This is a genomic window from Streptomyces sp. NPDC001889, assembly GCF_053594535.1.
Genome location: NZ_JBSFER010000029.1, coordinates 1 through 56,539 on the forward strand (window position 1 = coordinate 1; position 56,539 = coordinate 56,539).

Below are 56,539 nucleotides of genomic sequence, written 5' to 3' on the forward strand. Positions count from 1 at the left end.
CCGACAACAACCAAGGCGTCATCCGCAACCCCACCACCGGCGACCTCGAAACCACCCACATCACCCCCGACAACGAACACCACATCCTCACCCACAACGCCCACCACCCCTCCCCCACCACCGCCTTCGCCCTCTCCCGCCTCGCCGACCCCGACACCCTCCACCACACCCCCATCGGCGTCCTCCGCTCCGTCCAACGCCCCGTCTACGACACCCTCATGAACACCCAACTCGACACCGCCATCGAACAGAACGGCAAGGGAGACCTCGCCGGGCTCCTCGCCGGGAACGACACCTGGACCGTCGCGGGGTAATCACGTCGCCACGTCGCCACGTCGTACGGAGACGCCGGCAGGCAGGCAGACAGACAGACAGGCAGACAGGGGGACGGCCGCGCCGACGACGGACGTCCCCTTCCTCAGGTCTTCGCGGTGACCGATCGGTACGGGCCCAGGAACCTGGCCCGGCCGCCCTCCACCCGGTGCAGGAAGAGTCCTCCCCCGCTCTCGTCGAGCAGTTCGGTCGTGTCACGGAAGGCGAGGGTTTTGGCGACGCCCCGGTGGGTCATCTCGCGCAGCCGCCCCATCAGCGCGGCTCGCCGAACCCGGTCGGCGCCCAGTTCCCGTATCGCCTCGGCGAGATAGAGCACCGCGTCGTAGGACTCGGCCGCGTGCCGGCCCGGCTGCTCCGAGCGCCAGCGCTTCCGGTACGCCGCGAGGAATGGCCCGGCGCCCGGCACCCTGCCGGGGTCGATGTACGAGGTGCCGAAGACCCAGCCGTCGGCCGTCTCCCCGGCGGCGCCGAGGAACTCCGGCTCCAGTACGGATTCCAGGGCGGCGCGCAGCCCCCGGTACCCCCGCTCGCTCAGGGCCCGGGAGAGCAGAGCCGCCCGGGACGGGGAGTTCCCCGCGTAGATCACTCCATCGGGGCGGCCGGTCAGTGCCGCGCGGGCGAGGGCGGCGAAGTCCTCGCTGTCGGCCTCGATGGCGTGGACGCCGATCTCGCCGATGCCGGGGACCTCCCTCAGCAGCCGGACGACATTCCATGAGGAGGCGCCGCCCGCCCGGTCGTCCACCACCGCGACCCGCCGGGTCCTGCGGGTGCCGAAGTACCAACTCACTGGTGTGACCAGCAGTTTGTCGTCGGGCCGCAGTTCGATGTACGCACGGCGGTCGTCCGGTGCGAGGGCGGCGGCGCCGACGCCGGAGACCATGGCCACCGGGAGCCTCCGGCTCAGATAGCTGAGTGCCACGGGCCGGGTGATCCGCCGGGTGGTCAGATCGAGGACCGCCAGGACCGTGCTGTCGGCGGCCCAGGTCCTGGCCAGCGGCAGGGCCCTTGCGGGGGACCCGCCGTCGTCGACGACCTTCAGGATCAGGTCGAAGGGGCGGTCGGGGCGGGCGTTGAAGGTCTCGGCGGCGAGCCGGGCGGCCCGCTCCCGGGTCCGCCCGTCGGCCTTGTGGGGGCCGGTCAGATCGGCCTGGACCCCGATGGTGCGGCGGGGCAGGGGGCCTTCGCCCGCGGTGCCGGCCGGGGCCGGGTCCTCGGCCCCGGCGAACCAGGCCGCGACCCCGCCCGCGGCGAGCGCCGATGCCGCCGCCGTGCCCAGCGCGAGAAGACGGCGGCGCGAGGGCTTCCTTCCGGCGCCGCCGGCCGCCGGGGAGACCACCACCGTCGGCTCGGGCACGGGCAGGCCGAGAGCGCGGGCCGAGCGCTCCGCGATCAGGGCGGGCAGACCGTCCGGGAGCCAGTCGGCACCGCCACCGCCACCGCCACCGCCACCGGCGGGCGGGGCAGCGGCGGGCGGGGCGGTGGACAGGGCAGCGGCGCCCGATCCGGCGGGCGGGGCGGTGAGCGCCGCGCCGGCCTCCCGCGCGGTCGGGCGGGCCGCCGGGTCCTTGGCGAGACAGCTCCTGATCAGGGGCAGCAGAGCGGGCGGTACGCCCTCCAGGTCCGGCTCCTCGTGGACGGTGCGGAAGACGATCGCGGCCACCGTCCCCGTACCGAAGGGGCGGCGGCCGGAGGCCGCGTGGGCGAGGACACAGCCGAGCGAGAAGACATCGCTCGCGGGGCCCACCTCCCCGGCCCCGGCGGCCCTCGCCTGCTCGGGCGAGAGATAGCCGGGTGACCCGATCATGACGTCGGTCGCGGTCAGCGCCGTGGCCCCGGAGGAGCGGGCGATACCGAAGTCGATCAGACGCGGGCCGTCCAGGGCGAGCAGCACATTGCCGGGTTTGACGTCCCGGTGGATCAGCCCCTCCGCGTGCGCGCCGGCCAGGGCGTCGGCGAGCCGGGCACCCAGGGCGCGGACGGTCCGCTCGGGCAGGGGGCCCTGGGCGGCGACGGCCTCCTGGAGCGAGGGCCCGGGGACGAACTCGGTCGCGAGCCAGGGCTCATGGGCCTCGGGGTCGGCGCCCGTCACCCGCACCACCCAGGGGCCGGTGACCCGCTGGGCGATCAGGGCCTCGCGCCGGAACCTGGCCCGGAAGCCGGGGTCGGACGCGTGCTCCGCGCGGATCACCTTGAGGGCGCAGAGAGTGCCCCGGCCGGAGCGGGCGAGATAGACCACTCCCATGCCGCCCGCGCCGAGGCGGCCGATGAGGCGGAACCCGGCGATCGAGGACGGGTCGCCGGTCTTCAGCGGGCGCATCCCGCGCTCCCTCCGCCCGGCCGCCTGCCCCGGCCCGCCCGCACGGCCGCTCCCCGGCGGTGCGCGGGCGCCTTCCGGGGACGCGCGGAGGGCCTCCGGGCGGGTGCGGGGGTGCGGTGGGGCCGGTACGAGGTCATGGGTCAGGTCTTCCGGACGCGGCCGGGGTCCTTGGTGGGCGCGTCCGCGAGATAGCGGAAGCGGCCGTCCTCGACCACATACAGACAGGTGCCGAACCCGTCGAGATCGCCCTTCTCCGGCGTGAACCGGTATCCCCCCATGACGCCCGTGTACCGCGCTCCGCGCACGGCGGCGGCGAGCTTCTCGCGCTCGGGCCGCTCGCCGCCGCGCGCCGCCGCCGCCAGCTCCCGGAGCATCAGACCGACCGCGTCGAACGACTCCCCGGCGTAGAAGCCCGGGGCCCTGCCGTATCTCCTGCGGTAGGCGGCGACAAAGGTCCTCGCCTCGGGCTTGCGGGCCGGATCGGCGACCGGGGCGCCGATCACCCAGCCCTCGGCGGCGTCCCCCGCCAGCTTCAGGAACTCCTGGCTCAGCACCTGCTGTCCGGCGAGCAGGGGGCCGTCGTACCGGGCGGCCCTGAGGGCGCGGGCCGCCTTGGCCGCGCTCCGGGCACCACCACCGTGGAGATAGGCGTCGATGCCCGCCTCCACCATTTCCCCGATGACGGTGTCGTACGAGCCGACCGAGGCGGGGACCACCCGGGGGTGGGTGCGGTGGCCGTACCGGCTCTGGAGCATGTGGTTGGCCATCGCCGTGTACTGCCAGCCGTAACTGTCGTCGGTGCGGTCCTGGAGCAGCCCGGGGCGGGCGACCGGGGTCCCGCGCTCGGCGTAGAACGCCTGGAGGGCGTAGGCCAGCTGGGTCGCGGTCACCGTGTGCGCGGGGCAGGCGCGCGAGAAGGTGCGGCTGTCCTCCTTGGTCAGCGTGCCGAGGCCCGCGGAGACCGTCATCAGCGGGAGCACCGCTTCCTCGTAGACGGGGAGGACGGCCTCGGTGGTGTAGTCGCCGGTCGAGCCGAGGACGGCGGCGACCTCGCGGTCGTCGGCCAGCCGGCGGGCCGCGGTGAGGGCCCTCGCCCGGTCGCCGGCGTCGTCCTCGGCACGCAGGCCGACGGAGAAGGGGCGGTCCGCGCGGGCGTTGAAGGCGTCGACCGCGAGCCGGGCCCCGCGCTCCTGCTCGATGCCCGTCTCCTTCCGGGGGCCGGAGAGGTCCGCCTGTACGCCGATCACCCAGCGCCTGCTCGCCGGTGGGCCGCCCGGGGCGGTCCGGTCGTCGCGCGGCCCCGCCCGGAGCACGGCCCCGCCGCCCAGCGCGAGCACGGCGGCGGCGCCCGCGGCGATGAGGAGTCTCCGGCGCCCCGGGGAGCGCGGCGGCCCGGGCTCCCCGGCACCGGTGGGCTCGATGCCGGGCAGCGCCAGCATCCGCGCCGAGCGCTCGGCGATGGTCCGTACGACCTCGGGGGGCAGCCAGTCGGCCCCGGCGCGCGGCGCGTCCTCGGCGAGCCGGCCGGTGATCTCGACGGCCGTCGGGCGCTGCCGGGGGTCCTTGGCGAGGCAGTCGGCGAGCAGCCGGGCCAGCCCGGGTTCGATGCCCCGGAGATCGGGGTCGTCGTGGACCGTGCGGTAGAGCAGGGCGTCGACGGCGCCCCGGCCGAAGGGGAGCCGGCCGGTGAGCGCGTGGGCCAGCAGACAGGCCAGGGCGAAGACATCGCTCGGCGGGCCGATGTCGGCGCCGCGCGCCTCGGCCTGCTCGGGGGCGAGGAATCCGGGGGTGCCGACGACCATGTCGGTGGCAGTGAGGGCGGTTTCGTCGGCGGTGCGCGCGATACCGAAGTCGATCAGGCGCGGGCCGTCGACGGCGAGCAGCACATTGCCGGGTTTGACGTCCCGGTGGATCAGGCCCGCGTCGTGGACGGCGGCGAGCGCGCGGGCGAGGGCGACGCCCAGGACGCGCACGCTGCGGGGCGGGAGCGGGCCGTGCGCGGCGATCGTCTCGGCGAGTGAGGGGCCGGGGACGAACACGGTGGCGAGCCAGGGCTCGGGAGCGTCGGGGTCGGCCGCGGTGACCGGCACCGCCCAGGGGCTGGAGACCCGCCGTGCCGCCGCGACCTCCCGGCGGAACCGGGCCCGGAAGTCCGGGTCCTCGGCCTGGCCGGAGAGGGTGACCTTGACGGCCGCCAGTTCGCCGGCGTCCGTACGGCCGAGGTAGACGACGCCCATACCGCCGGCGCCGAGCCGTCCGAGGAGGCGGTAACCGGCGATCGCGGACGGGTCATGGGTACGCAGCGGTTCCAGCGCCCCCGGCGCCCGGGGGTCACCGGGTGGAGCCGGCGGCCGAGCCGGGGGCGGGATGGCCTCCGGCCCGGCTCCGGAGCCCTCGGGGCCGGCGGCGGACGGCGGCCCGGCTCCGGCTTCCGGCGCGCCCGGGGCCACGGGGGAGGGGGGCGCGCCGTGCCCCGCGCCGCTCCCGGGGTCGGTGGGGGCGCTCGTGTCCACCGGGGAGCGGTCACCGGGGCCGCCCGCGCCCACGCCGCTCGGGTGCGCGTCCGCGCCGCTCGGAGGCGTGTCCGCGTCGTTCGGAGGCGTGTCCATGTCGCTCGGAGGCACGGCGGCGTCGGAGGGGGCTGGAGGGTCGGACGGCGCCGTGGCCCCGGGCACGGCCGGGGTGGCCGGAGGGTCGGACGGCGCCGGGGCAGCCGGGACACGGGGGTCCGCCGGGGGGTGGCGGGACGGGTCGCGCGGGGGCTCGGGGGCGGGGCTCATGCCGCGGCCTCCAGCCGGCCTTCGAGGCGGTGCATCATGCCGGTGAGCGCTTCCGCCCGGGCGGTGTTGATCTCGTCGTCCGTGTGGCCCTCGGCCCCCTTGGTGACCGCGGCGACGGTGACCTGGCCGAGCCGCGACTGGAACCAGCCGTACTCGTACGGCTGGTCGCCGGACTCCTCGCTCACATAGCGGCCGATCTCGCCTATCGAGTCCTCCGCGGTGAAGTTCCCGCCGGTACCGAACGCGGAGCCGATGGACATCAGGCCCCGCACCCGTTCGCCGTCGCGGAGTTTCTGGTCCGGGCAGCGCAGGGCCTCCTCCAGCGTCTCGGCCATCTCCCACTCCGCCCGCCGCACATCGCGGTGGACGGTGACGGTGGCGGCGACCCGCAGCGGGCCCCGGCCGGGACCGGCCGGCAGTTCGCTGTGGGCCGTGAGGCTGTAGAGGACGCCGGAGGGGAGGGCACCACCCCGCCAGACGCACTTCGCGTCCAGCACCGGCCAGTAACCCGGCGGGCTCAGCGCCGGGGTGCGCGCGACGAATCCGGCGCCCCAGAGATCGGGCCCCGCGACCACCGCGCGGGCCAGCTCGCCCGCCGCCGCGGCCGTCCTGGGCGCGCGGGCCGGGTCGGGGTCGAACCCCGGGCCGGTCGGCGCCGGGCTCGCCTCCGGCTCCGGCGCTCCCGATCCCTTCCCCACCGGGCTCCCGGACGCGCCGGCCGGGGCGCTCCGCTCCCCCGGCCCACCGGGCCCGCCGGGCTCCCCCGGTCCTCCCGGGCCGGAACAGCCCGTCCACAGCAGCCCGCCCGCGAGCACTCCGCAGACAGCACGCACCACTCTTCCGCAGGCCATGGTCCCCCACCACACATTCGCCCAGTGTTCCGTCCGATCGTACGACCCACCACCGACAACCGGACCCGGCCGCCCGCCAGTTGATCCACTCGGCTCCTCGCCGGCCCCGCCGCGCGTTCCCGGGCCGTCTCTCGGGCCACCCCCGTCCCGTCATGACCGTATGCCGATACATCCATGACAGCCCGCCCCCGGGGCGCGTACCGTCGACGGGATGGTGTGCGTGACGTGCACAGGGCAGGAGGGCCAGTGAAGCCGAGCGACGGCGAACAGCGGACGGGGTTGCTGCACGGCATCGCCGCGTACGGAATGTGGGGGCTGGTCCCCCTCTTCTGGCCGCTGCTGGAGCCGTCGGGCGCGCTGGAGATCCTCGCCCACCGCATGGCCTGGTCACTGGTGGTCGTGGCCCTCGCGCTGCTGGTCCTGAAGCGGTGGGGATGGGTACGGGAGCTGCTGGGCGACCACCGCAAGCTCGGGCTGCTCACCGTGGCCGCGCTGGTCATCACCGTCAACTGGGGTCTGTACATCTGGACCGTGAACGAGGGCCGGGTCGTCGAGGCATCGCTCGGCTACTTCATCAATCCGCTGGTCACCATCGCCATAGGTGTGCTGGTGCTCAAGGAGCGGCTCCGGCCCGCGCAGTGGGTGGCCGTGGGCACGGGCTTCGCCGCCGTGGTGGTGCTGACCGTCGCCTACGGGCAGCCGCCGTGGATCTCGCTGACGCTGGCCTTCTCGTTCGCCGCCTACGGGCTGGCGAAGAAGAAGGCCAACATCGGGGGGCTGGAGTCGCTGGCGGCGGAGACCGCGGTGCTCTTTCTGCCCGCGGTGGGCTTTCTGCTGTGGCTGGCGGCCCGGGGAGAGGCGAGCTTCGGGGCCCACGGCCTCGGGCACGTGGCGCTGCTCGCCGCGACCGGGCTGGTGACGGCCGTCCCGCTGGTCTGCTTCGGCGCGGCGGCGATCCGGGTGCCCCTGTCCACGCTGGGGCTGCTCCAGTATCTGGCTCCGACGTTCCAGTTCCTGCTGGGAGTGCTGTACTTCAAGGAGTCGATGCCCGCCGAGCGGTGGGCCGGATTCGCGCTGGTGTGGCTGGCGCTGACCTGTCTGACCTGGGACGCGCTCCGGGCGGGGCGCAGGTCGAGGGCGGAGGCCCAGCGGCTGGCGGGGCTGGCGGTCCTGGCCGCCGCGCGCGCGGGGGCGGCGGACGACGACGGGCACGAAGGCCGCGGAGACAGCGGAGACCGCGGAGACCGCGAAGGCGGCGGCACAGCGGGGGCGGCGGCGGTCGCACCGGCCGCGCACACCCCGCGTACCAGCGGGTCGGCCGCCGGTCCCGGGGGCTGACACCCCCCGACCGCGAAATATCACTCCACCGGCCCATCAACGGGTCCGGCCGCAGGCCCGGTACGGCCACCGGGTGCTACCACCGAAGTCCGGGTACCGGTCAGCGGGGCCCGCCCAGCGGACGGAGTGAGAGCGTCATGTCACAGCCCCTCGCCCTCTCTGTGGACTTCGGTCAGGGCTTCACCGACGCGTGGTCCGCGGTCGCGCGGTTCATCCCGAGGTTCATCGCCTTTCTCGTCATCCTGATCATCGGCTGGCTCATCGCCGGGCTGATAGCCCGGGTCGTGGACAAGCTGCTGCGCAAGGTCGGTTTCGAGAGGCTGGCGGAGCGCAGCGGGACGGCCCACGCCCTGCGGAACTCGACGTACGACGCGACCGGAATCCTCAGCAAGGTCATCTACTACGGCCTGCTGCTGATCGTCCTCCAGCTGGCCTTCAGCGCCTTCGGCCCCAACCCCATCAGCTCCATGATCAACTCGGCGGTGGCCTGGCTGCCGAAGGCGATCGTGGCGCTGGTGATCGTGGTGGTGGCGATGGCCATCGCCCGCGCGGTGCGGGACATCGTGCGGGGGGCGCTGGGCGGGGTCTCGTACGGCAGGGTGCTGGCCACCTCGGTCTGGGCGTTCATCGTCGCGCTCGGTGTGATCGCGGCGCTGGGGCAGGCGGGTATCGCGACGGCGGTCACCGGTCCGCTGCTCACGGCGGTGCTCGGCACGGTCGCGGGGGTGCTGATCGTGGGGGTTGGCGGGGGGCTGATCGGGCCGATGCGGTCGCGGTGGGAGCGGTGGTTGGCGCGGGCGGAGGAGGAGAGTTCGGGGGCGCGGGAGAATATTGACGCGTACCGGCGCGGGCGGGCCGACGGGCGGGCGGGCCGGCCCGCCACCGGCCGCCCGAACCCACCGCCCGAGGGCGGCCCGGAACACATCGACCCGATGTGAAGCCTCGCCCCGGAGGGGCCTCGCACAGTGCGGGGTCCTCCGCCCCGGGGTCCGTCCTCAATCGCCGGACGGGCTTGGAATGCCCGGGTCACCTGTCGTGCAGGGGCCGTGCCCAAGTGCCGGGCGGGCCTGGAATGCCCAGGTCACCTGCCACACAGGGGCCGTGCCCAAGTGCCGGGCGGGCAGGTCATCTGTGAGCGTGGGGGTGGCGGCGGGCGCTGGGGAAGGCCAGGGCCACACCCGCGAGAGCCATCACCACCGGCACCACCAACCCCGCCCGAAACGCCCCCATCCCCTCCCCCACCAGCCCGTACACCGCCGTCACCGACGAAACCCCCACCGCCGCCCCGAACTGCGTCGCCGTGTGCAGCAACCCACCCGCCAGCCCCTGCTCCCCCTCCGCGACACCGTCCGTCGCGGCGATCGTCAGCGGGCCGTAGGCGAGCGCGAACGCCACCCCCACCAGGGCGAGCGTCGGCACCATCGCCGCGTACGTCCAGTCCGGGCCGACCGGGAGGAAGAGCAGATATCCGACGGCCGCCATCACAAAGCCGCCGAGGATGACCCGGCCGTAGCCGAACCGGTTCACCAGAAGCGGTGTCACCGTGGGCGCGAGCAGCACATCCACGCCCATCAGCAGCAGGGCGAGCGAGGTCTCCATCGAACTCCAGCCGCGCAGCTCCTGGAGATAGAGCGTCACCATGAACTGGAAGCCCATGAAGGCCCCCAGGAACAGCAGCGCCCCGAGGTCGGCGCGGACCATCTGGGCCCGGCGCAGGATGCCCAGCCTGACCAGGGGCGCCGGGGAGCGGCGTTCGATCGCGGTGAAGAGCCCCACCAGGAACAGCCCGCCCATGACGGCGGCGACGGTGAGGACCCAGCCGTGCAGACCGTGTTCGAGACGGAGGATGCCGTAGGCCAGCAGCAGCATCGCCCCGGCGGCGGCGCCCGCGCCCGCGAGGTCGAAGCTCCCCTTGTACGCGGGGGGCTTCGCCGCCGGGATCAGCCGCAGCGCGGCCAGCAGGAGCACTCCGCCCAGCAGCACGGGCGCGAAGAAGACCCAGCGCCAGCCCAGCTGGGTGAGCAGCCCGCCGATGACCAGACCGAGCGAGAACCCACCGGCGCCGGTCCCCGCGAAGATCAGCAGGGCTCTGTTGCGCTGCGGCCCCTCCCGGTAGGAGGTGGTGATGATCGACATCGAGGCGGGCGTCATGAACGCGGAGGCCACACCGGTGACGAAGCGGGAGACGATCAGCATCCACCCCTCGGTGGCCAGCCCGCCGAGAGCGGAGAAGACCAGGAAGACCACGAGCCAGCCCAGGAACATCCGGCGGCGGCCGAGCAGATCGGCCGCCCGGCCGCCGAGCAGGGTGAAGCCCGCGTAGCCGAGGACATAGCCGCTGACCACCCAGGCCGCCGTGCCGGTCGACAGCCCCAGATCGGCCCTGATCGTGGGCACGGCCACGGCGAGCATCGCGATGTCGATGCCCTCCAGGAAGATCGCACCGCAGAGGACGAGCAGCAGGGCCCAGGCCCGCCCGGACATGGCCGGGGACGGAGACGGAGCAGGGGAAGGGGAAGGGGAAGGGGAAGGGGAAGAGCCGGGAGGAGGAGGCGAGGAGGACAGGGCAGAGGACATCAGTGGACAGCTCCGCGAATGGCAACGGACAACGGACACCGGGCAGGGGAGGTCGAGGCGGGAGGGAAGGAGCGGCAGCGGAAGAAAGGGGGAGAGGAACGGCCGGGATCGGTTACCTCACAGGGGGCCGGTTCCCTCTTGTAACCAGCTCGATCCTCCGGCAGCATGGCGCTCCATGGAAGAAGGCACTTCAAAGTCACCGAGGCACTGCGCGGTGACCGACTTCGACGACACCGGCGATCCCGACCCCTTCCAGTGGGACACCCGCGGGGACTGCGAGGTCCGCCAGATCCTGGACCGGGTCGGCGACAAGTGGTCGCTGCTGGTCATCGCGCTGCTCGACAGCCGGGTCCTGCGCTTCACCGAGCTGCGCCGGGAGATCGACGGGATCAGCCAGCGGATGCTGACCGTGACCCTGCGCCAACTGGAGCGGGACGGACTGGTCAGCCGTACGGTCCACCCGGTCGTACCACCGCGCGTCGAGTACGCGCTGACCGCGCTCGGCTGCACCCTGCACACCACGATCCGCTCCCTGGTCACCTGGACCGAGGAGCACCAGAACGAGATCGCGGCGGCCCGGGAGGGCTACGACCGGAGGATGGCCGGGACCGAGAGGTGACCCCGCCGGGCGCGCGGCCCGCCCGCACAGCGCCTACAACTGGTCGCATGGCACTGCACTGGAAACTCAGCATCGACGCCGCCGACCCCGCCGCCCAGGCCGACTTCTGGGCCGAGGCACTCGGCTACGAGGTCGAGGACCCCCATACCCTCATCGAACTGCTCCGACAACAAGGGCAGTTGCCGGAGGGTTCGACCCTCCGGCACCACGACCGGGAGGCGTGGCGGGAATGCGCCGCCGTCCGTCATCCGGACGACCCCTTCGACAAGGTGAGCGGCATCGGCGAGGGCCGCCGGCTGCTGTTCCAGCGGGTACCGGAGGCCAGAACGGTCGAGAACCGCGTCCGCCTCGATCTGCACCCCGGTCCGGAGCTGCGGGAAGCCGAGGTCACCCGACTGGAGGCACTGGGCGCGACCGTCATCGGCCGGCAGCAGCGGCCTATGGGCACATGGGTGGTAATGATCGACCCTGAGCGCAATGAGTTCCGCGTGGCCTGAGGGCGGACCCGGCCGGGCCGGGCGGCGGACACCGCGACGGACGCGGACCCCGCGGGCCGGGCGGGGACACGGCAGAGGGACTCCCCGAGGTCCTCAGACGTCCCACGGGCCCATATTCGTCCGATATTCGAACACAACTGACCGGTTTCCGCCCTTGACGGTATGACGAACTCTCGCTGAACTCTCAGGACGCATCACCGCGCCACTCAGTGCACCGCCCGCACCCCCCTCCCCCGCGCCCCGGGGCACTCAGTGCCGCCGGGACCGCTCAAGTGCTCAGCGCCACCGCTCCAGCGCCCTGGACCGCACCGCTCCGGGGCGTCTCGCACGTTCCGTCCTGTCCCCGTACGGAATCCGGAGCCCGCCCCCATGAAGCTCTTCGCCACCAGACGCACGGTCGCAGCGGCCGTCATATCCCTGGCCGGGCTGCTCGCCACCGCGACTCCCCCGGCCTCCGCGGCACCCGCGGCACCCTCGTCCCCCACCGCCGCCGGCGCCTCGGCGCTCGCCGCCCCCGACATACCGCTCGCCAATGTGAAGGCCCACCTCACCCAGTTCCAGTCGATCGCCACCGCCAACGGCGGCAACCGCGCCCACGGCCGTCCCGGTTACAAGGCGTCCATCGACTATGTGAAGGCCAAGCTGGACGCGGCCGGTTTCACCACCACCCTCCAGACCTTCACCTCCGGCGGCGCCACCGGCTACAACCTGATCGCCGACTGGCCGGGCGGCGACGCCAACCAGATCCTGATGGCCGGGGCGCATCTCGACTCCGTCACCTCGGGCGCCGGCATCAACGACAACGCCACGGGCTCCGCCGGGGTGCTGGAGACCGCGCTCGCCGTCTCCCGCGCCCAGCTCCAGCCGACGAAGCATCTGCGGTTCGCCTGGTGGGGCGCCGAGGAGCTGGGGCTGGTCGGGTCACGGCACTATGTCAACAACCTCCCCGCCGCCGAACGGGCCAAGCTCACCGGCTATCTCAACTTCGACATGATCGGGTCCCCGAACCCCGGCTACTTCGTCTACGACGACAACGTCGCCATCGAGACCGTCTTCAAGAACTACTTCTCCGGCCTCGGCGTCGCCACCGAGATCGAGACCGAGGGCGACGGCCGTTCCGACCACGCCCCCTTCAAGAACGTGGGCATCGCCGTCGGCGGCCTCTTCACCGGGGCCAGCCGCGCGAAGACGGCCGCGCAGGTCCAGAAGTGGGGCGGCACCGCCGGGCAGGCCTTCGACCGCTGCTACCACTCCTCCTGCGACAACACCTCCAACGTCAACGACACCGCGCTGGACCGCAACAGCGACGCCATCGCCCACGCGATCTGGACGCTGGGCACCGGCGCCTCCAACCCGCCCGGCGATGTCTACGAGAACCTCGCCGATGTGGCGATCCCCGACAACGGCGCGGCCGTGACCTCCACGGTGACCGTCTCCGGCCGGACCGGGAACGCCCCCGCCGCCCTGGCGGTCGGAGTGGACATCAAGCACACCTGGCGCGGTGATGTGGTGGTCGACCTGGTGGCCCCGGACGGGACGGCGTACCGGCTGAAGAACTCCAGCAGCAACGACTCGGCCGACCATGTCATCGAGACCTACACCGTCAACGCCTCCAGTGAGCCGGCGAACGGAGCCTGGAAGCTGCGCGTCCAGGATGTGGCCGCACAGGACACCGGCACGATCGACAGCTGGAAGCTGACCTTCTGACCTTCTGACCTGCGCCGGCCCGGGTCCTGGCTCCGCCACCGGCCCTGGCACCGGCACCGGCCTCTGATACCGGTCTCTGATCAGCACCGCCGCCACCCCCCACCGGCCGCATGCGTGTGCGTCCCCGCACACGCATGCGGCCGTGTATGTCCGCCGGGGCCCGCGTTCGGCGGCGCCCGTGCCGCCCTACGAGGTGATGTCCTTCATGGTGAAGCGCGCCCAGGCCGCCGCCCCGAACACCCCCGCGTACAGGGCCTGGAGTCCGAGGTTCCTCCGCACCTCGTCCCAGTGGAACGGCTCCCGCAGCAGATCCGAGAACGACATCCAGTAGTGCGGGAAGAGATACGGGTGGATCGCGTCCAGCTGGGGGATGGTGCCCAGGATCTGCACGGTGATCAGCAGTCCGACCGTGGTGGCCATGGCCGCGATACCGCTGCCCGTGAGGGTGGAGACAAAGAGCCCGAGCGCCGCGAACCCCGCCAGCGAGGCGGCGACGACGACGGCGACCAGCGCGGCCCGCAGCAGCCCCGATCCGAAGGAGATCGTGGTGCCGGAGATGGTGGTGACATCCCCCAGCGGGAAGAGCAGCGCGCCCACCGCCAGGGCGGAGACCGCGACCACCAGGGTCGCTGTCAGACAGAAGGCGAGGGCGGTGGCGTACTTGGCCAGCAGCAGCCGGGTCCGGCCGGCCGGGGCGACCAGCAGATAGCGGAGCGTACCGGCGTTGGCCTCGCCCGCGATGGAGTCGCCGGCGACGACCCCGACCGCCATCGGGAGGAAGACGGGCAGGGTCACGGCCAGCGCGGCGAAGACCAGGAAGAGCCCGTTGTTGGTGATCTGGGTGATGAAGGCCGGGCCCTCGCCCCCGCCGCCGGACCCGGCCGAGCCGTCCCCGCCGGTCTCGATCCGCACCGCGACACCGATCAGCACGGGGACGGCGGCCAGCACTCCCAGCAGGGCGAGCGTCCGCCAGCGGCGCAGGGTGGTGAGCAGCTCGGAGCGGAAGAGCCCGAACGTCCACGACCAGTGCGCCTCCCGCACCGCCCCGGAACTCCCGGCCACTCCGGCCGCCCCGGAACCGGCCGGCCCGGCCACCCCGGAGCCCCCGGAGCCGGACGCCTGGGAACCGGCCACCCCCGCCACCCCCGCCATCTCGTCGGTCTCAGCCCGCGACATCGAATCCCTCCCCCGTGAGCGCGACGAACGCGTCCTCCAGCGAGGCCCGCTCGACGCCGAACCCCCGTACCCGTATCCCGTCCTTCACCAGCGCGGCGGTGAGATCGGACAGCTCCGTGTCCACCGCCGGCGGGTCCGCCGTCACCCGGACGCCGTCCTCGACGGCCACTCCGGTGACTCCCCGCTCCCTGAGCAGCCGGGCCGTGTCCTCGGTGTCCGGGGTGAGCACGGTGAGCCGGCCGCGCGCCCCCGCCGCGAGGTCGGCGACGGGGCCCTGGGTGAGCAGCCGGCCCCGGGCCATCACCGCCACATGGGTGCAGACATGCTCGACCTCGTCGAGCAGATGGGAGGAGAGGAAGACGGTGGTGCCGTCCGCCGCCAGCTCGCGCACCAGGGCGCGGATCTCCCGCATACCCTGGGGATCGAGCCCGTTGGTGGGCTCGTCCAGGACGAGGAGACTGCGCGGCTGGAGCAGTGCGGCGGCGAGCCCGAGGCGCTGTTTCATTCCCAGGGAGTACGCCCGGGCCTTCTTGCCCGCCGCGGTGGTCAGGCCCACCCGGTCCAGGGCGGCGCCGACCCGGGCGGTCCGGGTGCGCGGATCGGCGGTCGGGTCGGCGGAGTCGAACCGTGTCAGATTCGACCGGCCGCTGAGATGTCCGTACAGCGCGGGTCCCTCGATCAGCGCTCCCACCCTGGGCAGGACGGAACGCTCCGCGCCGGGCACGGCGCCGCCGAGAACCCTGGCGGTGCCGGCGGTCGGTTCGATGAGGCCCATCAGCATGCGGATGGTGGTGGTCTTGCCCGAGCCGTTGGGCCCGAGGAAGCCGAAGACGCTTCCCTCGGGCACGGTGAGGTCGAGCCCGTCGACGGCGAGCTGGCCGCCCCGGTAGCGCTTGGTGAGGCCGCGCGTCTCGATCACCGCTGTCATGTCCGGCTCCCCCGATTCGACGCGTGCCGCTGGCGCACGCGTGCCGTGTTCTGTGGTGGCCCGTGGGGCCGTGCCGACGGACCCGGCCGCCCCACCGTACGAACGTACGGCGGAGCGGCCGGGTTCCGTTCCTCTGGCGTCGCCGCGCGGGCTACTTGTCCGCGTTGGCGGCCTTCACCAGCGCGTCCTGGGTGACGGCACCCGCATAGACCTTGCCGTCGTCCGTCATCAGGGCGTTGACCAGCCGGGTCTTGAAGATCGTCCCGGTGCCGAAGTCGCCGCTGACCTGGTCGCCCAGGGAGTCCAGGAAGTTCTTGGCCTCCGCGGGCACGTCGCCGTCCGCTCCCTTGGCCGCGCCGGACGCCGCGCCGCCCGGGGCCTCGAACACGGCGATGGAGGTCCAGTCCTCGCCGATGACGTTCAGCCCGCCGCCCGGGAGGCCACCCGGGCCGCCCGCGTGCTTCTCCAGCTTGCCGAGGTCCTTCTCCAGATCCTTCCCGAGCTCCTTCTCCAGCTCCTTGAGCCGCTGCTCACCCGGTCCGGCGGGCCCGTCCTTCCCGGCCCTGCCCTCCTGGCCGGCCTCGGTCACCTTCGTCCCCTTCGGCGGGGTGAAGTCGAAGGTGGAGCCGGCGGGCCGGGAGAAGTCGACCTTGGTGAAGCGCACATCGACCGCGGCCTTGCCGCCGCTCGCGGGGTTGACCGAGAACTTCAGCGGCGTTCCCGTGCTCGCGTCCACGGCGATCTTGATCGAGCCGATCGTCGAGCCGCTCTGCTGGGGCCTGACTGCCAGCTGGTAGGCGTCGCGGCCGGCGACCTGCGCGGTGCCGTCGACGGTCACGGAGGTGGAGGAGCCGGCGGCGGCCTTCAGGACCTGGTCCGCCAGCTCCTTGGGCGTGACCGACAGGTCCTTTCCGTCCGCCTTCCCGCGCTCGTGGGCCCGGGCGCGGTCCTTCTTCGCGTGGTACGCCTCGTTGCTGGCGCTGTCGTACGCCCACACCTCGGCGCCGTCGCGGATGATGCTGTACTCGGCGTTGTCCTCCAGGATCGAGAGCTTCTGCCGGTCGGGGCCGTCGACCGCGACACGCAGCGTGTGCGACCCGGTGGCCAGCCGCATCAGCTTCTCCTCGGGGGCGGCGGCGGAGGTCTCGCCGCCCTCCTCCGCACCGCCCTTCGGGGTGAAGTTGTCGCCGAGGCCGCCGAGATCGCCGAGCCCGTCCAGCGGGAGACCGAGATCCGTGGTGATCCTGACGGTGCCGGAGAGCTGTTCGGTGTCCGAGGCGGCGATCTTCTCGACCAGCTCCTGTGCGCTGATCTCCGGCAGGTCCGGGTCACCGGACGCGGCCAGCGCCGGGACGAGCCCGATGGTCGCCGCCGCCACGCCGGCCACGGCGACCGGGACGAAGTAGCGCGCGGCCTTGCGGCGGACCGGTCCCCGGTCCCGGTCCTCTTCGGTGGTCAGTGCGCTGTCGTTCGGTGCCATGGTGTGGCCTACCTCCGTGGTCGGTCAGAAGCGGTGACGCCGTGCGGTGCAGAAGCAGTTGGCCCCCCGGGCTGCTGTTGCCCGGAGGCGCTGATATCAATCTGACCAAATCACCGGGGCGGGGGCGTCAGCCCCCGGGAGCAACTTGGCGTACTGCTCTGGGATGAGGAAACGACACGGCGCCTCCCCCTTCCAGTAGGGGGAGGCGCCGCGCCCGCGCAAGGGTGCCGTGTCGGGTTTCGGCCAGGGCCTCCCGGCCCGCTCCGGGCCTCACCCGGGACTCACCCGGGCCCGCCCTGCCGCGCCCCCGCGCCCGGCTCGGCCCTGCCGCGCCCCCGCCCGGCTCGGCGCCCCCGCCCGGCTCAGCGCTGCCCGGCTCGGCGCTGCCCGGCTCGGCGCTGCCCGCTCCGCCCGCTCCACCGCCTCAGTTCACTTCCGACCGTCCTGGATCACTTCAGATCGCCTCGGATCACTTCCGGCCGCCGCTCCCGGGCTACTTCTGAATGAAGACATAGTCCGCGCCGTAGGAGACCCCCTTGAGGGCGCCCTTGGCGCAGCTTCCCGTGGGCGCCACGCCGCCCACGGTGTTCAGCCGCAGGATCTCCTGGCTCCCGGCGAGCAGCCCCTTCTTCTTGCCGGACTGGGTGGCCTTGAGGTCCAGCTCGGCGATGTTGGCGGTGCCGTTGGCGACCTTGCTGATCAGCTTCCCGGTGACGGCGCTGCGGTCGGGGGCGATCCACTGCGGGGTGCCGGAGCCCGGGGCGGTGAAGGAGTGGGCGATCCTCCCGCCCAGCACCGCGCTGACATCGTGCTGCTGGAACGAGAGCTTGCCGTCCGCGCCCTTCCTGCACTGGTAGATCTGCTTGCCCTTGACCACGGACGCCTGGAAGTTGTCGAGCGCCCTGGCGAACGGGAAGGACCCGGTCACCTTGTGGAACTGGCCCCGCACCGCGCCGCCCGGGAACTGGGCGGTGTGCAGATTGGCGTAGAAGCCGTTCGGGTCGGCCGTGAAGGCCCGGAGGACGGCCTTGTCCGTGATCCTGACCGTGCCGGTGACCGCACCGGTCCAGCCGTCGAGCCGGCTGCTGCCCTTGGCGAGCAGACCGGTGAAGTCGATCTTGACTCCGCCGTTGGTCCCGCGCGCGCCCTGGTGGATGTGGAGCGCGGTCGGCTTGTCGGTGCCACGGAACTTCACGGCGACCGAGACCTTGTCCCCCTGCACCTTCACGAACTGGAGCGCCAGGCCGTCGCGGTCGTTGACGGCGGGGCCGCCCTGCACCGGCACCTCGTTGGCACCGTTCAGGCTGGCCGCGAAGAGCGAGACGGCGGGGGCCTTGGCGCCGGCCTTCGCCGAGACACCGATGGCGCCCGTGGCGCCCGTGCCGCCGCCCGGGCCGCCGGCGGCGAAGGCGGGCAGTACGGCGAGCCCCATACCGACGGCCGCCACAACAGCGGTGGAACCGATAAGGATGGTCTTGGTGTGCTTCATCAGGAAAACTCCCCGTACAGGTGCCAACGCCCTGTGCGTCGGCTTCCGTACGTGAATACGGATGCGGTCCGAGGACCGGCCCAATCCTGGGAAGTGACCTGCGCCACACCACCTGGGCACCACGTGGCCAGAGTTTTCGCAGGTCAGCGGCGCCCGATCGGATACGGGCCGCTGGACACGATTCAGCGCGCGGCTCAGCCCACGCGTCAGCCACAGCTCCGGCGCACGCCCCGGCCGGCCCCAGCCGCGCCCCGCCAGGGCCCGGCCCCGGCTCAGCCCCGGCCCGGCCCCGGTTCGGTCCCGGCTCAGCCCCGGCCCGGTCCCGGCTCAGCCCCGGCCCCGGTTCGGTCCCGGCTCAGCCCCGGCCCGGTCCCGGCTCAGCCCCGGCCCGGTCCCGGCTCAGCCCGCGCGGTGCACCACCGCGTCGCACAGCTCCTCCAGAGCCGCCTTCGCGTAGCACTCGGGCAGCGGGGCGAGCATCGCCCGCGCCTCCTGCGCGTACCGCACGGTGTCCCGGCGGGCCAGCTCCAGCGCCGGGTGCTCGCGCAGCCGGCGCAGCACCTCGGCGAGCCGGTCGTCGTCCGCGAGATCCCCGTCGAGCAGGGCGACCAGCTCCAGGTCCTCCCGGCGGCCGTGGGCCCGGGCCTGCGCCCGCAGATGGAGCACCGGGAGCGTGGGGATGCCCTCGCGCAGATCGGTGCCGGGGGTCTTGCCCGACTCGTGCGAGTCACTGGCGATGTCGAGCACGTCGTCGGCGAGCTGGAAGGCGACGCCGAGCCGCTCCCCGTACTGGGTCAGGATGTCCACGACACCCTCCTCGGCACCGGACATCATCGCGCCGAACCGGCCCGAGACCGCGATCAGCGAGCCCGTCTTGCCGCCGATCACATCGAGGTAGTGGTCCACCGGGTCGCAGCCGTCGCGCGGCCCCGCCGTCTCCAGGATCTGGCCGGTGACCAGCCGCTCGAAGGCCTCGGCCTGGATGCGCACGGCCTCCGGGCCGAGGTCGGCCAGGATGTGGGAGGCGCGGGCGAAGAGGAAGTCACCGGTCAGCACGGCCACGGAGTTGCCCCAGCGGCTGTTGGCGCTGTCCACACCGCGCCGCACCTCCGCCTCGTCCATCACGTCGTCGTGGTAGAGGGTCGCCAGATGGGTCAGCTCCACCACCACGGCCGAGGGCACGATTCCGGGGGAGTACGGATCACCGAACTGGGCGGCGAGCATCACCAGCAGGGGACGGAACCGCTTGCCCCCGGCGCGTACGAGATGCTGCGCGGCCTCCGTGATGAAGGGCACCTCGCTCTTGGTGGCATCGAGCAGGCCCGCCTCCACGGCGGACAGTCCGTTCTGGACATCGGCCTCAAGAGCCTGGTCCCGCACGCTCAGCCCGAACGGCCCGACGACGGTCACGAGGTGGTCTCCTGTCTGCTGATAATCACACGGATTGTCGATGTGTCGGTGGATTCACTCAAGTCAGCGTATCCGGTCGCCTTTCGATCACCATGAGCGCCTTCCCGCCGCCGCCGGTATGTTCGTGATCAGCACATACGACCCGAAGTAGCCCTTTTCGCCAAGATCGGATGTCAGGCCGGAAAACCGGCCGGACGGCGGTCCCGGAGAAGGGGGCGCACCCCGTCATCGAGGCTCAGCCATGCGCCATCGCCTGCGGTTTCCCCATGACATCGGCCAGGAGGACCTCCGTATCCCGGTCCGTGACGGCACCGTGCTGTACGCGCGCGTCTGGCGGCCGACCGGAGAGGAGCCTGTCCCCGCGCTGCTGGAGTATTCGCCGGAAAGGCTGACGGACGCGACCGTCCCTCGCGACCTGCGGCGCCACCCCTGGTACGCCGGTCACGGCTACGCCTCGGTCCGCGTCGACGCCCGGGGCCACGGAAACAGCGGCGGCGTACCGGCGGGCCCGGCCGCCGAGGGCGCGCCCGGCGGGCCGCCGGACCTCCCGGACGCCGTCGATGTCATCGAGTGGCTGGCCGCGCGGCCCTGGTGCACCGGCCGGGTCGGCATGTTCGGGCTCGGCGCCGGCGGCACGCTCGCGCTGCGCGTCGCCGCCCTGGCCCCCGAGCCGCTGCGGGCCGTCGTCACCGTCTGCTCCAGCGACGACCCGTACGACAACGGGGGCTGCGCCCTCGGCGGCGCGCTGCCCGCCGGAGGGCTGCACTCCCGCTCGGCCGCGCTGCTCTCCTCGGTCTGCCGCCCGCCGGACCCCGTCTTCGCCGGACCGTCCTGGCGCGAGCGGTGGCTCACCCGGCTGGAGGCCGTCGAGCCCGCCGCCCACACCTGGCTCGCCCACCAGCTCAGGGACGACTTCTGGGAGCGGCAGACCCCCGCCGCCGGGGCGGTCAGGGCGGCGGTGCTGGCCGTCGGCGGCTGGGGCGACCCGCGCCGGGACACCGTGCTGCGGCTGGTGTCGGGGCTGCCGCCCGACCGGGTGCGCGGAGTGCTCGGCCCCTGGCCGCACGGCTACCCCGACCAAGTGCGGCAGGGAGCCGGGGCCGGCTTCCTGCACGAGACGCTCCGCTGGTGGGACCACCATCTGCGGGGCATCGGCAACGAGGTGATGGCGGAGCCGCTGCTGCGCACCCGCGCCCCCGGGGGCCCCTGGACCGGGGAGGCGCACTGGCCGCCACCGGATGTCACCCCGCTGGTGTACGAGCTCCGGGGCGCGCCCCGCACCGTCGACTCACCGCACTCCACCGGGGCGGACGCGGGCCCCTTCCTCCCTGACCTCCTCCCCGGCGCCGACCAGCGCGCCGACGACGCCCACTGCGCCTGCTTCGAGTTCCCCGTGGCCGATGAGCCGGTCACCGTCCTGGGCCGCCCCCGGCTCGCCCTGCGGCTGCGGCTGGACGTCCCGCACGGGCAGGTGATCGCCCGGCTCTGCGATGTCGCGCCCGACGGCTCGTCGGCGCCGGTCACCCTGGGCGCCCTCGGTCTCTCGGCCCGGCACGGCCCGGAGCGCGTCCACGCCTGGCCGCCGGGGACGACGGAGGAGGTGTCGCTGGAGCTGCTCGCCGCCGATCACACCTTCCGGCCCGGCCACCGCATCCGGCTCGCGGTCTCGTCCGCGTACTGGCCCTGGATCTGGCCGCAGACGGGCTCGGCCGGGTTCGTCCTGGACCCGGAGGGCTCCCGGCTCGAACTCCCCGTGCACGAGCACCCCGCCGGGCGGAGGACCCTCCCGGACCCCTTCCGGGTCGTCGGCCAGGACCCCGGTGCCGCGCGGGAGCAGGAGGGGCCCTGGCCGGTCGGGGTCAGCTCCGCGCCACGGCTGGACGGGGAGCGGCCCGAGCGGCTGCTGATCCGCGATCTCACGGCGGGCACCTGGCGGCTGGAGACCCTGCCGTGCCCCGCCGGCACCCGGACGCACCCGGGCGGTCTGGAGATCACCGAGGACGCGCTGGAGGTCCGTACCGTCCAGGAGCGCGACCCCCACTCCGCGCGGGCGCTCACCACCTGGAGCACCCGGCTGCACCGGCCGGAGCTGTCCTGGGACATCACCGTCGAGACCCGTTCGGAGCTGTCCTGCGACGCGTCGGACTTCCTGCTGCGGGACGAGGCGGTCTGCCGGGACGGCCGGGAGACCGTCTTCCACCGGACCTGGGAGCGGAGAATCCCCCGGCTGGCCGGATGACCGTGGCCCCCGCCGGATGATCGTGGTCTGCCGGGCGGGGGCGTCGCCCACGTACCGTGTCCTCACAACGTGGAAAGCGAGGCAGGCACCGATGTCCGAGCAGAGCCCGCTCGATCTGGCCGAGGGTGATCCCTTCGGTCCGCACAACCTCCCCTACGGCGTCTTCACCACGGCCGGCGAGCCCGAGCGCCCCCGGGTCGGCGTCCGGATCGGCAACCATGTGCTGGACGCCGGCGCGGCGGCGCGCGCCCTCGGCTCCCCCTACGCGGCGCTGCTGGACCGCCCGTCGCTGGACCCGCTGCTGGCGGCCGGGCGCACCGCCTGGCGCGATGTCCGGCGGGCCCTGACCGCCTGGGTGACGGTGCCCGCGCACCGCGCCGTCACAGAGCCGCTGCTGCACCCGCTGGACTCGGTCGCCCTGCGCCTCCCGTACGCGGTCGGCGACTACGTCGACTTCTACGCCAGCGAGCACCACGCCACCAATGTGGGCCGGATCTTCCGCCCGGACGGGGACGCCCTCACCCCGAACTGGAAGCATCTGCCGATCGGTTACCACGGCCGCTCCGGCACGGTCGTGGTCTCCGGCACGGACGTCGTGCGCCCCCGGGGCCAGCGCAGGTCGCCCGCCGACCCCGCCCCGGTCTTCGGCCCCTCCGTCAAGCTCGACATCGAGGCGGAGGTCGGCTTCGTCGTCGGCACCCCCTCCACCCGGGGCCTGCCGGTCGGGCTCGCGGAGTTCCGGGAGCACGTCTTCGGCCTCTCGCTCCTCAACGACTGGTCGGCACGGGACATCCAGGCCTGGGAGTACGTCCCGCTCGGGCCGTTCCTCGGCAAGTCCTTCGCCACCTCCGTCTCCGCGTGGGTGACCCCGCTGGAGGCCCTGGAGGCGGCCAGGACCGATCCGCCCGCGCGCGACGTGGTGCTGCTGCCCTATCTCGACGACACCGCCGAGGAGGAGAAGGGCGGCTTCGACCTGCGGATCACGGTGGCGGTCAACGGCCATGTGATCGCGGAGCCGCCGTTCGCCACGATGTACTGGACCGCCGCCCAGCAACTGGCGCAGATGACCGTGAACGGCGCCTCGCTGCGCACGGGTGATCTGTACGGCTCCGGCACGGTCAGCGGCCCCGAGGTCCACCAGCGCGGCTCGCTCCTCGAACTCACCTGGAACGGCCGTGACCCGCTGAGGCTCCCGGAGGGCGAGCGCACCTTCCTGGAGGATGGCGACGTGGTGACGATAACGGCCTGGGCACCGGGCCCGGACGGGGTACGCGTCGGCCTGGGCGAGGTCACCGGCCGGATCACCCCCTCCCCCTGACCCCCGGTCCGGTACGCGGACGGGCCCGGCTCCCCCGAGGAGCCGGGCCCGTCGTGCGCGCGGGCCGCGCTACCGGACGAACACCCCGGCCTGGCCCGCCAGATCCAGGAAGTACTGCGGGGCGACACCCAGGACCAGGGTCACCGCGACCCCGACCGCGATCGCGGTCTTGGTCATCACCGAGGGCACGGCGACCGTGGGGCCGTCGGGCTTCGGCTCGCTGAAGAACATCAGCACGATGACCCGGATGTAGAAGAAGGCGGCGATGGCGGAGGAGATCACACCGACCACCACCAGCGCCCCGGCACCGCCCTCGGCCGCCGCCTTGAAGACCGCGAACTTCCCCGAGAAACCGGAGGTCAGCGGAATCCCGGCGAAGGCCAGCAGAAAGACCGCGAACACGGCGGCCACCAGTGGCGAGCGCCTGCCGAGCCCGGCCCACTTCGACAGATGGGTCGCCTCGCCTCCGGCGTCCCGCACCAGGGTCACCACGGCGAACGCCCCGATGGTGACGAAGGAGTAGGCGCCGAGGTAGAAGAGGACCGAGGAGACGCCCTCCGGGGTCACCGCGATGACACCCGCGAGGATGAACCCGGCGTGGGCGATGGACGAGTAGGCGAGCAGCCGCTTGATGTCCGTCTGGGTGATCGCCACGATCGCGCCGGCCAGCATGGTGACGATCGCGACCGCCCACATCACCGGCCGCCAGTCCCAGCGCAGCCCCGGCAGCACGACGTACAGCAGCCGCAGCAGCGCGCCGAAGGCGGCCACCTTGGTCGCCGCGGCCATGAAGCCGGTCACCGGGGTCGGCGCGCCCTGATAGACGTCCGGGGTCCACATGTGGAACGGGACGGCACCGACCTTGAAGAGCAGCCCCATCAGGATGAGCGCGGCGCCGATCAGCAGCAGCGCGTCATTGCCCATGGTTTCGGCGAGCACCGGGTCGATGGTCTGGACGCTGGCGTCGACCACATCGGCGATCCGGGCGTAGGAGAGCGAGCCCGCGTACCCGTAGAGCAGGGCGACGCCGAAGAGCAGGAACGCCGAGGAGAAGGCGCCGAGCAGGAAGTACTTCACCGCCGCTTCCTGGGAGAGCAGCCGCTTGCGGCGGGCCAGCGCGCAGAGCAGATACAGCGGGAGGGAGAAGACCTCCAGCGCGATGAAGAGCGTCAGCAGATCGTTCGCCGCCGGGAAGACCAGCATGCCCGCGATGGCGAAGAGGGCCAGCGGATAGACCTCGGTGGTGGTGAATCCGGCCCTGACCGCAGCCTTCTCGCTGTCGCTTCCGGGGACCGAGGCGGCCTGGGCGGCGAAGGAGTCGATCCGGTTCCCATGGGTCTCCGGGTCGAGCCTGCGCTCGGCGAAGGTGAGGACGGCGACCACCGAGGCCAGCAGGATCGTGCCCTGGAGGAAGAGGGTCGGTCCGTCGATCGCGATGGCGCCCATGGCCGCGATGTTCATCTTGGAGGTGCCGTAACCGGCCTGGGCGAGCGCGATGATGGAGGCGAACGCGGCGGCCAGCGCGACCAACGTCAGGGTCACCTGCGCCTGGTACCGCGCCCTGCGCGGCAGGAACGCCTCCAGCAGCAGGCCCAGGACCGCCGCGCCGACCACGATCAGGATCGGTGCGAGCTGTCCGTACTCGATATCGGGGGCCGGGATCTTGTCGGTCGATCCGGCGGCCGTCGTCCACAGGCTGTGGACAGCCGTAGCGCTCACTTCGCCGCCTCCGCCTCGGGCCGGGGGTCCTTCTTCTGTACGTCGGACATCGTGTGCTCCACGGCCGGGTTGACGACCTCCGTCAGCGGCTTCGGGAAGACACCGAGGAGGATCAGCAGTGCGATCAGCGGCGCGACCACGGCCAGCTCACGGGCCTTGAGATCGGGCATCGACCTGACCTCGGCCTTCACCGGGCCGGTCATCGTCCGCTGGTAGAGGACGAGGGTGTAGAGCGCGGCCAGCACAATGCCGGAGGTCGCGATGATCCCGGCGACCGGATAGCGGGCGAACGTGCCGACCAGGACCAGGAACTCGCTGACGAACGGCGCGAGCCCCGGCAGTGACAGGGTCGCGAGACTGCCGATCAGGAAGGTGCCGGCGAGGACCGGGGCGACCTTCTGCACCCCGCCGTAGTCCGCGATGAGCCGCGAGCCGCGCCGGGTGATCAGGAAGCCGGCCACCAGCATCAGCGCGGCGGTGGAGATCCCGTGGTTGACCATGTAGAGCGTGGCGCCCGACTGGCCCTGGGAGGTCATCGCGAAGATGCCGAGGACGATGAAGCCGAAGTGCGAGATCGAGGCATAGGCGATCAGCCGCTTGATGTCGCGCTGTCCGACCGCGAGCAGCGCCCCGTAGACGATGCTGATCAGTGCCAGCACCAGGATCACGGGGGTGGCCCACTTCGACGCCTCGGGGAAGAGCTGGAGGCAGAAGCGGAGCATCGCGAAGGTGCCGACCTTGTCGACCACGGCCGTGATCAGCACGGCGACCGGAGCGGTCGCCTCCCCCATCGCGTTGGGCAGCCAGGTGTGCAGCGGCCACAGCGGCGCCTTGATCGCGAAGGCGAGGAAGAAGCCCAGGAAGAGCAGCCGCTCGGTGTTGGTCGCCATGTTCAGCTCGCCCGAGGCGCGGGCCTCGGCGATCTCGGCGAGCGAGAAGCTGCCCGCGACCACATAGAGGCCGATGACGGCCGCCAGCATGATCAGTCCGCCGGCCAGGTTGTAGAGCAGGAACTTGACCGCCGCGTACGACCGCTGGGCCGCCGCGTTCTGGTCGGTGCCCGCGTGGGCCCGGTCGCCGAAGCCGCCGATGAGGAAGTACATCGGGATCAGCATGGCTTCGAAGAGGATGTAGAAGAGGAAGACATCGGTGGCCTCGAAGGAGAGGATCACCATCGCCTCGACCATCAGGATCAGGGCGAAGAAGCCCTGGGTCGGCCGCCATCTGCTGCTGCCGGTCTCCTGGGGCTCGGCGTCGTTCCAGCCGGCCAGGATGACGAACGGAATCAGCAGCGCGGTCAGCGCGATCAGCGCCACCCCGATGCCGTCCACGCCCAGTTCGTACCGGACGCCGAAGTCGGCGATCCAGGCGTGGGACTCGGTGAGCTGGTAGCGGTCGCCGCCGGGTTCGAACCGGATGAAGACGATCGCGGCCAGCACCAGGGTGACCAGCGAGAAGCCCAGCGCGAGGACCTTGGCCGCCGAGCGCCGCGCGGCGGGCACGGCGGCGGTGACGATCGCGCCGACCGCCGGGACGACCGCCGTCGCCGTAAGGAGCGGGAAGGACATTGCAGTTACACCGCCCTCATCAGCAGGGTCACGGCGATCAGCACCGCCGTACCTCCGAACATCGAGACGGCGTACGAGCGGACGTAGCCGTTCTGCAGTTTGCGCATCCGGCCGGAGAGCCCGCCGATGGAGGCGGCGGTGCCGTTGACCACGCCGTCGACCAGGGTGTGGTCGACATAGACCAGGGAGCGGGTGAGGTGCTCCCCGCCCCGGACCAGGACCACATGGTTGAAGTCGTCCTGGAGGAGGTCGCGGCGCGCGGCCCGGGTGAGCAGGGAGCCCCTCGGCGCGGTGACCGGCACCGGCCGGCGCCCGTACATCGCCCAGGCGACGGCGACCCCGATCAGCAGCACCACGACGGTGGCCGTGGTGACCGTCGCCGCGCTGACGGGCGGATGGCCGTGGTCGTAGCCGGTGACGGGCTTCAGCCAGTTCAGGAAGCGGTCGCCGATGCCGAAGAAACCGCCGGCGAAGACCGAGCCGAAGGCCAGCACGATCATCGGGATGGTCATCGACCGGGGCGACTCGTGCGGATGCGGCTCATGGCCCTCGGCGTCGGGCTGCCAGCGCTTCTCGCCGAAGAAGGTCATCAGCATCACCCGGGTCATGTAGAACGCGGTGATCGCCGCGCCCAGCAGGGTGACACCGCCGAGAATCCAGCCCTCGGTGCCGCCCTTCGCGAAGGCGGACTCGATGATCATGTCCTTGGAGAAGAAGCCGGAGAGCCCGGGGAAACCGATGATGGCGAGATAGCCGAGACCGAAGGTGACGAAGGTGACCGGCATGTGCTTGCGCAGACCGCCGTACTTCCTCATGTCGACCTCGTCGTTCATGCCGTGCATCACCGAACCGGCGCCCAGGAACAGCCCGGCCTTGAAGAAGCCGTGGGTCACCAGGTGCATGATCGCGAAGACATAGCCGATGGGGCCGAGGCCGGCCGCCAGGATCATGTAGCCGATCTGCGACATCGTCGAGCCGGCCAGCGCCTTCTTGATGTCGTCCTTGGCGCAACCGACGATCGCACCGAAGAGCAGCGTCACCGCGCCGACGACCACGACCACCGTCTGCGCGTCCGGGGCGGCGTTGAAAATCGCGCCGGAGCGGACGATCAGATAGACACCGGCGGTGACCATGGTGGCCGCGTGGATCAGGGCCGAGACCGGGGTCGGGCCCTCCATCGCGTCCCCCAGCCAGGACTGGAGGGGCACCTGCGCGGACTTGCCGCAGGCCGCGAGGAGCAGCATCAGACCGATCGCCGTGAGGGTGCCCTCGCCGGCGCCGTCGACGGACCCGAGGACCGGGCCGAAGGCGAAGGTGCCGAAGGTGGTGAACATCAGCATGATCGCGATGGAGAGGCCGATGTCACCGACCCGGTTGACCAGGAAGGCCTTCTTCGCCGCCGTCGCCGCGCTGGGCTTGTGCTGCCAGAACCCGATGAGCAGGTAGGAGGCGAGCCCCACACCCTCCCAGCCGAAGTACAGCAGCAGATAGTTGTCCGCGAGGACGAGCAGCAGCATCGCCGCGAGGAAGAGGTTCAGATAGCCGAAGAAGCGGCGGCGCCGCTCGTCGTGCTCCATGTAGCCGATGGAGTAGATGTGGATCAGGGTGCCCACACCGGTGATCAGCAGCACGAAGGTCATCGACAGCTGGTCGAGCTGGAAGGCGACATCCGCCTGGAAGCCCTCGACCGGAATCCAGCTGAACAGCCGCTGGTGCAGGGCGCGGTCGTCCGCGCTCCGGCCCAGCATGTCCGCGAACAGCACCGCGCCGATGAGGAAGGACGCGGCGGCGAACGCCGTGCCGAGCCAGTGTCCGGTGCGGTCGAGCCGCCGCCCCCCGCACAGCAGCACCACCGCTCCGAGCAGGGGCGCGGCGATGAGCAGCGCAATCAGGTTCTCCACGATTCAGCCCCTCACAGCTTCATCAGGCTGGCGTCGTCGACCGAGGCCGAGTGGCGGGAACGGAACAGGGCCACGATGATCGCGAGCCCCACCACGACCTCGGCGGCGGCGACGACCATGGTGAAGAACGCGACGATCTGGCCGTCGAGGTTTCCGTGCATCCGGGAGAAGGCGACGAGCGCGAGGTTGCAGGCGTTGAGCATCAGCTCGATGCACATGAACACGACGATCGCGTTCCGCCGGATCAGGACTCCGGAGGCGCCGATGGTGAACAGCAGCGCCGCCAGGTAGAGGTAGTTGACCGGACTCACCGCGAGGCCTCCTCTTCGTCCCGGTCGCGTCCGAGGCCGCCGTCGGTGTCGTCATCGGTGCCGGCGGGGCCGTCGGGGCCCTCGCCGATCGGTCCCGAGCGGCCCAGCCGCTCCTCCGAGCGCTGCTCCAGGGCCTTGATGTCGTTCAGCGCCTGGGCGGAGACATCGCGGATCTGGCCGCGCTCCCGCAGGGTGCCGATGACGGTCAGCTCGGAGGGGGTGCCGTCGGGGAGCAGTCCGGCGATGTCCACGGCGTTGTGCCGGGCGTAGACGCCGGGGGCGGGGAGCGGCGGCAGCTGCTTGCCCGCGCGCACCCGCTCCTCGGCCAGCTCGCGCTGGGTCTTCGCGCGCTCGGTGCGCTCCCGGTGGGTGAGCACCATCGCGCCGACGGCCGCCGTGATCAGCAGCGCGCCGGTGATCTCGAACGCGAAGACGTACTTGGTGAAGATCAGGGCGGCGAGCCCCTCGACATTGCCGCCGTGGGCGCTGTTGGCGGCGCCCAGACCGGTGAAGGTGGAGAGGGAGGCCTGGCCGATGCCGGCGACCAGCAGCACGCCGAAGCCGAGCCCGCAGGCCACCGCGAGCCAGCGCTGCCCCTTGAGCGTCTCCTTGAGGGAGTCGGCGGCGGTGACACCGACGAGCATCACCACGAAGAGGAAGAGCATCATGACCGCGCCGGTGTAGACGACGATCTGGACGATGCCCAGGAAGTAGGCGCCGTTGGCGAGGTAGAAGACCGCCAGGATGATCATCGTGCCCGCGAGGCAGAGGGCGCTGTGGACGGCCCGCCGCATCAGGATCGTACAGAGAGCGCCGATCACCGCGACGGTGCCGAGGACCCAGAACTGGACGGCCTCACCGGTCGATGTGGTGGTGGCCGCCAGGGCGCCGAGACCGCTCAGCCCGCTCATGCGCCCACCTCCTCGTCCTTCTCCTCCTTGGAGACGGCGGTCTGCTGGACGGTGCCGGGGGCGGCCTCGGTCACCAGGCCCCGGTAGTAGTCCTGTTCGTCCATGCCGGGGTAGATGGCGTGCGGCGAGTCGACCATGTTGTCGTCGAGACCGGCGAGGAGCTGTTCCTTGGTGTAGATGAGGTTCTCGCGGGAGCTGTCGGCCAGCTCGAACTCATTGGTCATCGTGAGCGCCCGGGTGGGGCACGCCTCGATGCAGAGGCCGCAGAGGATGCAGCGCGCGTAGTTGATCTGATAGACGCGGCCGTACCGCTCGCCCGGGGAGTACCTCTCCTCCTCGGTGTTGTCCGCGCCCTCCACATAGATGGCGTCCGCGGGACAGGCCCAGGCGCACAGCTCGCACCCCACGCACTTCTCCAGGCCGTCGGGATGACGGTTGAGCTGGTGCCGGCCGTGGAAGCGCGGCGCTGTGACCTTCTGCTGCTCCGGGTACTGCTCGGTCAGCCGCTTCTTGAACATGGCCTTGAAGGTCACGCCGAAGCCGGCGACCGGGTTCTGGAATGTGCTGTCCGATTCCTCAGACACCGTCAGCCTCCTTTCCGTCACGAGGACCATCACTCACAGTGTCGGGTCCACCACTGACAATCAGCTCGCGCTCACGGCGCGGACGCCTGCGCGGCACGGGCGGCAGGGTCTGCCCGGGCAGCGGCGGTACGGGGAATCCGCCGGCCATCGGGTCGAAGGCGGCGGGTGGTTCCGCCTCCGCCCCCTCCCCCGCGTCGGGGGACCGCTTCCCGCGGAACATGTCGGCGATGAAGGACAGCAGCAGCACGGTGATGACCGCGCCGGCGACATAGAGCAGGATCGTCTGGAAGTCGTAGTTCTCGTTCCGCAGCGCCCGCACGGTCGCGACCAGCATCAGCCAGACCACCGAGACCGGGATGAGGACCTTCCAGCCGAGCTTCATCAGCTGGTCGTAGCGGACGCGCGGGAGCGTGCCGCGGAGCCAGATGAAGAAGAACAGCAGCAGCTGGACCTTGATGACGAACCAGAGCATCGGCCACCAGCCGTGGTTCGCGCCCTCCCAGAAGGTGGAGATCGGGTAGGGGGCGCGCCAGCCGCCGAGGAAGAGGGTGACCGAGACGGCGGAGACGGTGACCATGTTGACGTACTCGGCCAGCATGAACATCGCGAACTTGATCGAGCTGTACTCGGTGTTGAAGCCGCCGACCAGGTCGCCCTCGGACTCCGGCATGTCGAACGGCGCCCGGTTGGTCTCGCCGACCATGGTGACGATGTAGATGATGAAGGAGACCGGCAGCAGGATGATGTACCAGCGGTCGGCCTGGGCCTCCACGATCGCCGAGGTCGACATCGACCCGGAGTAGAGGAAGACGGAGGCGAAGGCGGCGCCCATCGCGATCTCGTAGGAGATCATCTGCGCGCAGGAGCGGAGCCCGCCGAGCAGCGGGTAGGTCGATCCCGAGGACCAGCCCGCCAGCACGATCCCGTAGATGCCGACCGACGCGACCGCGAGGACGTAGAGCATCGCGATCGGGAGGTCGGTGAGCTGCATCGTGGTGCGCTGGCCGAAGATCGAGACCTCGTTGCCGGCCGGTCCGAAGGGGATCACCGCGATCGCCATGAAGGCCGGGATCGCGGCGATGATCGGCGCGAGGATGTAGACGACCTTGTCGGCGCGCTTGACGATCACATCCTCCTTGAGCATCAGCTTGATGCCGTCCGCGAGGGACTGGAGGAGGCCCCAGGGGCCGTGCCGGTTGGGGCCGATGCGCAGCTGCATCCAGGCGACGACCTTGCGCTCCCACACGATGGAGAAGAGCACGGTCAGCATGAGGAAGGCGAAGCAGAACACGGCCTTGATCAGGACGAGCCACCAGGGGTCGCGCCCGAACATCGAGAGGTCCTCGGCCGCGAGGAGCTGGACCTCGGTGAGCTGGGCCGCGGCGATCATGCGCGCACCTCCGGCGCTTGGGCGGCGGACGGCGCGTCGGCCGGGCCGATGCGGACCAGCTGCCCGGGGCGGGCCCCGGTGTCCGCGGTGACGCCGCCGCCCCGCGAGTTCAGCGGGAGCCAGACGACCCGGTCGGGCATCTCGGTGATCTGGAGCGGCAGCCGCACCGCGCCGGCGGGGCCGGTGACGGTCAGTTCGCCGCCGTCCTCGACGCCGGTCTCGGCGGCCGTGGCGGGCGAGAGCCGGGCGACGGCCGCGTGGCGGGTGCCCGCCAGGGCCGTGTCGCCCCGCTGGAGCAGCCCCTGGTCGAGCAGGAGCCGGTGCCCGGCGAGCACCGCCTCGCCCTCGCCGGCGCGGGGCAGCGGACGGCCGGACTCCATGGGCTCCCCGGCCCGGGGGCCGGTCCAGGTGCCGAGGCGGTCCAGCTCCCTGCGCACGGAGAGCAGATCGGGCAGCCCGAAGGGGATGTCCATCTCGTCCGCGAGCATGTGCAGGACACGGGAGTCGGCCGGTGCGAGCCGGCGGGTCATCTGCTCGGGTTTGAGCGCGGCCTCGAACATCCTCGCCCTGCCCTCCCAGTTGAGGAAGGTGCCGGGCTTCTCGGCGACGGCGGCGACCGGGAAGACGACATCCGCCCGGTCGGTGACCTCGCTGGGCCGCAGCTCCAGGGAGACCAGGAATCCGACCGCGTCCAGCGCCTCGCGGGCGCGTGCCGGGTCCGGCAGATCGGCGACCTCGACACCCGCGACGAGCAGGGCGCCCAGCTCACCGGCGGCCGCGGCCTCCACGATCTGCGCGGTGTCCCGGCCGTAGCGCTGCGGGAGTTCCCGTACGCGCCACACCTCGGCGGTCTCCTCGCGCGCCCTCGGGTCGGTGGCGGGGCGGGCGCCGGGCAGCAGCGAGGGGAGCGCGCCCGCCTCGACGGCACCGCGCTCACCGGCCCGGCGCGGAATCCACACCAGGCGGGCGCCGGTCGCGGTCGCGGTCCGCACGACGGCGGTGAGCCCACCGGGCACGGCCGCGAGCCGTTCACCGACGATGATCACCGAGCCGTCGGCGCGGAGCGCCTCGGCGGCGGCCGATCCGTCGCCGTCGAGTCCGACGGTGCCGCTGAGCGCGTCCAGCCACTCCGTCTCGGTGCCGGGCGCGGCCGGCAGCAGCGTGCCGCCCGCCTTGGCCAGGCCCCGGGTGGCGTGGGTGGCCAGGGCGAAAGTCCGCTGTCCGTGCTTGCGGTGGGCCTTGCGGAGGCGGAGGAAGACCCCGGGGGCCTCCTCCTCGGCCTCGATGCCGACGAGGAGCACGGCGGGCGCCTGCTCCAGTTCGCGGTGGGTGACCCCGCCGCCGGAGAGGTCCCGGCCCGTCCCCGCGACCCGGGCGGCCAGGAAGTCGGCCTCCTCGGGGGAGTGGGCGCGGGCCCGGAAGTCGATGTCGTTGGTGCCGAGGGCGACCCGGGCGAACTTGGCGTACGCGTAGGAGTCCTCGACGGTGAGCCGGCCGCCCGCGAGGACTCCGGCCCGGCCGCGCGCCGCGCCGAGCCCGGCCGCGGCGGCGGCCAGCGCCTCGGGCCAGCTCGCCGGCTCCAGCACCCCGTCCGCCGTGCGGACCAGGGGGGTGGTGAGCCGGTCCCGCTGCTGGGCGTAGCGGAACCCGAAGCGCCCCTTGTCGCAGATCCACTCCTCGTTGACCTCGGGGTCGTCGGCGGCGAGCCGCCGCATGACCTTCCCGCGCCGGTGGTCGGTGCGGGTCGCGCAGCCGCCGGCGCAGTGCTCGCAGACACTGGGCGTGGAGACCAGGTCGAAGGGGCGGGAGCGGAAGCGGTACGCGGCCGAGGTGAGCGCGCCGACCGGGCAGATCTGGATGGTGTTGCCGGAGAAGTACGACTGGAAGGGGTCGCCCTCGCCGGTACCGACCTGCTGGAGGGCGCCCCGTTCCAGGAGCTCGATCATCGGGTCGCCGGCGACCTGGTTGGAGAACCGGGTGCAGCGGGCGCACAGGACGCACCGCTCGCGGTCGAGCAGCACCTGGGTGGAGATCGGCACCGGCTTCTCGAAGGTCCGCTTCCTCCCCTCGAAGCGGGAGTCCGCGCCGCCGTGCGACATGGCCTGGTTCTGGAGCGGGCACTCGCCGCCCTTGTCGCAGACGGGGCAGTCGAGCGGATGGTTGATCAGCAGCAGCTCCATCACGCCCTTCTGCGCCTTCTCGGCGACGGGCGAGGAGAGCTGCGACTTGACGACCATGCCGTCGGTGCAGGTGATGGTGCAGGAGGCCATCGGCTTGCGCTGGCCCTCCACCTCCACGATGCACTGCCGGCAGGCGCCGGCCGGATCGAGGAGGGGGTGGTCGCAGAACCGGGGGATCTCGATGCCGAGGAGTTCGGCGGCGCGGATGACGAGGGTCCCCTTGGGGACGCTGATCTCGGCGCCGTCGATGGTCAGGGTGACGAGGTCCTCGGGCGGGACCGCTGCCTCCCCGCCCCCGGAAGGAGCGCTCGTGGTCACGGTCATGCGTTGACCTCCGTGCGGTGATCGGCCCAAGCGGTGGACTTGGCCGGGTCGAAGGGGCAGCCGGCGCCGGTGATGTGCTGCTCGTACTCCTCGCGGAAGTACTTCAGCGAGGAGAAGATCGGTGCCGCGGCACCGTCGCCGAGGGCGCAGAACGACTTGCCGTTGATGTTGTCGGCGATGTCGTTGAGCTTGTCGAGGTCGGACATGACGCCGTGGCCGGCCTCGATGTCGCGGAGCAGCTGGACCAGCCAGTAGGTGCCCTCGCGGCAGGGGGTGCACTTGCCGCAGGACTCATGGGCGTAGAACTCGGTCCAGCGGGTGACGGCCCGGACCACGCAGGTCGTCTCGTCGAAGCACTGGAGGGCCTTGGTGCCGAGCATGGAGCCGGCCGCTCCGACGCCCTCGTAGTCGAGCGGGACGTCGAGGTGCTCGTCGGTGAACATCGGGGTCGACGAGCCGCCGGGGGTCCAGAACTTGAGCCGGTGGCCGGGGCGCATCCCGCCGCCCATGTCGAGGAGCTGGCGCAGGGTGATGCCGAGCGGGGCCTCGTACTGGCCGGGGCCCGCGACATGGCCGCTGAGGGAGTAGAGCGTGAAGCCGGGGGACTTCTCGCTGCCCATGGACTTGAACCAGTCCTTGCCCCGGTTGAGGATCGCGGGAACCGACGCGATGGACTCGACGTTGTTCACCACAGTGGGGCACGCGTACAGACCGGCGACCGCGGGGAAGGGGGGTCGCAGCCGGGGCTGGCCGCGCCGTCCTTCGAGCGAGTCCAGCAGCGCGGTCTCCTCACCGCAGATGTACGCGCCGGCGCCCGCGTGCACCGTGATGTCGAGGTCGAGTCCGCTGCCGAGGGCGTCCTTGCCGAGGTAGCCCGCCTCGTACGCCTCCCGCACGGCTTCGTGGAGGCGCCGCAGCACGGGGACGACCTCACCGCGCAGATAGATGAAGGCATGGCTGGAGCGGATCGCGTAACAGGCGATGATCATCCCCTCGATGAGGGAATGCGGGTTGGCGAAGAGGAGCGGGATGTCCTTGCAGGTCCCGGGCTCCGACTCGTCGGCGTTGACAACAAGATAGTGAGGCTTGCCGTCTCCCTGCGGGATGAACTGCCACTTCATCCCGGTGGGGAAGCCCGCGCCGCCGCGTCCGCGCAGACCCGAGTCCTTGACATAGGCGATCAGGTCGTCCGGGGACATGGCGAGCGCCTTGCGCAGCCCCTGGTAGCCCTCGTGCCGCTGGTAGGTCTTCAGCGTCCAGGACTCCGCCTCGTCCCAGAAGGCCGACAGGACGGGTGCGAGGAGCTTCTCGGGGCTGGTCTCGCCGCCGGCCCCGGAACCGGCGGTGCCTCCGTATTCGGTGGACACGGCCATCACTCCCCCTCCTCGGTGACCGGCCCCGACGGGTGCCGTGGGTCGGAGTCCGCTGTCTGCTGCGGTGCGTCATGGGAACTGAGGTGCCCGGAGCCGGGCTGCGGGGCGTCCTCGGGTGCCTCGGACCGGGGGGAGACCACCCGGGCGGGGACGGTCTCGCCCTTGGCCAGACGGAGCCCGATCAGGGAGGCGGGTCCGGCGCCGCCGGTCGCGGCGACCGCTCCGGGGCGCTCGTCCGGGAAGCCGGCGAGAATCCGCGCGGTCTCCTTGTAGGTGCACAGGGGCGCGCCCCGGGTCGGCTCCACCGGCCGTCCGGCGCGCAGGTCGTCGACGAGCCTGCGGGCCGAGCCGGGGGTCTGGTTGTCGAAGAACTCCCAGTTCACCATCACCACGGGGGCGAAGTCGCAGGCCGCGTTGCACTCGATGTGCTCCAGCGTGACCTTGCCGTCCTCGGTGGTCTCGTTGTTGCCGACCCCGAGATGCTCCTGGAGCTCCTCGAAGATGGCGTCACCGCCCATGACCGCGCAGAGCGTGTTGGTGCAGACCCCGACCTGGTAGTCACCGGACGGCTTGCGCCGGTACATGGAGTAGAAGGTGGCGACCGCGGTGACCTCGGCGGTGGTCAGTTCGAGCTGCTCGGCGCAGAACTGCATGCCGGTACGGGAGACATGCCCCTCCTCCGACTGGACCAGGTGCAGCATCGGCAGCAGCGCCGACCGGGAGTCCGGGTAGCGGGAGACGATCTCCTTGGCGTCGCGCTCCAGCCGCTCGCGCGCCTCGGCCGGGAAGTCGGGGGCGGGCAGCCGGGGCATCCCCAGCTGCACTTCCTGGTTGGACGACTGGGCCGTCATCGGTCGACGCCTCCCATCACGGGGTCGATGGACGCGACGGCGACGATGACGTCGGCCACCTGGCCGCCCTCGCACATCGCCGCCATGGCCTGGAGATTGGTGAAGGACGGGTCCCGGAAGTGGACCCGGAAGGGGCGGGTGCCGCCGTCGGAGACGATGTGCGCGCCGAGTTCGCCCTTGGGCGACTCGACCGCCGCGTAGACCTGTCCGGCGGGGACCCGGAAGCCCTCGGTGACCAGCTTGAAGTGGTGGATCAGGGCCTCCATGGAGGTGCCCATGATCTTCTTGATGTGGTCCAGGGAGTTGCCGAGTCCGTCCGGTCCGAGCGCGAGCTGCGCGGGCCAGGCGATCTTCTTGTCGGCGACCATGACCGGCCCGGGCTCCAGGCGGTCGACGCACTGCTCGATGATGCGCAGCGACTGGCGCATCTCCTCCAGGCGGATGAGGAAGCGGCCGTAGGAGTCACAGGTGTCGGCGGTCGGGATGTCGAAGTCGTAGGTCTCGTACCCGCAGTACGGATCGGTCTTGCGCAGGTCGTGGGCGAGCCCGGCCGAGCGCAGTACGGGTCCGGTGGCGCCGAGGGCCATGCAGCCGGTGAGGTCGAGATGGCCGACGTCCTGCATCCGGGCCTTGAAGATGGGGTTGCCGGTGGCGAGCTTGTCGTACTCCGGCAGGTTCTTCTTCATCGTCCGCACGAACTCGTGGAGCAGGTCCACGGTCCCGGGGGGCAGGTCCTGGGCGAGGCCGCCCGGGCGGATGAAGGCGTGGTTCATCCGCAGACCGGTGATCAGCTCGAAGAGGTCGAGGACGAGTTCACGGTCCCGGAAGCCGTAGATCATGATCGTGGTGGCGCCCAGTTCCATCCCGCCGGTGGCGATGCACACCAGATGGGAGGAGATCCGGTTCAGCTCCATCAGCAGCACCCGGATCACGGTCGCCCGGTCGGGGATCTGGTCCTCGATGCCGAGCAGCCGTTCGACGCCGAGGCAGTACGCGGCCTCGTTGTAGAAGGGCGTCAGATAGTCCATGCGCGTGACGAAGGTGGTGCCCTGCGTCCAGTTCCGGTATTCGAGGTTCTTCTCGATGCCGGTGTGGAGATAGCCGATGCCGCAGCGGGCCTCGGTGACGGTCTCGCCGTCGATCTCCAGGATCAGCCGGAGCACCCCGTGGGTGGAGGGGTGCTGGGGACCCATGTTGACGACGATGCGCTCGTCGTCGGCCTTGGCCGCGCTCTGGACCACCTCGTCCCAGTCGCCACCGGTGACGGTGTAGACGGGGCCCTCGGTGGTCTCCCGGGCGGTTGCGTGGGATGTGGACATCAGCTGTACGACCTCCGCTGGTCCGGAGCCGGAATCTGGGCGCCCTTGTACTCGACGGCGATTCCGCCGAGCGGATAGTCCTTGCGCTGCGGGAAGCCCTGCCAGTCGTCGGGCATCATGATCCGGGTGAGGGCGGGGTGGCCGTCGAAGACGAGCCCGAAGAAGTCGTAGGTCTCGCGCTCGTGCCAGTCGTTGGTCGGGTAGACCGCGACCAGCGACGGGATGTGCGGGTCACTGTCCGGGGCGGAGACCTCGACGCGGATCAGCCGGCCGTGGGTGAGCGAGCGCAGATGGTAGACGGCGTGCAGCTCGCGGCCCTTGTCCTCGGGGTAGTGGACCCCGCTCACCCCGGTGCAGAGCTCGAAGCGCAGGGCGGGGTCGTCGCGCAGGGTGCGGGCGACCTGGAGCAGATGGTCGCGCTCGATGTGGAAGGTCAGCTCGCCCCGGTCGACCACGGTCTTATCGATGGCGTTCTCGGGGACGAGGCCCTGCTCCTCCAGGGCGCCCTCCAGCTCGTCGGCGACCTCGTCGAAGTACCCGCCGTAGGGGCGGTTCGCCGGGCCCGGCAGCCGCACCGAGCGGACGAGGCCGCCGTAGCCGGAGGTGTCGCCGCCGTTGTTGGCGCCGAACATCCCGCGCTGGACGCGGATCTCCTCGCCGTGGTCGCCGCGCTGCCCGGGAAGGTTCTGCTCGCTGAGCTCCTTCTCGGGGTTCGGCCGGTCGTCCGGCCGGCCCTTGGCCGTCTCGCTCACCGGAGCAGCCCCTTCATCTCGATCGTCGGAAGGGCCTTGAGCGCCGCTTCCTCCGCCTCCCGGGCCGCTTCCGCCGCGTTGACGCCGAGCTTGGAGGACTGGATCTTCTGGTGGAGCTTGAGGATCGCGTCCATCAGCATCTCGGGGCGCGGCGGACAGCCGGGCAGATAGATGTCGACGGGGACGATGTGATCAACGCCCTGCACAATCGCGTAGTTGTTGAACATGCCGCCCGACGAGGCGCAGACGCCCATGGAGATGACCCACTTGGGGCTGGGCATCTGGTCGTAGACCTGGCGGAGCACGGGGGCCATCTTCTGGCTCACCCGGCCCGCCACGATCATCAGATCGGCCTGGCGCGGTGAGCCGCGGAAGACCTCCATCCCGAACCGGGCCAGGTCGTAGCGGCCGGCGCCGGTCGTCATCATCTCGATGGCGCAGCACGCCAGCCCGAACGTGGCCGGGAAGACGGATGACTTGCGCACCCAGCCCGCGGCCTGCTCGACCGTGGTGAGCAGAAATCCGCTCGGCAGCTTCTCTTCGAGTCCCATTGGTGCCTCTCAGCCCCTCAGTCCCATTCCAGCCCGCCGCGCCGCCAGACATACGCGTAGGCGACGAAGACGGTGAGCACGAAGAGCAGCATCTCCACGAGCCCGAAAAGCCCGAGGGCGTCAAAGCTGACCGCCCAGGGGTAGAGGAAGACGATCTCGATGTCGAAGACGATGAAGAGCATCGCCGTCAGGTAGTACTTGATGGGAAAACGGCCGCCCCCGGCAGGCGTCGGAGTGGGCTCGATGCCGCACTCGTACGCCTCCAGCTTTGCCCGGTTGTACCGTTTGGGGCCGATCAGCGTGGCCATGACCACGGAGAAGATCGCAAACCCTGCCCCGAGGGCTCCGAGTACCAGGATGGGCGCGTAGGCATTCACCCTCCTCGCTCCTTCCAGTCGTCCTTGACCGTGTGGACCGCACCGGGCGATAGACGCGCCGCCTCGAAGATCGTGTTCATGTGAGGCAGTTCACAAGCCCGACTGCCCCGCATCCTATGCCTGCCGGTCTGTGATCTGCGACACGGGGTCGACAACCGCTTTTGTGATCTCCACCACCTGACGAAGGATCATGAAGTCGGATGAGAGGTGATCTTCATACGTGAAGCGCGCAGTTGATTACCAGACGTGACAACTTTTGGCGTTTCCGCTGGTCGTGGGCGTCTCGCACTATCAAGCAGATGCCCGCGAACGCAAATTGGCGGCAAGCGGGAGTGGATGATAGTAAGCGTTGCCTTGCCTAACCCGGAGCCTCGCGGGCAGAGTCGCGCAGAAGAGACGGGACCGGTGGCGGCGAGCGCCGGATCACCCCCGCCGGGGGGATACGCGCATCCGTTCACGAACTCCGGGGGCCCACTCCGTCACCCTTCCGGTTCGCGTCACCACACACCGCGACCGCCACCGCGGGCACGGCGGGCCGGGCACGGCGGGGTGGCGGCCCGAGCGGCCGGTAGCGCCCCGGACACTGCCCGTCACGCCCGCCCGTGACCCCACTGTGACCTGCACCACTCCCCTGTGACCCCCATAAAGGCGGGCTTGGCCAATGGCCTGAAGCGGTGGTAGGCGTGAGGCAATTCGGACCTTTTCCCAGAAACGCATGATCACGACCATGATCACGACTGTCCGAATTATCCCTTAGGGCGTCAATAAGGGTTCGCGCCAAGAGGATTGATGGGTTCCGGTCACAACTGTGGCGCAACACACGTTTCTTGTCGGCAACCGGGTATGGCTGATAGCGGTTGTCCCTATGTCCCACACCGCTCACATACCCAGCCACCGGAAGCCCCGTCGCCGGAGCTCCTCCGCGATGGCCCTCCGCGCCGGAGTTGCCGGTGGCGTGCTCAGCACCATCGCCGTGGCCGGAGCCGCCGGACCGGCCAACGCCGACCCGGTGACCGAGACCATCGAGATGCCGGCGTTCACCCCCGCCGGTCTCTCCCAGGCCGTCGCCCAGTCCGCCCAGGCCCAGCAGCAGGTCGCGTTCGACCAGGAGCTGCGGGCCCAGGAGGCCGCCGCGGCAGAGAAGGCCGAGAAGACCGCCAAGAAGGCCAAGGCGGAGGCTCTGCGCCAGGCCGAGGCGGAGCGCAAGGCCGCCGAGGAGCGCGAGAAGCGCGAGCGCGAGGCCGCCGCCAAGGAGGCGGAGGAGCGCGCGTCCCGCACCGCCGAGCGCACCACCCTCGCCGCGGCCGCCGACTCCTCCCCCAGCACCTCCTCCTCCGCCGGGAGTTCGTCGTCGAGCGCCCCCGCCTCGACCTCCCCGTCGAACTCCTCGAACGCGTCCGGCTCCGTCGGCACGGTCATCGCCTTCCTGAAGGCCCAGGTCGGCGACGCCTATGTGATGGGTGCCACCGGCCCCAACTCGTGGGACTGCTCCAGCCTGGTCCAGGCCGCGTTCCGTCAGGTCAACATCGACCTGCCCCGCGTCTCCCAGGACCAGTCGACCGCGGGCACCCAGGTCGGCACCTCCAACCTCCAGGTCGGGGACATCCTCTACTGGGGCGCGGCGGGCAGCGCTTACCACACCGGTGTCTACATCGGCAATGGCCAGTACCTGGACGCGGCCAACCCGGAGAAGGGCGTCGTCATCCAGGATCTGTCGGGTTACCCGGCGACGGGAGCGGTGCGCGTCCTCTGAGCGCGGCTGTTCCTCCGTACCACGGGCACGGCCGAAGGGGCCGGCGGGAGACGCTCTCCCGCCGGCCCCTTCGGCGTCCGCTCACCCCGGGTCCCGCCGCCGGGCCGTGAGCCTGAACCACACGGACTTCCCGCTGGACCGCCGCCCGTCGAGCGGGGTCACCCCCCAGGAGTCGGCGAACGCGTCGAGCAGCGTCAGCCCCCGCCCCCGCTCCTCGTCCGAACGGCTCCCGGCCGGCCGAGGCAGCGCACCGGCCCGGTTGTCCCGGACCCGGACCACCACATGCGCGTCGGTGATGTGCGCGTCGACGCGGATCGTGGCGGCGGTGGTGTGCCGGTGCGCGTTGGTGACCACCTCGGAGAGACAGAGCAGCACGTCATCCGCGAGCTGCGGGTGCGCTGTGCGCAGGGGCGCGGTGAGCCAGTCACGCGCCTTCCTGGCGACGGTGGGGTCGCTGGGGGCCTCTATGCGCAGCCGCGCGCCACTGAACGGGGCGGGTGTCGTTGATGGGGTTGAGGCTGTGGAGGTGTGCATTCACGTCTCCCTGCTCGGAGAAGCCCGCGCCTGGGCATGCGCCTGCCGGTCGCGCCGGGGCCAAGTCCCGGCGTACCGCGCGGTGTTCATGAGACGGTAGCAGCGAAGTCTCAACATTTGTACTCAACGATAGAAACCATGGTGCTCAGTGGACCGAGGTGGGACACGCGGACCAGACTGAGGCCCAACAGGAGGGGAGCAGATGCCACCAAGGAAGGCGCCCACGGCCAGACAGCGCCGGCTGGGTGCCGAGCTACGCAAGCTGCGAGAGCACGCCGGCCTCAATCTGGCGGAGGCCGCCGGGCTGCTCGGCACCGACCGCACCACCATCAGCAACACCGAATCAGGGCGTTTCGGGGTGAGCGCGGGCCGGGTGCGCGCCTGGGCGGGGCACTACTCCTGCCCGGACGCGGCCTACGCCGAGGCGCTCGCGGGGATGGCTGAGGAGCGGATAAGCGGGTGGTGGGAGCACTATCGCGACCATCTCCCCAGCGGTGCGCTGGATCTGGCCGAGCTGGAGCACCACGCGTCGGGCTTCCGGACCGTCCAGATAATGCACATGCCCGGTCTGCTCCAGACCGAGGAGTACGCCCGCGCAGTGGTCGCCCTCGCCGTACCCCCGCCCGATTCCAGCTTCCTGCGGCGCCAGCTGTCACACCGACTGCAACGCCGCGATGTGCTCGACCGGGACCAGCCTCCGAAGTGCACCTTCCTGATCCACGAGGCCGCGCTCCGGATGGAGTACGGCGGCCCCGAGATCGCCCGGAGCCAGCTGGACTACCTCCTCCAGGAGTCGGAGCGGGACAACGTCACCGTCCGGGTGATCCCCTTCTCCGTGGGCGGTTTCCCGAACGCCGGAAGTTCGACACTCTATGTGTACGGGTCGGTGCCGCAGCTCGACACCGTGCAGATGGACACCGCGACCGGCCCCGCGTTCCTGGACGCGGAGACCCGGCTCGCGAACTACCGAGCCGTTCTGGATCAGACCGAGGAGCGCTCACTCGATCCGAAGCGGTCGCGGGACTTCATTCATGAGATAGCACGACAAGCATGAAGGCGTGAGAACAGTGGACATTCAGTGGCGCAAGTCCTCAAAGTCGACGGACGGCGCGGGCAACAACTGCCTGGAACTCGCTGTGCACGGAGGTGAGATCCTGATGCGTGAGAGCGACAATCCGGATGTGATCATTCATACGACCCCGGCCAAGCTGCGCGCTTTCCTGGGCGGCGCCAAAGAGGGGGAGTTCGATGATTTGATCTGATCATCGAACGGCAGCATCGAACGGCCCCTCATTCGACCACGAATGGGGGGCCGTTCGATTCCGTAGACCAAGTTGGCATATTCCGTCTCACTCTAGAGACGGAAAACTATTGATACGGGATGGTAGCCAGCGCTACGGTCGCTGGTGCGCGGTGGCGGGGGCGCTCGCCACGGCCATCTCCCCGTTCCGCTGCGGCTGTTGGGGAGACGCACCAGAGGGCTGCCCCCTGCCCGTACTCACGCCTGCCGGCGGGGGGCACTCTTCATGGGCATGCGCGGGCGGGGTGCCCGCTCCCCGTGCCGGTGAGCGGGCACCCCGCCCGGGTGCGTACCCCCGGCTCAGCGGGTGGTGCCGCTGTTGAAGAGGGAGCGCGACCAGACATAGCCCACCAGCCCGATCCCCACGCACCACGCGAGGGAGATCCACCCGCTGTCGCCGATCGCCGAGCCGGAGAGCAGACCGCGCAGGGTCTCCGTCATCGGGGTGAAGGGCTGGTGCTCGGCGAACCAGCGCAGGCCCGGTGACATCGACTCGGCCGGTACGAACGCCGATCCCAGGAACGGCAGGAACTGGATGAGCAGCGGCTTGTTGCTCGCCGACTCGACCGTCTTGGAGACCAGGCCGAGCGCCGCGGATAGCCAGGTCACCGAGAAGGCGATCGCCATCAGGAGACCGGCCGCGGCCAGCCACTCCAGCGCCGTCGCCCCGGAGCGGAACCCGACGGCGAGTGCGACACCGACGACCAGCACCGCGCAGAGCATCGTCTGGATGACGCTGCCGATGACATGCCCCGTCATGAACGAGGAGCGCGTGATGTTCATGGTGCGGAAGCGGTTGATGATGCCCTCGGTCATATCCATGCAGATGGCGATCGAGGTCGACATCGAACCCGCGGCCACTCCCATGATGATGATTCCGGGCGTCAGATAGTTGAGATAGGCGTCCCGGCCCCCGCCCATTCCGGCGCCGATCGAGTCACCGAAGGCGTACACGAACAGCAGCAGCATCAGGATCGGTGTCATCGCGCTGCCGAGCCCCACGGCCGGATAACGGATCGCGTGCCGGAGATTCCGCCGGAGCATCGTCCTGGAGTCGTGCACGGCGTGGCCGAGGAAGCTCATCGCTGGTTCTCCTTCACGTGGAGCGCGGTGTTGGTGCTGCCGTCGCCGGTGAGGGCGAGGAACACGTCGTCGAGGTCGGGGGTGTGCACGGAGAAGCCGGCGGCGCGGATACCGGCGGCGTCGAGCCGGTCCAGCAGGGCACGCAGCGCGTCGAGACCGGCGTCGCCCGCCACCCGCAGGGCGAGTTCCTCGTCGTCGCGGGCCGCGCCGGGGAAGGCGGCGGAGGCGCGTTCGTACTCTCCGGCGTCCGTGAACCGCAGCCGCACATGGCTGCCGGGGATCTGTGCCTTCAGCTCGTCGGCCGTGCCCTCGGCGACGATCCGCCCGCCGTCGAGCACGGCGATCCGGTCGGCCAACTGGTCGGCCTCCTCCAGGTACTGCGTGGTGAGGAAGACGGTGACCCCGCCGGCGACCAGGGAACGGACGGTCTCCCACATGGTGCGGCGGCTGCGCGGGTCGAGACCGGTCGTCGGCTCGTCCAGGAAGATCACCTCCGGGTTGCCGACCAGGGTCATGGCGAGGTCGAGCCGGCGCCGCATCCCACCGGAGAAGAGCGCGGCGCGCTTCCGCGCGACATCCGCGATGTCGAACCGCTCCAGCAGCTCCTCGGCCCGTCTCCGCCCCTCGCGCTTGCCGAGCCGCAGCAGATCGGCCATGAGGAGCAGGTTCTCCTCGGCGGTGAGGAGGTTGTCGAGCGCGGCGAACTGTCCGGTGACGCCGATCGCGGCGCGCACCCGGTCCGGCGCCGCGGCGACGTCGTGCCCCGCGACCTGGGCCTGTCCGCCGTCCGCCGAGATGAGCGTGGAGAGGATCTGCACGGTGGTGGTCTTGCCGGCGCCGTTCGGCCCGAGCAGCGCGAACACCGTGCCGGCCGGAATCCGCAGGTCGATGCCGTCGAGGACGGTCTTGTCGCCGTAGGACTTGCGCAGATCGGCGGTGGAGACGGCGGCGGGCGGCCGCCGGTCGTACGCGGTCTTTGGCGCGGGCATGACAGAAGAAGGCATGGGGCCCTCCCATTCGGAGGCGTGGTGACGGGGTGGGGTGCTGTTCGGTACGGGGGGGCGGGCGGGTCGGGCGCGTCGGGCCCGGGTGGCCCGGGTGGCTCGGGTGGCCCGGGTGGCCCGGGTGGCTCGGGCCTGGGCGGGCGGGTCCGGGCGGCTCGGGCCCGGGCGGGCGGGGCCAGGGGCTGCGGGCCCGGGTGGCCAGGCCAGGGGTCGGGCGCGGGGCCGGGCGGCTCAGGCGCGGCGAACCGGGGTCACGGTCGGGCCTGGGGTGGCTCGGGCTCGGGCGCGTCGAGCCCGGGTGGCTCGGGCGCGTCCGTCCGGCGCGGGCGGGCCGGGGTCGGGGCCCGGGGGCTTCAGGCCCGGGCGGGCCAGGGGCTGCGGGTCCGGGCGGGTCAGGGGCTGCGGGTCCGGGCGGGTCAGGGGCTGCGGGTCCGGGCGGGTCAGGTGTGGGGGTGGGAACGGCGGATGTCGATGTTGCCGTAGCGGGTACGGGCCCTGACCTCGACCGTGTCCTCGGACCCCTCCGGGCTCCCGGACTCGGTGAGCGCGTTGTGCACCTGCCCGGCGACCGACCCGACATCGAGCCAGGCGGCCGTCCCCTTGCGGATGCCGATCTCGATGGCACCGTACGAGGTCTCCAACTGGACGGTGCCACGGACGATCTCGTCGACGCGCAGAGTGCCATGGGCGGTGGTGGCGGTGACCGAGCCCCGCGCGCGCTCGATGGCGATGTCGCCGTTGGCGCCGCTCACGCGCAGCTCCCCCAGGGCATCGCCGACGGTCGTGTTGCCGTGCGAGTTCTTCAGCACGGCCGAGCCGTCGAGGGTGCGGACGCGCAGGCTGCCGGAGCTGGAAGTGATCTCGGCGGACCCCTCGACCCGGTCCACGGTGATATTGCCGTGGGACGCGGTCAGACGCAGCGGCCCGGTGGTGTCGAAGCGGACATCCCCGGTCGAGATCTTCACCCGGACCTCGCCGAGCCTGCCCTCCCCGTTGACCTGGGCCCAGGCGCCGGTCACCTCCACCCCGGAGCCCGTGGGCAGTTCGACCGTCACATCGACCATGCCGGTGCGCCCCACGAAGAAGCGCTGCTTGGGCGTCCTCACCGTCAGATGGCCGTTCGCGTACCGCACCTCGGTCAGTTCGGCGGCCCGCTGGTCCGCGTCCTTCCTCGGGTCACGGGGCCGCACCTCGACGACGGTGTCGGGCCGGTCGGCGGCGAGGAACCGGATGGTCCCGGCTTCCACATGGGCGGTGGCCGAGATCGTCGAGGGGGTGTCGAAAGAAGGCATGGCTGTCCCGTCCTCTTGGGTCTTCGTGGCGTCCCCGCTGGTGGGACGTGGTGTGAGTGAAGTGAGGTGAGGTGAGGTGCGATGAGGGTGGGCGCGGTCAGCGCACCCAGCCCGTGAAGCTCTGTCCGACGGTGCGGGTGGCGCGGGTCGTCTCCGCCGTGCGGGACGGGGTGCCGCCGCCGTCGACCGCGGCCGACACGGCTCGTACCAGCCAGGCGTTGACCGAGAGGCCCTCGCGGCCCGCGGCCTCCTCGGCGCGCGCCTTGAGGTGGGCGGGGAGCCGCAGGTTGACGCGGGCGGTGCCGCCGTCGTCACCGTCGGCGGGGGCCGGGGCCGGCGCCCTGAGCGGCTCGGCGGGAACGCTCCCCCCCTGGTACGCCTCGTCGCCCGCCGGCCGTGTCACCACGAAGTCGGGGTCGAGCCCGCGCAGCCGCACATCGACCGAGCCGGGGGCGAGTTCGCGGGTGATCTCGTCCATCGCGGCGGAGAGCACGTTGAGCATCGTCAGACGGGTCGCCGACTCCAGGGGAGCGGTGAGCCGCTCGGCCAGCTCGCGGGCTTCCTCGCCGCCGGCTTCGGCGGCCACCGCGAGTTCGCGGCGGAGGTTGTCGACATACGGCGTCAGGTCCATAGCGCCATAGTGGCATCACTATGGCGCCATGCACAAGTCCGTCCGGGACCCCCCTGCGAGCCGCCGCGCGGACAACCACCCTGACCTGCGAAAACGCTTCCGGATGGGCTCGCACCAGCACGGCACCATCCCAGGCTCCGATCCCGCTGGCACCTTCAGTGGCACCAGATGGCACCACTGTGGCCCGCCCGGAGGGAGCGGACGCGGTCCGTGCGGTACGCGCCCGGATTACGCGTCGGCCGCCGCGAGCAGACGGGTCAGCTCCGCGGCCGTCTCCGCCAGCGGGACCTGGGTCTGCTCGCCCGTGGTCATGTCGCGGAGGGTGACCGTGCCGGACGCGCGCTCGGACGCGCCGTGGATGACACAGAACCGGGCGCCCTGGTCGGCGGCCCACTTCATCTGCTTGGCGAACTTCCCGCTCGCGCCCAGATAGATGCCGGTACGGATGCCCGCCCGGCGGATCTCGGCCGCGAGGCGGAAGCTGGCGGCGGACTGCTCCTCGCCCATGACCGTGACCGCGACATCGGTGAGCGCGTAGGTGTCCTCGGCGGGCTCGGGGAGCAGGGGCAGAATGCGCTCGATGCCCAGGGAGCCGCCGCAGGCCGGGGAGTCCTTGCCGCCGAGCCGGCCGATCAGACCGTCGTAGCGGCCACCGGAGGCGATGGAGCCGGGGGTCCCGGGGGCGACGACCTCGAAGATGATGCCGGTGTAGTAGTCCAGGCCGCGCACCAGGTTGGGGGTGAAGCCGATCCGCTCGGCGGGGATCGAGTCCTTGGTGAGGTCGAGCAGCCGGTCGACCTCGGCCAGCCCCGCCTGGCCGGTCTCCCCGGCCTTCAGCCGGTCCCGGACGCGTTCGACGGCATCGGGCGCGGTGAGATCGTCCACCAGGCCCTGGGCCACCTCCGGATCGAGCCCCCGGCCGGAGACCAGCTCGGTCACGACCGCCTCCGGGGTGAGCTTGTCCAGCTTGTCGAGGGTGATCAGCGCCCCGGAGCCGCGCTCCTGGGGGACCTCGTACGCCTCCAGGAGTCCGAACAGCACCTGCCGGGAGTTGACCAGGAACCGGAACTCCGGGACGCCGAGCGCCACCAGGGCGTCGTGCAGGGTCAGCACGGTCTCCGCGTCCGAGAGCGGCGACGACGAGCCCACGATGTCCAGATCGCACTGGACGAACTCCCGGAACCGCCCCTTGCCCGGCCGGTCCGCCCGCCAGACGGGGTCGATGGTGTAGCGCTTGTACGGCGTCGGGAGCTGGCTGCCGTAGGCCGCCACCGCGCGCGCCAGCGGGACCGTGAGGTCGTAGCGGAGTGCGAGATCGGCCTCCCCGGTGGCCTCGTGCTCGCCGCGCCGGAGGATCTTGAAGATCAGCTTGTCGCCCTCGTCGCCGTACTTCCCGGTCAGCACGTCCAGGCGCTCGAACGCGGGGGTCTGGAGCGGCTGGAAGCCGTACCGGGAGAAGACGGCACGGATGGTCGCGAAGGCGCGCTCACGCCTGTCGAACTCGGCCGCGAGGAAATCACGGGTCCCGGACGCGGGGTCGAACTGCTTCATGGAGGCCATGCGGGTCATCGTCCCGGAAGCAGGTCACGGTGAGCAAAACGCGGGGTGGCACGGGCGGTTCGCGGCCGGCCGGCGGGCGGCTCCGAGTCGGTTCGCGATCGGCTCGGGCTCTGCTCGGGGACAGTTCGCGGCCGGCCGGCGGGCGGCTCGTGGAAGGAGCGGGGGCGAGATCCGAGGAGGACGGAGGGACGGATCAGGCGCCGGGTCCGCGGGGGCGGGGCTCAGCCGTCCGGATTCGCCTCCAGACGGGTGAGGTCCATGTCGTCCAGAAGGGCTTCATGGGTCCGCCCGCTCATATGCGCGTCCTTCTCGATCTCGACCGCGGCCCACCCGGTCAGACTCATCACCAGCACCCGCAGGCCGTCCGTGCCATAGGTCTCCAGGACCTCGTCGGCCGTGCGCAGCGCCTCCTCCGGGATGCGCTCCTCCGGGTAGACACCCACCACCCGGCGCAGCAGGCTCACCGAGATGTGGGAGATGTCCGGGGCGATGGCGCGCAGCCGCCGGTCCTCAGCCTCGTCCAACGGGATGTCCCCCTCCGATCAGCGGGAGCCGGCTCCGCCACCCCCGTGTCTGTCCGTATCCCCCCGCACACAACCAGTTTCCACCCCGGCGGGGCGCTACACAGCGGGATTTCCCGAATCAGCACGGGTTCGGCTCACTCTCTTCCCCGAGCGCCCCTCCGGGCGCCCCCCGGTGCGTCACCACGGGGACGGGCGGGGTGCGGCGGGCACCTTGCGGGGGCGCGCGCCCGCTCACGGCGACACGGGCGGCGAGACGGCACGGGAGCGGACGGCGAAAGGCCCGGCGGACGGGCCGCCGGGCCTCGGGGCGCCGGGGGCGCCGCCTGCCGAACCGTGTGCGTCAGGCCTTCGGGGCCACCTTCGAGAGGCCGTTGATGATGCGGTCCATCGCGTCCCCGCCGGTCGGGTCGGTCAGGTTCGCCAGCATCTTCAGGGTGAAGCGCATCAGCAGCGGATGGGTCAGACCCCGCTCCGTCGCCAGCTTCATGATCTTCGGGTTGCCGATCAGCTTCACGAACGCGCGGCCCAGCGTGTAGTACCCGCCGTAGGTGTCCTTGAGGACCTTCGGGTAGCGGTGCAGCGCCAGCTCGCGGTGGGCCGGGGTCGCGCGGGCGTGGGCCTGGACGATCACATCGGCGGCGATCTGCGCCGACTCCATGGCATAGGCGATGCCCTCGCCGTTGAACGGGTTCACCAGCCCGCCCGCGTCACCGATCAGCAACAGCCCGCGCGAGTAGTGCGGCTGCCGGTTGAAGGCCATCGGCAGCGCCGCGCCCCGGATCGGGCCGGTCATGTTCTCCTCCTGGTAGCCCCACTCCTCGGGCATGGAGGCGCACCAGGCCTTCAGGACCTCGCGCCAGTCCAGCTCCTTGAAGGCACCGGTGGTGTTGAGCACGCCGAGGCCGACGTTGGAGGTGCCGTCGCCCATGCCGAAGACCCAGCCGTACCCGGGCAGCAGCTTGTCCTCGGAGCCCCGGCGGTCCCACAGCTCCAGCCAGGACTCCAGGTAGTCGTCCTCGTGGCGGGGGGAGGTGAAGTACGTCCGCACCGCGACGCCCATCGGACGGTCGTCGCGCCGGTGCAGCCCCATCGCCAGCGAGATGCGCGAGGAGTTGCCGTCGGCGGCCACGACCAGCGGGGCGCGGAAGGTGACCGGGGTCTTCTCCTCGCCGAGCTTGGCCTCCACTCCGACGATCCTGCCGGTGCGGTCGTCGATGATGGGCGCGCCGACATTGCAGCGCTCGTACAGCCGCGCGCCGCCCTTCTGCGCCTGCCGGGCGAGCTGCTCGTCGAAGTCGTCGCGCTTGCGGACGAGACCGTAGTCCGGGTACGAGGCCAGCTCGGGCCAGTCGAGCTGGAGCCGCACCCCGCCGCCGATGATCCGCAGCCCCTTGTTCCGCAGCCAGCCGGCCTCTTCGGAGACATCGATGCCCATGGCCACGAGCTGCTTGGTGGCGCGCGGGGTCAGCCCGTCGCCGCAGACCTTCTCGCGCGGGAAGGCGGTCTTCTCCAGCAGCAGTACGTCGAGTCCCGCTTTCGCGAGGTAGTACGCGGCCGTGGAGCCGGCCGGGCCTGCCCCGACGACAATCACATCCGCGGTGTGTTCGGAGAGGGGCTCGGTCACGGCGGGTTCTCCCGAAGACTCAATTCTGCGTGCCGAACGGCACAGGACATGTGCAGTCTAGGGGGCGTACCGATCAACTGACTGAAGGGCTCCCCCCTATGAGCAGGCCCCTCCCCGCCGTACGGCTGCGTGTGCCCACCGACGAGGACGCCCATGCCTGGCACCGGATCTTCGATGATCCGCAGGTCATGGAGTTCCACGGCGGCCGGTCCGCGGAGCTGTCCGTGTACGAGGAGCTGACGGCCCGGCAGCGCAGACACGACGCCGAACGGGGCTTCTGCCTGTGGACGCTGCTGGACGACGACGGGGAGGTGCTGGGCTTCACCGGCGCCCAGCCCTGGCCCTCTCCTGACTTCGGGCCGGTCGGGGAGATCGAGATCGGCTGGCGGCTGGCCCGGGCCGCGTGGGGCAGGGGCTATGCGACGGCCGCTGCCCGCATCACCCTGGAGCGGGTGCGGGCCGCCGGGGTGCCGGAGGTGGTGGCGATGGTGGACAGCCGCAACGAGCGCTCGATAGCGGTCGTGAAACGGCTGGGAATGGACCATGACCGGACCTTCACGACGCCGGACGGGGAGCGGGAAGGGCAGTGCTTCCGGCTGGCGCTCTGAACACACCGCCGCACTGACGCGCCCGGGCGCGCCCGGGCTCTCAGAGCCCGAGTGCCGTGAAGCCCCTGGAGCCCTGAAGCCCCGGCGCCTCGGGGCCCCGGGGTCCTGAAGCCCCGGCGCGCCGGCGCGGAAGCAGATCCGGCCGGGGAGCCGCTCCGGCCGCCGCCGGTACCGCCGTCAGTCCTCGCCGTCAGTCCTCGCCGTCAGTCCTCCGCCGGCTTGGTGCCCCGGTGCAGGGCCACCACCCCACCGGTCAGATTCCGCCAGGCCACCTTCGACCAGCCAGCCCGCTGGAGCACCGCCGCCAGCGCGGGCTGGTCGGGCCAGGACTGGATGGACTCGGCGAGATACACATAGGCGTCCGGGTTGGAGGAGACGGCGCGCGCCACCGGCGGCAGCGCCCGCATCAGATACTCCTCGTACACCGTCCGGAACGGCGTCCAGGTCGGGTGGGAGAACTCGCAGACCACGATCCGCCCGCCGGGCCTGGTCACCCGGAGCATCTCGCGCAGCGCCTGCTCGGTCCGCTGCACATTGCGCAGCCCGAAGGAGATGGTGACCGCGTCGAAGACACCGTCCCGGAACGGCAGCCGGGTGGCGTCGCCCGCCGTCAGCGGCAGCCAGGGCTCGCGCCGCTTGCCCTCGCGGAGCATGCCGAGCGAGAAGTCGCAGGGCACGACATACGCGCCGGCCTCGGTGAAGGGCAGCGACGAGGTGCCGGTACCGGCCGCCAGGTCGAGCACCTTCTCGCCGGGCCGGGCGTCCACGGCCGCGGTGACCTGCCTGCGCCACCGGCGGTCCTGGCCGAGCGAGAGCACATCGTTGGTGAGGTCGTAGTTCGCCGCCACATCGTCGAACATCGAGGCGACTTCGTGCGGCTGCTTGTCCAGGGATGCTCGGATCACACCGCCCATTCAAGCAGGGCGGCCCGGACCGGCTACGAGCGGCGGTGCACCAGCCGCCCGCCGAGGACGGTGGCGGCGCAGACGGCCGCGCCCGCCCGGCGCAGCGCCCGCTCGGGCTCCTCGCCGGCGAGAAGGGCGTCGAGGAGGGCGGCGGGGAGGTCGAGGACGGCGAAGTCGGCGGGGCCGCCGGGGTGCAGCTCCCCGTCCAGGAGGGCGCCGCCCGGCGGCTGTCCGGCCGCCGGATCGAGCGAGGGCGCCCCCGCCGGGCCCGGGCCCGGACCGGAAGAGGGACCTGGACCGGAAGAGGGACCTGGACCGGAAGAGGGACCTGGACCGGAGCCGGGGCCTGGACCCGGGCCCGGACCGGAGCCGGGGTGCGAGTGCCCCGGCACCGGGCCGCGTACCCGCAGACCCGAGCGGGAGACCGCGGTCCGCACGGACGGGCGGGTGAAGGGGCCGGTGACGGCGGTGGTGCCATGGGCCAGCATCCGCTGGAGGCCGCGCCGGGCGCTGCCGCCCCAGCGGACCTCGTCGGGAGCGAGGGCGGCGAGCGCCGCGCCGGTGAGCGGCTCGGTGCCGAGCGCGCCGGCCTCGCGGGGGTCGGGGTGGTAGGCGGCCTCCAGCAGCTCCACAGCGCGCGGCTGGAGCAGCCCGGGGAGCAGCAGCCCCGGCCAGCGGCGGACCCGGGCCGCCGGGTGGGCGGCGGTCAGCTCCGCGTACGGCCCGATGGCGACGATCAGCCCGCCGTCGACGGTGACCGCGTCCGCGCCGGTCCCCGGGTCGGTGGCGGCGGTGCGGACGGCTGCCGCGGTGTGGATCGTGAGCACGGGGCTCAGTTGGCGCTGAGGAGCTTCAGCTCCGGGTGGGCCGTGCCGCCCTCGATCGCGGTGGAGGAGATGTGCGAGACGACCCGCTCGTCGACCGGGTCGTCGGCCGGGTCGGTGTGGACGGCGAGGTGCTCATAGGTCGTGGCCCGCTGCGCCGGGACCCGGCCCGAGGCGCGGATCAGATCGATGATCTCCTGCCGGTTGGAGCGGTGCTTCGCCCCCGCCGAGGAGACGACGTTCTCCTCCAGCATGATCGAGCCGAGGTCGTCCGCGCCGTAGTGCAGCGAGAGCTGGCCGACCTCCTTGCCGGTGGTCAGCCAGGAGCCCTGGATATGGGCGACGTTGTCGAAGAAGAGCCGGGCGACGGCGATCATCCGGAGGTACTCGAAGAGCGTCGCCTGCGTCTGCCCCTTGAGCTTGTTGTTCTCCGGCTGGTACGTGTACGGGATGAAGGCCCGGAAGCCGCCGGTCCGGTCCTGCACGTCACGGATCATCCGCAGATGCTCGATCCGCTCGGCGTTGGTCTCGCCGGTGCCCATCAGCATGGTGGAGGTGGACTCCACGCCCAGGCCGTGGGCGATCTCCATGATCTCCAGCCAGCGCTCGCCGGACTCCTTGAGCGGGGCGATGGCGGTACGGGGCCGTGCGGGCAGCAGCTCGGCGCCGGCGCCCGCGAAGGAGTCCAGACCGGCCGCGTGAATCCGCTGGATGGCCTCCTTGGCGCCGACCCCGGAGATCCGGGCCATGTGCTCGATCTCGGAGGCGCCGAGGGAGTGGATCACCAGCTGGGGGAAGGCGGACTTGATGGCGGAGAAGTGGTGCTCGTAGTACTCGACGCCGAAGTCGGGGTGGTGACCGCCCTGGAACATGATCTGGGTGCCGCCCAGCTCGACGGTCTCCGCGCAGCGGCGCAGGATGTCGTCGAGATCGCGGGTCCAGCCCTTGGCCGTGTCCTTGGGAGGGGCGTAGAAGGCGCAGAACTTGCAGGCCGTGACGCACACATTGGTGTAGTTGATGTTGCGCTCGATGATGTACGTCGCGATGTGCTCGGTGCCCGCGTACCGCCGGCGGCGCGCGGCGTCGGCGGCGCGGCCCAGCGCGTGGAGCGGGGCCGAGCGGTAGAGGTCGAGCGCCTCCTCCGCGGTGATCCGGCCTCCCTCGGCGGCGCGGTCCAGCACGGACTGAAGGTCGGCCTTCTCGGTCACCGGGTGTCACCTTTCACCGGACTTGTCTGCGGGCCGGTCCAGCGTACGCCAGAGGGCTCAGGGTGCCGCGAGCCGGTGGCGCGTGTGCGGCCCCCGGCCGTCCCCCAGCAGTTCGACGGTGACATCGGCCGCGAACCCGGTCGTCGGCCCGGTGCGGCGGGCGAACTCCCGTACGCCCGCGATCTGCTCGGGGCCGAACCGGAAGTCCAGCGTCCGGAAGTACCGCTCCAGCAGCTCCGCGTCGAAGCTCTCCCAGCGCGCGGCCTGCGCGGCGACCTGGCCGACCTCCTCCAGCGAGAGGGCCATGGAGGCGAGGAACGCCTCGTGCACCTCCCGGACGAGCCCCTCCTCGCGCTCCAGATACTCCCGGCGGGCGGCCCAGACCGCGAAGACGAAGGGGAGCCCGGTCCACTCCTTCCACATCCGCCCCAGATCGTGGACCTGAAGGCCGAGGCGGGGGGCGTCGTGGAGCGAGGCGCGCAGGGCGGCGTCGCCGATCAGGACGGCGGCTTCCGCCTCCTGCATCATCACGCCGAGATCGGGCGGACAGCTGTAGTAATCGGGCCGGACGCCGTACCGCTCGGCGAGCAGCAACTGCGCAAGACGTACCGAAGTACGCGAAGTCGATCCCAGGGCCACCCGGGCGCCGCCGAGTTTCTCCAGGGGCACCTGCGACACGATCACACAGGACATCACCGGGCCGTCGCAGCCGACCGCGAGATCGGGAAAGGCGACCAGTTGGTCGGCATTGCGGAGGAATTCGACCAGGGTGATCGGGCCGATATCGAGGTCGCCGCGGACGAGCTGCTCGCTCAGCTTCTCCGGGGTGTCCTTGGACAGCTCCAGATGCAGCAGGGTTCCGGTGCGGGCGAGCCCCCAGTAGAAGGGGAGACAGTTGAGGAACTGAATATGCCCGACGCGGGGCCTGCTGCGGCGGTGCCCGGCTGCTGCGCTTTCTCCACGACTGTCCACAACGCGAGGCTAGTACCCCCGGGCCGCCCCGGACACGGAGGGGGCGCAGGCGGGTCGCACCGCCGCGCGGGGGGCGCGGTGGCCCGGGAGGGCTCCGGCCCGGCGGCGGGCCGGACCGGGGGCCGCCCGTCCGGGCGGGTGACCGGCGCACCCCTCGCGAGCTGGGGTTCGTCCGGAGCCGGGCCCGGCGGGGTGCTCGGCGGCCGGGGGGCACGTCAGCGCGGGGACGGGCGTTTCAAGCGTCCGGGTGAAGTGATCTTTGCCTCTACCGCTGCGAACACAGTGCGTGCTAGGCTCGACGCAAGTTGCAGTTTGGTTTCCCTTGCAGTACAGAGCCTGCGGAGCATGTGACCCGCAGGCTTTTGTAGTTTTCAGACTTGTTTGCAGGTTCTGGAGCAGGGCAACCCTTTGGCCCAAGGAGGGCTTATGGCTACCGGAACCGTCAAGTGGTTCAACGCTGAAAAGGGCTTCGGCTTCATCGCCCAGGACGGCGGCGGCCCGGATGTCTTCGTCCACTACTCCGCGATCAACGCGTCTGGTTTCCGCTCTCTTGAGGAGAACCAGGTCGTGAACTTCGACGTCACCCAGGGTCCGAAGGGCCCGCAGGCGGAGAACGTCACCCCGGCCTAGTCAGCCAGGGTCGGCGATCGCGCACGACTAGCAGTACCCAAGGAGCCCCGGCCATTTCCAGGACCGGGGCTCCTGCCTTTCCCCGGCAATTCCCCTCGGGTCACCCGTCCGAGGGCAGGGGCGGCAGTTCCGTCCCGTACAGCCAGGCGCTCAGCAGCCCGTCCACCGGGCGCGGGGCGTGACGGGCCGCGAGCAGCCGGAAGTCCTCCGTGGTCACCACGGCGTGCCGGTGGACACCGGTCCACTCCCGCAGCAGCGGTACGAAGGCCCCGTGGCCGATCTCCGCGCGCAGCGCGTGCAGGGTGAGCGCGCCCCGCTCGTAGACCCGGTCGTCGAAGAGCCGGCGCAGCCCCGGGTCCGCGATCCTGATGTCCTGCGGCAGCAGCGCGAGCCGGGCGTGGGAACGGGCCGCGAGCGCCGCCGCCGAGGGGCCGCCGGACAGCTCGGACCAGAGCCACTCCGCGTACTTCGCGAACCCCTCGTTGAGCCAGATATGGCGCCAGTCGGCGACGGTGAGGCTGTTGCCGAACCACTGGTGGGCCAGCTCATGGGCGATCAGCCGCTCGCTGCCGCGCCGCCCGTCCACATGGTTGCGGCCGAAGACCGAGAGCCCCTGGGCCTCCACCGGCACATCCAGGTCCTCGTCGACGACCACGACGCCGTACTCCTCGAAGGGGTAGGGGCCGAAGAGTTCCTGGAAGGCGGTCATCATCCTCGGCTGGCGCGCGAAGTCGTGCGCGAACCGGCCGCCGGGGCCGGCGAGCGAGCGCGGCACGGCGGCGGGCTGGGGAACACCGGCCGCCCCGTCCGCGTCCGGGACTCCGGCAACGGCCGGGGACCCGGGGACCTCCACCAGCTCGTACGGTCCGATCTGCACGGTCGCCAGATAGGGGGCCATCGGCGCGGGCTGCTCGTAC

Annotated in this window: 48 protein-coding genes and 1 pseudogene (1 of these 49 cut by a window edge); 13 read left to right on the forward strand and 36 right to left on the reverse strand. The window is 71.7% G+C overall.

Annotation, left to right across the window (positions count from 1 at the left end; translation table 11 throughout):
• A pseudogene (locus ACWCRA_RS29590) lies at positions 1-314 on the forward strand (hypothetical protein); the annotation flags it as partial.
• A gap of 104 nt (positions 315-418) precedes the next feature.
• Here ACWCRA_RS29590 and ACWCRA_RS29595 read toward each other — a convergent pair.
• From ACWCRA_RS29595 to ACWCRA_RS29605, 3 genes are all read right to left on the reverse strand, one after another.
• On the reverse strand, positions 419-2,650 hold the full coding sequence (locus tag ACWCRA_RS29595) for a bifunctional serine/threonine-protein kinase/ABC transporter substrate-binding protein (RefSeq protein WP_451069057.1): 2,232 nt from the start codon (positions 2,648-2,650) through the stop codon (positions 419-421).
• A 140-nt stretch (positions 2,651-2,790) separates the two neighbouring features.
• On the reverse strand, positions 2,791-5,259 hold the full coding sequence (locus ACWCRA_RS29600; protein ID WP_451069058.1) for a protein kinase domain-containing protein: 2,469 nt from the start codon (positions 5,257-5,259) through the stop codon (positions 2,791-2,793).
• 167 nt (positions 5,260-5,426) lie between these two features.
• Entirely contained in the window at positions 5,427-6,128 is a 702-nt protein-coding gene (locus tag ACWCRA_RS29605) for a hypothetical protein (RefSeq protein WP_451069059.1), read from the reverse strand.
• A gap of 459 nt (positions 6,129-6,587) precedes the next feature.
• Here ACWCRA_RS29605 and rarD point away from each other — a divergent pair, with 459 nt between their 5' ends.
• Positions 6,588-7,619: an EamA family transporter RarD gene (gene rarD / locus ACWCRA_RS29610; protein WP_451069088.1), complete on the forward strand. Its 1,032-nt coding sequence runs from the start codon at positions 6,588-6,590 to the stop codon at positions 7,617-7,619.
• A gap of 137 nt (positions 7,620-7,756) precedes the next feature.
• Complete coding sequence (locus ACWCRA_RS29615) at positions 7,757-8,557, forward strand: mechanosensitive ion channel family protein (protein ID WP_351547392.1); 801 nt, start codon at positions 7,757-7,759, stop codon at positions 8,555-8,557.
• Positions 8,558-8,744: 187 nt separating this feature from the next.
• Here ACWCRA_RS29615 and ACWCRA_RS29620 read toward each other — a convergent pair whose 3' ends face one another.
• The gene (locus ACWCRA_RS29620; RefSeq protein ID WP_351547389.1) at positions 8,745-10,103 is read right to left on the reverse strand and encodes an MFS transporter; all 1,359 of its coding nucleotides are present in this window, start codon (positions 10,101-10,103) and stop codon (positions 8,745-8,747) included.
• 268 nt (positions 10,104-10,371) lie between these two features.
• On the opposite strand from ACWCRA_RS29620, the gene ACWCRA_RS29625 reads away from it, so the two are divergent.
• The 3 genes from ACWCRA_RS29625 (at position 10,372) to ACWCRA_RS29635 (ending at position 13,019) form a co-directional block, all read left to right on the forward strand.
• Positions 10,372-10,815 (forward strand): winged helix-turn-helix transcriptional regulator, encoded by a 444-nt coding sequence (locus ACWCRA_RS29625; RefSeq protein ID WP_451069060.1) that lies wholly within the window; start codon positions 10,372-10,374, stop codon positions 10,813-10,815.
• Between the two features lie 47 nt (positions 10,816-10,862).
• The gene (locus ACWCRA_RS29630) at positions 10,863-11,312 is read left to right on the forward strand and encodes a VOC family protein (RefSeq protein ID WP_351547385.1); all 450 of its coding nucleotides are present in this window, start codon (positions 10,863-10,865) and stop codon (positions 11,310-11,312) included.
• Between the two features lie 369 nt (positions 11,313-11,681).
• Positions 11,682-13,019: a M28 family metallopeptidase gene (locus tag ACWCRA_RS29635; RefSeq protein WP_451069061.1), complete on the forward strand. Its 1,338-nt coding sequence runs from the start codon at positions 11,682-11,684 to the stop codon at positions 13,017-13,019.
• Between the two features lie 186 nt (positions 13,020-13,205).
• On the opposite strand, the gene ACWCRA_RS29640 is transcribed toward ACWCRA_RS29635, so the two are convergent.
• The 5 genes from ACWCRA_RS29640 to ACWCRA_RS29660 form a co-directional block, all read right to left on the reverse strand.
• Positions 13,206-14,195: an ABC transporter permease gene (locus tag ACWCRA_RS29640; RefSeq protein WP_451069062.1), complete on the reverse strand. Its 990-nt coding sequence runs from the start codon at positions 14,193-14,195 to the stop codon at positions 13,206-13,208.
• Complete coding sequence (locus ACWCRA_RS29645) at positions 14,182-15,123, reverse strand: ABC transporter ATP-binding protein (RefSeq protein ID WP_351547376.1); 942 nt, start codon at positions 15,121-15,123, stop codon at positions 14,182-14,184. Before ACWCRA_RS29645 ends, ACWCRA_RS29640 begins: the two co-directional genes overlap by 14 nt.
• Positions 15,124-15,274: 151 nt before the next feature.
• The gene (locus ACWCRA_RS29650) at positions 15,275-16,603 is read right to left on the reverse strand and encodes a LolA family protein (protein ID WP_451069063.1); all 1,329 of its coding nucleotides are present in this window, start codon (positions 16,601-16,603) and stop codon (positions 15,275-15,277) included.
• Positions 16,604-17,096: 493 nt separating this feature from the next.
• Positions 17,097-18,092, reverse strand: coding sequence for a CHRD domain-containing protein (locus ACWCRA_RS29655; protein ID WP_351547370.1), 996 nt, complete (start codon positions 18,090-18,092; stop codon positions 17,097-17,099).
• A gap of 399 nt (positions 18,093-18,491) precedes the next feature.
• Positions 18,492-19,502: a polyprenyl synthetase family protein gene (locus tag ACWCRA_RS29660; protein WP_351547369.1), complete on the reverse strand. Its 1,011-nt coding sequence runs from the start codon at positions 19,500-19,502 to the stop codon at positions 18,492-18,494.
• A gap of 241 nt (positions 19,503-19,743) precedes the next feature.
• On the opposite strand from ACWCRA_RS29660, the gene ACWCRA_RS29665 reads away from it, so the two are divergent.
• Both ACWCRA_RS29665 and fahA read left to right on the forward strand, forming a co-directional pair.
• Positions 19,744-21,741 (forward strand): CocE/NonD family hydrolase, encoded by a 1,998-nt coding sequence (locus ACWCRA_RS29665; protein WP_451069064.1) that lies wholly within the window; start codon positions 19,744-19,746, stop codon positions 21,739-21,741.
• 91 nt (positions 21,742-21,832) lie between these two features.
• A complete protein-coding gene (fahA, locus tag ACWCRA_RS29670; RefSeq protein ID WP_451069065.1) occupies positions 21,833-23,059 on the forward strand; it encodes a fumarylacetoacetase in 1,227 nt (408 codons plus the stop codon).
• Positions 23,060-23,128: 69 nt separating this feature from the next.
• Here fahA and nuoN read toward each other — a convergent pair whose 3' ends face one another.
• The 14 genes from nuoN to ACWCRA_RS29740 are packed head-to-tail and all read right to left on the reverse strand — an operon-like array spanning position 23,129 to position 39,170.
• On the reverse strand, positions 23,129-24,778 hold the full coding sequence (nuoN, locus tag ACWCRA_RS29675) for an NADH-quinone oxidoreductase subunit NuoN (protein WP_451069066.1): 1,650 nt from the start codon (positions 24,776-24,778) through the stop codon (positions 23,129-23,131).
• Entirely contained in the window at positions 24,775-26,346 is a 1,572-nt protein-coding gene (locus tag ACWCRA_RS29680) for an NADH-quinone oxidoreductase subunit M (RefSeq protein WP_351547358.1), read from the reverse strand. Before ACWCRA_RS29680 ends, nuoN begins: the two co-directional genes overlap by 4 nt.
• Before the next feature lie 5 nt (positions 26,347-26,351).
• Entirely contained in the window at positions 26,352-28,247 is a 1,896-nt protein-coding gene (gene nuoL / locus ACWCRA_RS29685) for an NADH-quinone oxidoreductase subunit L (protein ID WP_351547356.1), read from the reverse strand.
• Positions 28,248-28,258: 11 nt separating this feature from the next.
• On the reverse strand, positions 28,259-28,558 hold the full coding sequence (nuoK, locus tag ACWCRA_RS29690) for an NADH-quinone oxidoreductase subunit NuoK (protein ID WP_351547353.1): 300 nt from the start codon (positions 28,556-28,558) through the stop codon (positions 28,259-28,261).
• Positions 28,555-29,469, reverse strand: coding sequence for an NADH-quinone oxidoreductase subunit J (locus tag ACWCRA_RS29695; RefSeq protein WP_351547350.1), 915 nt, complete (start codon positions 29,467-29,469; stop codon positions 28,555-28,557). The genes nuoK and ACWCRA_RS29695 overlap by 4 nt, the downstream gene beginning before the upstream one ends.
• Complete coding sequence (gene nuoI / locus ACWCRA_RS29700; protein ID WP_351547347.1) at positions 29,466-30,083, reverse strand: NADH-quinone oxidoreductase subunit NuoI; 618 nt, start codon at positions 30,081-30,083, stop codon at positions 29,466-29,468. Before nuoI ends, ACWCRA_RS29695 begins: the two co-directional genes overlap by 4 nt.
• Positions 30,046-31,443 carry an NADH-quinone oxidoreductase subunit NuoH gene (gene nuoH / locus ACWCRA_RS29705; RefSeq protein WP_351547344.1) on the reverse strand — a complete coding sequence of 466 codons (1,398 nt, stop codon included), beginning with the start codon at positions 31,441-31,443 and terminating at the stop codon, positions 30,046-30,048. Before nuoH ends, nuoI begins: the two co-directional genes overlap by 38 nt.
• Complete coding sequence (locus tag ACWCRA_RS29710; RefSeq protein ID WP_451069067.1) at positions 31,440-33,947, reverse strand: NADH-quinone oxidoreductase subunit G; 2,508 nt, start codon at positions 33,945-33,947, stop codon at positions 31,440-31,442. Before ACWCRA_RS29710 ends, nuoH begins: the two co-directional genes overlap by 4 nt.
• Positions 33,944-35,320, reverse strand: coding sequence for an NADH-quinone oxidoreductase subunit NuoF (nuoF, locus tag ACWCRA_RS29715; RefSeq protein ID WP_351547338.1), 1,377 nt, complete (start codon positions 35,318-35,320; stop codon positions 33,944-33,946). The genes ACWCRA_RS29710 and nuoF overlap by 4 nt, the downstream gene beginning before the upstream one ends.
• Complete coding sequence (gene nuoE, locus ACWCRA_RS29720) at positions 35,320-36,171, reverse strand: NADH-quinone oxidoreductase subunit NuoE (protein WP_351547336.1); 852 nt, start codon at positions 36,169-36,171, stop codon at positions 35,320-35,322. The genes nuoF and nuoE overlap by 1 nt, the downstream gene beginning before the upstream one ends.
• Positions 36,168-37,490, reverse strand: coding sequence for an NADH-quinone oxidoreductase subunit D (locus ACWCRA_RS29725; RefSeq protein WP_451069068.1), 1,323 nt, complete (start codon positions 37,488-37,490; stop codon positions 36,168-36,170). Before ACWCRA_RS29725 ends, nuoE begins: the two co-directional genes overlap by 4 nt.
• Positions 37,490-38,242 carry an NADH-quinone oxidoreductase subunit C gene (locus ACWCRA_RS29730; RefSeq protein ID WP_451069069.1) on the reverse strand — a complete coding sequence of 251 codons (753 nt, stop codon included), beginning with the start codon at positions 38,240-38,242 and terminating at the stop codon, positions 37,490-37,492. Before ACWCRA_RS29730 ends, ACWCRA_RS29725 begins: the two co-directional genes overlap by 1 nt.
• Positions 38,239-38,793 carry a NuoB/complex I 20 kDa subunit family protein gene (locus ACWCRA_RS29735; RefSeq protein ID WP_351547331.1) on the reverse strand — a complete coding sequence of 185 codons (555 nt, stop codon included), beginning with the start codon at positions 38,791-38,793 and terminating at the stop codon, positions 38,239-38,241. The genes ACWCRA_RS29730 and ACWCRA_RS29735 overlap by 4 nt, the downstream gene beginning before the upstream one ends.
• 17 nt (positions 38,794-38,810) lie before the next feature.
• The gene (locus ACWCRA_RS29740; protein WP_003956195.1) at positions 38,811-39,170 is read right to left on the reverse strand and encodes an NADH-quinone oxidoreductase subunit A; all 360 of its coding nucleotides are present in this window, start codon (positions 39,168-39,170) and stop codon (positions 38,811-38,813) included.
• An 865-nt stretch (positions 39,171-40,035) separates the two neighbouring features.
• Here ACWCRA_RS29740 and ACWCRA_RS29745 point away from each other — a divergent pair.
• Entirely contained in the window at positions 40,036-40,923 is an 888-nt protein-coding gene (locus tag ACWCRA_RS29745) for a C40 family peptidase (RefSeq protein ID WP_351547329.1), read from the forward strand.
• An 81-nt stretch (positions 40,924-41,004) separates the two neighbouring features.
• On the opposite strand, the gene ACWCRA_RS29750 is transcribed toward ACWCRA_RS29745, so the two are convergent.
• Entirely contained in the window at positions 41,005-41,457 is a 453-nt protein-coding gene (locus ACWCRA_RS29750; protein ID WP_351547328.1) for an ATP-binding protein, read from the reverse strand.
• Positions 41,458-41,659: 202 nt separating this feature from the next.
• Between ACWCRA_RS29750 and ACWCRA_RS29755 the strand changes: the two genes are divergently transcribed.
• Positions 41,660-42,511 carry a Scr1 family TA system antitoxin-like transcriptional regulator gene (locus ACWCRA_RS29755; protein ID WP_351547326.1) on the forward strand — a complete coding sequence of 284 codons (852 nt, stop codon included), beginning with the start codon at positions 41,660-41,662 and terminating at the stop codon, positions 42,509-42,511.
• Between the two features lie 13 nt (positions 42,512-42,524).
• Positions 42,525-42,719 carry a DUF397 domain-containing protein gene (locus tag ACWCRA_RS29760; protein ID WP_351547416.1) on the forward strand — a complete coding sequence of 65 codons (195 nt, stop codon included), beginning with the start codon at positions 42,525-42,527 and terminating at the stop codon, positions 42,717-42,719.
• Positions 42,720-43,057: 338 nt separating this feature from the next.
• Here ACWCRA_RS29760 and ACWCRA_RS29765 read toward each other — a convergent pair whose 3' ends face one another.
• The 7 genes from ACWCRA_RS29765 to ACWCRA_RS29795 all read right to left on the reverse strand — a co-directional run bounded on the left by ACWCRA_RS29765 (position 43,058) and on the right by ACWCRA_RS29795 (position 50,475).
• Positions 43,058-43,840 carry an ABC transporter permease gene (locus tag ACWCRA_RS29765; RefSeq protein ID WP_351547324.1) on the reverse strand — a complete coding sequence of 261 codons (783 nt, stop codon included), beginning with the start codon at positions 43,838-43,840 and terminating at the stop codon, positions 43,058-43,060.
• On the reverse strand, positions 43,837-44,844 hold the full coding sequence (locus ACWCRA_RS29770; RefSeq protein ID WP_451069070.1) for an ATP-binding cassette domain-containing protein: 1,008 nt from the start codon (positions 44,842-44,844) through the stop codon (positions 43,837-43,839). Before ACWCRA_RS29770 ends, ACWCRA_RS29765 begins: the two co-directional genes overlap by 4 nt.
• Before the next feature lie 440 nt (positions 44,845-45,284).
• Positions 45,285-46,136: a DUF4097 family beta strand repeat-containing protein gene (locus tag ACWCRA_RS29775; protein WP_451069071.1), complete on the reverse strand. Its 852-nt coding sequence runs from the start codon at positions 46,134-46,136 to the stop codon at positions 45,285-45,287.
• Positions 46,137-46,233: 97 nt separating this feature from the next.
• A complete protein-coding gene (locus ACWCRA_RS29780) occupies positions 46,234-46,767 on the reverse strand; it encodes a hypothetical protein (RefSeq protein WP_351547318.1) in 534 nt (177 codons plus the stop codon).
• Positions 46,768-46,995: 228 nt separating this feature from the next.
• Positions 46,996-48,327 (reverse strand): histidine--tRNA ligase, encoded by a 1,332-nt coding sequence (hisS, locus tag ACWCRA_RS29785; RefSeq protein ID WP_351547316.1) that lies wholly within the window; start codon positions 48,325-48,327, stop codon positions 46,996-46,998.
• Positions 48,328-48,548: 221 nt separating this feature from the next.
• Complete coding sequence (locus tag ACWCRA_RS29790; protein WP_351547313.1) at positions 48,549-48,851, reverse strand: hypothetical protein; 303 nt, start codon at positions 48,849-48,851, stop codon at positions 48,549-48,551.
• A gap of 340 nt (positions 48,852-49,191) precedes the next feature.
• On the reverse strand, positions 49,192-50,475 hold the full coding sequence (locus ACWCRA_RS29795) for a geranylgeranyl reductase family protein (protein ID WP_351547311.1): 1,284 nt from the start codon (positions 50,473-50,475) through the stop codon (positions 49,192-49,194).
• Between the two features lie 98 nt (positions 50,476-50,573).
• Here ACWCRA_RS29795 and ACWCRA_RS29800 point away from each other — a divergent pair, with 98 nt between their 5' ends.
• A complete protein-coding gene (locus ACWCRA_RS29800) occupies positions 50,574-51,083 on the forward strand; it encodes a GNAT family N-acetyltransferase (protein WP_351547308.1) in 510 nt (169 codons plus the stop codon).
• Positions 51,084-51,286: 203 nt separating this feature from the next.
• Here ACWCRA_RS29800 and ACWCRA_RS29805 read toward each other — a convergent pair whose 3' ends face one another.
• The 4 genes from ACWCRA_RS29805 to ACWCRA_RS29820 are packed head-to-tail and all read right to left on the reverse strand — an operon-like array spanning position 51,287 to position 54,992.
• Positions 51,287-51,988 (reverse strand): demethylmenaquinone methyltransferase, encoded by a 702-nt coding sequence (locus ACWCRA_RS29805; RefSeq protein WP_351547305.1) that lies wholly within the window; start codon positions 51,986-51,988, stop codon positions 51,287-51,289.
• A gap of 32 nt (positions 51,989-52,020) precedes the next feature.
• Entirely contained in the window at positions 52,021-52,815 is a 795-nt protein-coding gene (locus tag ACWCRA_RS29810; protein WP_451069072.1) for an imidazolonepropionase-like domain-containing protein, read from the reverse strand.
• A gap of 5 nt (positions 52,816-52,820) precedes the next feature.
• Positions 52,821-54,020 (reverse strand): cyclic dehypoxanthinyl futalosine synthase, encoded by a 1,200-nt coding sequence (gene mqnC, locus ACWCRA_RS29815; RefSeq protein WP_351547302.1) that lies wholly within the window; start codon positions 54,018-54,020, stop codon positions 52,821-52,823.
• A gap of 57 nt (positions 54,021-54,077) precedes the next feature.
• Positions 54,078-54,992 carry a menaquinone biosynthetic enzyme MqnA/MqnD family protein gene (locus ACWCRA_RS29820; RefSeq protein ID WP_351547299.1) on the reverse strand — a complete coding sequence of 305 codons (915 nt, stop codon included), beginning with the start codon at positions 54,990-54,992 and terminating at the stop codon, positions 54,078-54,080.
• A 426-nt stretch (positions 54,993-55,418) separates the two neighbouring features.
• Between ACWCRA_RS29820 and ACWCRA_RS29825 the strand changes: the two genes are divergently transcribed.
• Positions 55,419-55,622: a cold-shock protein gene (locus ACWCRA_RS29825; RefSeq protein WP_003967102.1), complete on the forward strand. Its 204-nt coding sequence runs from the start codon at positions 55,419-55,421 to the stop codon at positions 55,620-55,622.
• Between the two features lie 100 nt (positions 55,623-55,722).
• Here the strand turns inward: ACWCRA_RS29825 and ACWCRA_RS29830 are convergent, their stop codons facing one another.
• Positions 55,723-56,539, reverse strand: partial view of a M1 family metallopeptidase gene (locus ACWCRA_RS29830; protein WP_351547296.1) — the 3' portion only. Its footprint extends 542 nt past the window's final position; the window shows 817 of its 1,359 coding nt (coding positions 543-1,359); its start codon lies beyond the right edge, outside the window — the gene reads right to left on this strand; its stop codon occupies positions 55,723-55,725.

What these genes read in the sequence shown, in the direction of transcription:
- nuoH (WP_351547344.1), bottom strand. Translation starts at nt 31,443, where the DNA reads ATGATCGCCGCGGCCCAGCTCACCGAGGTCCAGCTCCTCGCGGCCGAG.
- ACWCRA_RS29630 (WP_351547385.1), top strand. Translation starts at nt 10,863, where the DNA reads ATGGCACTGCACTGGAAACTCAGCATCGACGCCGCCGACCCCGCCGCC.
- fahA (WP_451069065.1), top strand. Translation starts at nt 21,833, where the DNA reads ATGTCCGAGCAGAGCCCGCTCGATCTGGCCGAGGGTGATCCCTTCGGT.
- ACWCRA_RS29640 (WP_451069062.1), bottom strand. Translation starts at nt 14,195, where the DNA reads ATGTCGCGGGCTGAGACCGACGAGATGGCGGGGGTGGCGGGGGTGGCC.
- nuoE (WP_351547336.1), bottom strand. Translation starts at nt 36,171, where the DNA reads ATGACGGCCCAGTCGTCCAACCAGGAAGTGCAGCTGGGGATGCCCCGG.
- ACWCRA_RS29745 (WP_351547329.1), top strand. Translation starts at nt 40,036, where the DNA reads ATGTCCCACACCGCTCACATACCCAGCCACCGGAAGCCCCGTCGCCGG.
- ACWCRA_RS29800 (WP_351547308.1), top strand. Translation starts at nt 50,574, where the DNA reads ATGAGCAGGCCCCTCCCCGCCGTACGGCTGCGTGTGCCCACCGACGAG.
- ACWCRA_RS29780 (WP_351547318.1), bottom strand. Translation starts at nt 46,767, where the DNA reads ATGGACCTGACGCCGTATGTCGACAACCTCCGCCGCGAACTCGCGGTG.
- ACWCRA_RS29625 (WP_451069060.1), top strand. Translation starts at nt 10,372, where the DNA reads ATGGAAGAAGGCACTTCAAAGTCACCGAGGCACTGCGCGGTGACCGAC.
- nuoI (WP_351547347.1), bottom strand. Translation starts at nt 30,083, where the DNA reads ATGGTCCTCGTGACGGAAAGGAGGCTGACGGTGTCTGAGGAATCGGAC.
- ACWCRA_RS29710 (WP_451069067.1), bottom strand. Translation starts at nt 33,947, where the DNA reads ATGACCGTGACCACGAGCGCTCCTTCCGGGGGCGGGGAGGCAGCGGTC.
- ACWCRA_RS29645 (WP_351547376.1), bottom strand. Translation starts at nt 15,123, where the DNA reads ATGACAGCGGTGATCGAGACGCGCGGCCTCACCAAGCGCTACCGGGGC.
- ACWCRA_RS29655 (WP_351547370.1), bottom strand. Translation starts at nt 18,092, where the DNA reads ATGAAGCACACCAAGACCATCCTTATCGGTTCCACCGCTGTTGTGGCG.
- ACWCRA_RS29775 (WP_451069071.1), bottom strand. Translation starts at nt 46,136, where the DNA reads ATGCCTTCTTTCGACACCCCCTCGACGATCTCGGCCACCGCCCATGTG.
- ACWCRA_RS29765 (WP_351547324.1), bottom strand. Translation starts at nt 43,840, where the DNA reads ATGAGCTTCCTCGGCCACGCCGTGCACGACTCCAGGACGATGCTCCGG.
- ACWCRA_RS29620 (WP_351547389.1), bottom strand. Translation starts at nt 10,103, where the DNA reads ATGTCCGGGCGGGCCTGGGCCCTGCTGCTCGTCCTCTGCGGTGCGATC.
- ACWCRA_RS29680 (WP_351547358.1), bottom strand. Translation starts at nt 26,346, where the DNA reads ATGTCCTTCCCGCTCCTTACGGCGACGGCGGTCGTCCCGGCGGTCGGC.
- ACWCRA_RS29735 (WP_351547331.1), bottom strand. Translation starts at nt 38,793, where the DNA reads ATGGGACTCGAAGAGAAGCTGCCGAGCGGATTTCTGCTCACCACGGTC.
- ACWCRA_RS29695 (WP_351547350.1), bottom strand. Translation starts at nt 29,469, where the DNA reads ATGAGCGGGCTGAGCGGTCTCGGCGCCCTGGCGGCCACCACCACATCG.
- ACWCRA_RS29600 (WP_451069058.1), bottom strand. Translation starts at nt 5,259, where the DNA reads ATGGACACGCCTCCGAACGACGCGGACACGCCTCCGAGCGGCGCGGAC.
- ACWCRA_RS29750 (WP_351547328.1), bottom strand. Translation starts at nt 41,457, where the DNA reads ATGCACACCTCCACAGCCTCAACCCCATCAACGACACCCGCCCCGTTC.
- ACWCRA_RS29650 (WP_451069063.1), bottom strand. Translation starts at nt 16,603, where the DNA reads ATGGCACCGAACGACAGCGCACTGACCACCGAAGAGGACCGGGACCGG.
- ACWCRA_RS29615 (WP_351547392.1), top strand. Translation starts at nt 7,757, where the DNA reads ATGTCACAGCCCCTCGCCCTCTCTGTGGACTTCGGTCAGGGCTTCACC.
- ACWCRA_RS29770 (WP_451069070.1), bottom strand. Translation starts at nt 44,844, where the DNA reads ATGCCTTCTTCTGTCATGCCCGCGCCAAAGACCGCGTACGACCGGCGG.
- rarD (WP_451069088.1), top strand. Translation starts at nt 6,588, where the DNA reads ATGTGGGGGCTGGTCCCCCTCTTCTGGCCGCTGCTGGAGCCGTCGGGC.
- ACWCRA_RS29725 (WP_451069068.1), bottom strand. Translation starts at nt 37,490, where the DNA reads ATGTCCACATCCCACGCAACCGCCCGGGAGACCACCGAGGGCCCCGTC.
- ACWCRA_RS29665 (WP_451069064.1), top strand. Translation starts at nt 19,744, where the DNA reads ATGCGCCATCGCCTGCGGTTTCCCCATGACATCGGCCAGGAGGACCTC.
- ACWCRA_RS29825 (WP_003967102.1), top strand. Translation starts at nt 55,419, where the DNA reads ATGGCTACCGGAACCGTCAAGTGGTTCAACGCTGAAAAGGGCTTCGGC.
- nuoF (WP_351547338.1), bottom strand. Translation starts at nt 35,320, where the DNA reads ATGGCCGTGTCCACCGAATACGGAGGCACCGCCGGTTCCGGGGCCGGC.
- ACWCRA_RS29635 (WP_451069061.1), top strand. Translation starts at nt 11,682, where the DNA reads ATGAAGCTCTTCGCCACCAGACGCACGGTCGCAGCGGCCGTCATATCC.
- hisS (WP_351547316.1), bottom strand. Translation starts at nt 48,327, where the DNA reads ATGGCCTCCATGAAGCAGTTCGACCCCGCGTCCGGGACCCGTGATTTC.
- ACWCRA_RS29755 (WP_351547326.1), top strand. Translation starts at nt 41,660, where the DNA reads ATGCCACCAAGGAAGGCGCCCACGGCCAGACAGCGCCGGCTGGGTGCC.
- ACWCRA_RS29595 (WP_451069057.1), bottom strand. Translation starts at nt 2,650, where the DNA reads ATGCGCCCGCTGAAGACCGGCGACCCGTCCTCGATCGCCGGGTTCCGC.